Below are 57671 nucleotides of genomic sequence, written 5' to 3'. Positions count from 1 at the left end.
AAGCTGGCGATGATCGCCGTACGTAATTGGCTACACAAGGAGCAATTGCACAGTAAGTTGATCATGCAGGTTCACGATGAGCTGGTGCTGGAGGTACCTGATGATGAAATTACGTTAATTAAGAATGCATTACCTAACTATATGAGTCAGGTAATGCAGTTGGATGTGCCACTATTGATACAGGTCGGTGTCGGAGATAATTGGGAGCAGGCACATTGAGATGACATGCGCCTGATTATATCGTGTACTCCGCGGCAGTGTTGCGAGCAGATTATTCGCGTGTTTCGACTTGCATTAAAGGTTCAGCTTCAGTCGCAGCAGCTTCCTTGGCTTTTCTTCTGGGACGCTTAGGGGTGATGGTATCTTCTGTAGCCACTTCAACCTTTTCAGGTGGCGTTTCTATCATCACGAGCCCGCTTTTCTGCAGATCAGGAGGCTCTTGAATAAGACTGGGCTTAGGTATTGACGGTGTAGGGGCAATAGCGATCGGCTGGTCAGCGGTATCCGAATGATGATCAACAAGTGGCGCTTCAGTTCTGGTTTTCTTACTTTGATGTTTTTTAGTAGTAATTTCTGTTGAATCGCTATGTTCGATGGGTTGTTCAGAAATCGTATCATTTCTTGTGGCGCTATTCGATAGCAGTTTTTCTGTGCTTGGTAGAGAACTTAGCGAATCATTGTCACGGTCAGCAGTACTGCTTGATGCGTGCTTAAATTCTACATCCTGACTTTCAGTAGCGCTTTTATCGCGGGTGGATTGTTCTCTGTTTTTATTACCACCACGATGTCTACGTACACGCCTTTGCCCATCCGGTCTTGATAAACTGCTTTGAGAAGTCGGATCGTCTTTTTCTATTACTGGCAAATCTTCTGTCAATGCTGTGTCCTGTCGACTCGAGTCAAGTCGTTGTACAGATTTTCTTGCTGTGCTTATCTGCTCTGTAGCGCCCACTGGGTGAGAAGACTGTTCAGAAGCAGCATTATTGTGAACATTGGCGCTGATAATTGTATCGGCGGAATTGTTTTGTTTAGTTTGCTTACTAGCTGAAGTATCTTTAGGGCGCTCATTTCTATTGCGTCCGCGACGGCTGCGTGTACGCCCGCGATCCTGCGATGCCTTGGATTTGTCGCTGAGTTGTTTGGCTTCCGTGTCGGTTTTTGTTTCTTCTGTGCTGGCAGGTTTAAACCAACTAAAAAACTTATCCAATAAAGATGTGTCGCGTAATTTATCCTCTCGATTAGGTGCCGGTTGAGCGGGTGTTATACCTTGGACCGCAGCTTGAGGGCGCACAGGCTTGGCTTTTTGTTCGGTAAATACTAAATTATTTTCTTCAGTATTTCTCTCAACCATTTTATAGCTGGCTACTGATTCATTGGGTCTTATATCTTCATGACGTAGGCGCGTGATGCTGTAATTTGGCGTTTCTATGTGAATATTAGGTATAAGAATGATATTTATTCTTTGCCGTACTTCAATATCATAGATTTCCGCGCGTTTCTCATTGAGCAGGTAGGTCGCTACGTCGACTGGAAGCTGAACATGCAATGCACTGGTGTTTTCTTTCATTGCCTCTTCTTGGACGATTCTTAATACGTGCAGTGCCGAAGAATCGGTTCCTCGAATAAATCCTGTGCCGCTGCAGCGCGTACATGAGATATAGTTACTTTCACCCAGCGAAGGGCGCAATCGTTGACGCGATAATTCAAGCAGGCCAAAGCGCGAAATTTTTCCTACCTGAATGCGCGCGCGATCCTGACGTAATGCCTCGTGTAATCTGGCTTCGACTTCACGTTGATTACGCTGTACATCCATGTCGATAAAATCAATGACAATGAGTCCGCCTAAGTCACGTAACCTCAATTGACGCGCGATTTCATCCGCCGCTTCAAGATTGGTATTCAGTGCGGTGTGTTCAATATCCAATCCCCGGATGGCGCGTGCTGAGTTGACATCAACGGATACTAACGCTTCTGTATGATCAATAACAATTGCGCCACCTGATGGTAGCGAAACTTGCCTTGAATAAGCAGTTTCTATCTGATGTTCGATCTGAAAGCGTGAAAATAACGGCACATCATCATGATAGAACTTGAGGCGATCCACATTTGCAGGCATGACATGGGCCATAAACTGGCTGGCTTGCTCATAGATGTCACGGCTATCGATCAGGATTTCACCAATTTCTTGGTTAAAGTAATCGCGAATGGCGCGAATAACTAAGCTACTCTCTTGATAGATTAAGAAAACCCCATCCTGATTATTGGCAGCTTCTTCAATGGCATACCATAGCTGTGTCAAATAATTCAAATCCCACTGCAATTCTTCTGCACTGCGACCAATTCCCGCGGTTCTGGCGATAATGCTCATGCCTTCAGGAACTTCAAGTTTTGCAATGACTTCGCGCAGGTCGTTGCGCTCTTCGCCGGTTATGCGACGTGATACACCACCGCTATTGGGATTATTGTGTATTAAAACCAAATATCGACCTGCGAGTGAAATATAAGTTGTAAGTGCGGCGCCTTTATTGCCACGTTCATCCTTATCAACTTGAACGATGAGTTCTTGACCTTCTTGGATCAGGTCTTGAATACGGCTGTTTGTGGAGTTGGCATTTTCACCAAAGCATGATGCGGATATTTCTTTAAATGGTAAGAAGCCGTGGCGCTCACAACCATAATCTATAAATGCAGCTTCCAGACTAGGTTCTATACGTGTGATAACAGCTTTATAAATATTGCTTTTACGTTGTTCTTTGCTGATAGATTCTATGTCGAGATCAACCAATGTTTGACCGTTGACTATAGCGACTCGTAATTCTTCGGGTTGTGTCGCGTTAAATAACATTCGTTTCATTTACAAACCTTACGTGTTCTATTTATAAGTACACTATCCATGAAATTATCGGATAGATTTTTGTGGTATACGTAGTTGTAATGACGAGGTTTAGGTTTTGCAGTTTTATTATAATATTTGTTTGTCAATTATGTATTTCTTTTTGTTAGGATATTGTTTTGCTATTTATTTTTGTAGAGAATTTTTATTTTGTTAATGCCTGGGCTAGGGGAATCTTTTGTGCTTGCTTTATTTATTCGTTTAAGGTAACAGATTTTACATAAAATTCCAAATAGAACTTTGCGTTACGTCAATTTTATTGATACGTCATAGAACTTCAAAATAAACAAAGTCCAATTTTTGACTAACACATGAATTTTACAGTATGAGTTCTAAAAAGAAACAAGCAGAATCAAATTTTTACTAAAATTAATGCACAAATTATAAATAAAACAACAATTATGCACACAAGAAACTTCTCAATGCGCTCAGTAGAAAAAATATACATCGAAGAGGAGGTATGGGATCAGCGGGTTGATAATTTTTTATTTAAGCGTTATAAAGATGTGCCAAAAAGTCATATATACCAGTTGCTTAGAAGTGGACAGGTGCGTATTAATGGTAAGCGAATAGATGCCAGTTATCGTTTGAAATTAGGTGATATGGTAAGAATCCCACCGATTAAAATTGCTGAAAGAAGTATTTCTCATAAACCTTCCGTGGTTGCGGCAAATTTTTTTACATTCAAGAAAATATTTGAAGATGATGCGGTGCTGGTAATTGAAAAGCCTGGTGGTATGGCTGTTCATGGCGGAAGTGGCATCAGTTTTGGTGTCATCGAGCAATTACGCGCACAAAATCCATCCTGGAAATTCCTTGAATTGGTACATCGTCTTGACAGAGAAACATCTGGTGTCTTGTTGCTTGCAAAGAAACGTAGTGCACTCGTTGAACTGCATCGGCAAATTCGCGAAGGTTTAACAGAGAAGCATTATTGGGTGATGGTCCAAGGAGAGTGGCATAACGCCAAACAACATGTCACACTGGCTTTAAATAAATATGTAACTGCTACAGGTGAACGGCGTGTTGCGATATCAAACGGTGAGAATACAGGCACAAAAGCAATGCCGGCGCACACCATATTTAAGCTACAGAAATCGTGGAAGGATTTCAGTTTACTTGACGCCGAATTGAAAACCGGTCGCACACATCAAATTCGTGTTCATCTTGCCCATCTTGGATTTCCTATCATTGGTGATGATAAATATGGCAATTTTGAGATGAACAAGCAACTTGCGAAAGCAAATGGTCGAAATCATTTAACGCGAATGTTTCTACATGCGCATACGCTGCAAATAACACACCCGGTTTCAATGGAACGCATGATACTACAATCCCCTTTATCGAAAGATCTGCAGAAATTTGTGGATCAATTGGATCATTCATTGCAAGCTTGATTGGGTTAGCCTTAAGAAAATGAAGTGATATAATTATCGCGAGTCATATATCGGGTGTGGCGGCAACCTGTTCATTTTTAAACATGGTTTGCAAAACTTCCCAAACATTTTCTGCAATTTTCTTCTGTGCGATTTCATTAGGGTGAATACCGTCAGATTGAAAAAAATCGTTCTTGTCACCGAAACCAGCGAGTAGAAATGGTATTAGTTTGATGTGATAATTTTCAGCTAACTGCGGAAAAATTGCTTGGAACTTTTGTGTGTAGGTAATACCATAATTGGGAGGTAGCTGCATACCGGCAAGTAAAACCAATGCATTATTTTTTTGACATATTTTAATAATGGCTTCCAGATTCTCGTAGATAGATTTTATAGATGCACCGCGCAAACCATCATTAGCGCCAAGCTCAAGAATAACAATCTCAGGGCGGTGTTTCTCAAGCGCTTGTTCGATTCGCTTGCGCCCTCCAAGCGTTGTTTCACCGCTGATACTTGCATTGATGATTTGATAATCAGCGAATTCAGGCTGAAGTCGCTGTGTCAATAATGCAACCCAGCCAGCTTCGATTGGTATGCCATAGTTGGCAGATAGACTATCACCAAAAACCATAACGGTTTTTGTCGTCGTTGCTGCGACAGGGGTAGTGAAAGTAAAAAAGAAAATCAGAATAATAAGGAAATTTTTTTTCATGTTAGATCATCTTGTTAAACAACCGATTCTCTGGACTCAGGCACTTACCAAACAAGTCAATACGGGCGACAAACAGTTAACGATATTACAGGATATCGATTTGCAGGTGAATGCAGGTGAAGCGGTTGCGATTATAGGTGCATCGGGTTCAGGTAAGTCAACTTTGTTGGGACTACTTGCTGGGTTGGATTTGCCGACATCAGGGAAAGTTCAGTTGGATGATATCGATATTTTTACCTTGGATGAAGATAGCCGAGCCGCTTTACGAGGTAAGATTCTGGGGTTTGTATTCCAATCGTTCCAATTGCTTCCTGCGCTGACAGCCATTGAAAATGTGATGTTGCCGCTGGAACTCACTGCTGCCAGCAATGCTGAAGCGACAGCGCGGCGACTGCTGGACCGTGTTGGATTGGCGCTGCGTTTACATCATTACCCCAAACAGTTGTCCGGTGGTGAGCAACAGCGGGTTGCGATTGCACGGGCTTTTGCGACGGATCCCAAATTGTTGCTGGCGGATGAGCCGACCGGAAATCTTGATTCGGCAACCGGTATACAAATTATCGAACTGATGTTCGAACTCAATCGTGAACATGGCACGACATTGGTTCTGGTTACCCATGATGAAACATTGTCGCAGCGATGTTCGCGGCAAATTCGATTGGCGGATGGTAAGCTGGTGAAATAGGCAATCGTTGTGAACAATCGCGATCGAATTGGGTGCGGCACAGAATCGCAGCATCTATAATAAACATCATCATATATTCTCAACAAGGCGGCGTTTTTGTTCATGAGTTATTTTAAGCTTTCGTTTCGCATGCTCCGTCGTGATTGGCGCGCAGGTGAACTCAATGTTTTGGTCTTGGCGTTGATCATCGCAATTAGCGGATTGACGACGGTAGGATTTTTTGCGGATCGCGTAGAAATGGCACTTGCTCGCGAGAGCAATCAACTGTTGGGAGCAGATTTACTGGTTATCTCGAGCCAGCCCCTCCCTGAGCATTATGCTGATAAAGCCAGTCAACTTGGATTGACGGTTTCATCCATGACCAAATTTCCCAGCATGGTTTCCAATGGAGATAACAATCTGCTGACTGAGATTAAAGCAGTCACGGAAGGCTATCCATTGCGTGGGCGCGTTCACCTGGCCAGCAGATCATCAAGAAATCTGATGTCGCAACCGCAAATTCAAGCGGCGACCGGAATTCCACAACCAGGCACTATCTGGGTGGATGAGAAAGTCATGACACGGCTCGATCTTAAAGGCGGTGACGTAGTTGATGTCGGTGCCACACAATTGACCGTAACCGAATTAGTTGTGCGTGAACCGGACCATTCGGTGGGATTCATCAATATGGGGCCGCGCGTCATGATGAATGCAGTCGACTTGCCGGAAACTGAATTAATACAACAGGGCAGTCGCATTTCTTATAATTTACTGGTAGCCGGCGAAGTTAAGGGAGTCCAGCAATTTCGCGACTGGGCAAAAACCCAGCTGACCAAAACGCAGAGAATCGAAGGTATCCGGGATGCGCGTCCTGAGATTAAGGCCGCATTGGAACGTGCGGAAAAATTCTTGAGTCTGGCGGCGCTGGCCAGTGTTGTCTTGGCTGCGGCGGCGATTGCATTAGCAGTGCGTCGGTTTACCCAGCGCCATCTGGATGGGTGCGCAGTGATGCGCAGTCTGGGAGCCAGCCAGCAGCAATTGTTTCGTCTGTATTTATATTATTTTATTGCACTCGGTATTATCGCCAGCAGTATCGGTTGTTTGATCGGTTTTGCAGCGCAGGAAATTCTGACACATTGGTTGACGGGTCTTGTCGACACCGCACTGCCTTGGCCTACATGGTTGCCAGCACTGCACGGCCTGCTGGTTGGCTTGGTATTATTGGTAGGTTTTGCGTTGCCGCCGGTACTCAATTTACGCAGCGTTCCCGCGTTACGGGTATTGCGCAGAGATATCGGCTTATCGAACGCGCATAGTATGGCGGGCTACTTGTTGGGATTGGCAGCTTTGTCGCTGTTGTTCATCTGGAAAGCGCAAGACCTGAAATTGGGGCTATATATCGTTGCGGGATTTATATCGGCTATTGCCATTTTTAGCGGTCTGGGCTGGTTGTTGATCAAAGTCTTATCGAGCTTGCGCCATCAAGCCGGTGGTGCTTGGCGGTACGGCTTGGCCAGCATTCGCCGCCGTGCGGCTTCAAGTGTATTGCAAGCGGTGGCACTGGGACTGGGTTTGATGGCATTGCTGGTGTTGACGCTGATTCAGGATGATCTGATTAAGGATTGGCATGCCAGCTTACCGCCTGATGCACCCAATCATTTTCTGGTGAATATCCAAGCAGACCAATTGGAACCGCTGGAAGAATTTTTTCAGCAATATGCCATTGCGCATCCGCCCATGTTTCCAATGGTCAGGGGCCGTCTGATCAAGATCAATGGCAAGAATGTGTCGCCGGAAGATTATACTGATGATCCGCATGCTGAAAGGCATATCCGACGCGAGTTCAACCTGTCATGGGCGGACCGGTTGGCATTGGATAATCAGATTGTTCAGGGCTCCTGGTGGAAAGAAGATACGCGCGAGGCCGTGTTGTCGATTGAAGAGGGTATTGCCAAAACGATTGGTGTCAAGCTGGGCGATGAATTGACTTACGATGTTGCGGGCAGTCATTTTTCGGCCAGAATCACCAGCGTGAGAAAAGTAGACTGGGATACTTTCCGGGTTAATTTTTTTGTTGTAGTGCCACCCGGCTTGCTGGAGAATTTTCCGGCCAGTTATATCACCAGTTTTTATGTGCCGCCGACAGAAGTCGACATGATTCATGAGCTTGTCAGGACTTTCCCGAATATTCTGGTGGTTGATGTGGCCGTGGTCATCAATCAAGTGCAGCAAATGATTCGGCAAGTTTCCCAAGCCATTGAATTTGTTTTCCTGTTTACCATGCTGGCCGGTTTTGCCGTGCTGTATGCGGCGATTGCTTCCACGCAGGATGAGCGCATTTATGAAGCAGCTATTTTCAGAGCGCTGGGTGCCAGACGTGAGCAATTATCGCGCGCCTGGGCGGCTGAATTTGTGATATTGGGCGGGTTATCCGGATTATTTGCTTCGGCAGGCGCCAGCGCGCTTGGTTATGTGATCGGTAAACATATTTTGCATCTCGACTACACGTTTAATCCCTGGATCTGGCTAATCGGTACAGTTGTCGGCGTGATCGGCGTTTTGCTGGCCGGCTTGCTGGGTACGCGTTCGGCGCTGTCAAGCCCGCCGCTATTGACCTTGCGCAAGGTTGGGTAAGCCATTTCCGGGTACGATATCATTGGACTTGCAATCGCCTAAGCTCAAATCACTGCCGCCACTGAGTTTGTATATTCATATTCCGTGGTGCTTAAAAAAATGCCCCTATTGTGATTTTAATTCGCATGAAATTCGCGGGGAGGGCAGTCAAGCACCCGAGGATGAATATGTTGCGGCACTGATACGCGATCTCGAATTCGCGTTGGCAGATGTTTGGGGACGGCGCTTGAGCAGCGTATTTTTTGGTGGCGGCACACCCAGTTTATTCAGTGCCAAAGCGATTGATACGATCTTGACGGCAGTGCGCACATTGTTGCCGCTGGAACATTTTGCCGAAGTCACAATGGAAGCCAATCCCGGCACCTTTGAAGCGCAAAAATTTGCCGATTTTCGTGCGGCTGGCATCAATCGCTTGTCGATCGGCATACAAAGCTTTAATCCGCAACACTTGAGGGCATTAGGCCGTGTGCACGATGATCAGGAAGCGCATCGTGCGGTGGAAATCGCGCTCAAGAATTTTGACAATATCAATCTTGATCTGATGTATGCATTGCCCGGGCAAACACTGACGGCAGCACAGGCGGATATTGAAACCGCGTGCAGTCTGGGAGTTACGCATATTTCAGCCTATCATTTAACGCTGGAACCCAATACGCTGTTTCATCGCTTTCCACCCAATTTGCCCGATGACGAGCAGGCGGCGGCAATGCAGGACATGATCGAGCAAACCACCGCGCGCCATCAGTACCGTCACTATGAAACGTCAGCATTTGCGCAGGCAGGAAAGGAATCACGCCATAACCTGAATTATTGGTTATTTGGGGATTATCTGGGCATTGGTGCGGGTGCGCACAGCAAAATCAGCTTTGCCGATAAAATCGTGCGCCAGATGCGCTACAAGCAGCCCAAAGAATATCTGGCCAAAGCGAATGCACACGAATCACTGGCCCAAACGCAGCATGAATTGACGCCTAGTGATCGTGGTTTTGAATTTATGATGAACGCACTGCGGCTTAATGGCGGGTTTGATACGACGCTGTTTCAGGAACGCACGGGCTTGCCCATCACTGTCGTGCAGCAACAATTGGACGAAGCCGAACATCGCGGCCTGCTGGTGCACGATTATCACCGTATCAAACCTACTGTGCTGGGCAGACGTTTTCTCAATGATCTGCTGCAAATTTTCTTGCCTGAAATAGATTCGAGGTAACACGACTTTCCATGCATTCAGAAGCGAATTCAGCCTGATTATGCGCTCAAATCGCATGCCTCGGATTTGAGAACTTGTGACCCAGGGAGTGTATGACGTGGCATATATGAAACCGGAAGAAATCGTCGAAAATATGTTGCAGGCAGGCGCCAAGAAAGCGTGTTTGCCAGTTAAACAGCTACTGATCCGCGGCTTTCTGGCGGGTGCTTTTTTCGGTTATGCCACCACGTTGGCTATCCTGGCGGCAACACAGACGGGGTGGGTGTTGATACCGATTTAAAATTGAACATCTGTGCCGATTGAAAACTGACTAGGTGAATAAGCGTGTAGACTCCATTTTTGACAACGCATCTCAAAATTCTGTATATCTTATTTTAGAGTTTGTACGCTTTTATATAATCCTCAATATAATTGAATTCTTCGTATGTGATCTTCTTATGCCGCATAAGCCGCAGTGCGACACGTCGGAACTTCTGAAGATGTGTATCAAGTAGCGTCGATTTTGTTGAATCTCCAAGTATTTGCGCATGCTCCGTGATCAAATCAATGGTTGTTTGGAATCGATACATGCGATAGCCTTTGACGAATTCAATTAACATGACATAGAAAGCGTAGATCACTGAGAAATAAGCGCCAATGCCCGTTAGCATGGCTATATCCAGGAAAAATGGTGGGTTATGAGTAAAAAAGCGGCGAGCACCATCATGAATTGGATAAAATAAGTCCTTTGAGGGATCATTATCAATAATGCGTGCTGAATTGAGAGGCACATCCCAGAGGAGGTCCTGGATATGCACAGCTATTTTCTTTGTTATTTCGTAAGCTTCGTAATCTCTGAGTGCAGTTGATGCCACCAGAACGGTATGAGTGCCAATGGTTTCGACCTCACTCTGAACATTCGTATAAACTGCGGGCGGAATTTGCAGTGATTCAAGGTATGGGAAGAGTGTTCGCAAGCTCTCGGTTTTTGCGATAGGCAATAGCTGGAACTCACTACCTTGTTGTAGAAGGGATTTTAAAACTTCGTTATGGAGTCCGGCTAGAAAGAAAGCGACGTCGAACTCCCCATCGACAAGTGCTTGTGCAGCTTGATTGAAATTCAACGCATGGCCTTTCCGATCAATATTCAGGCCAAAATGTTCCACGATTAATTGGGTAACAGAATACGTCGAACTTCCGTCTCCGCCAAGATAGGCCTTAGTACCGGATGGAATTTCTTGAAGATCATTGAGTTTCAGCTTTGAACGTACGATTACATGGAGAGGGGATTTATATAAATTCAGCAATACACGGACTTTCTTGGTTTCTCCCGTATTCTCCGTATTTGCTTGAATCTGTTTTGAACCTGATGAGCAATACGAAAACGAGGTCGAGTTTCCGATAAAACCATCCTCAGCAAACCCAAGGTGAGCCACACCAGCATTTATCTGCGCATTGGTATCAAGACCTCCACAAGATGGGCGCAACTCAAAATTAGGCACGATATTGATGTGGAGCAGTTGTTCAATCGATTCCGGCGCTTCAAGGATTGATTGGATTCGGGGAGCTATATAAGCTGTTGTGCTCCCCACCGGTCCCGTGAGAAGAACATACTGTGTGTGAGTGCGGTTGATCAGCAAGATCCCAGCAGTAATGAGAGGTATAAGTAGTACAAAAATCAACACAAAACTTACAACTCTCAGAATTGGTCGGTGAAAAAGTGTCATGTGTCGTAATTTGATGATACGACGTTCCATTTGCCTGACGTATTTGTACAGTTTGGAAAAACTTCCTGGCAATTCATCACTCATATTGTTATCACTCTTTAACTAATCTATCAACTGCATGAATAAGTTAACAAAATAGCGAATTAGATCGTCAATTTTATTAGCTTTTGCGCGTTATTCCTGACAGTCGCATACCTTTCAAAATTTCTATTCCAATTGATAATTAATCCAATCAATTTCATGCTTTATTAAAAAGCCGAATAAACGTGTCGTGCGGTATGAACGCGACAATCTCTGGCCTTATGTTACACAAGATCTGTAAAGAATCCGGTTTAAATTAGCTCAAATCCGCCCAATAGCATTATTTTACAGTCTGAGAAATATCGATTCTATTTTATCCTATCGATAGTTCTATAGCGGATGGGAAAATATCAACAATAAAAAACCCGCTACAAGGGAGGGTTGGTCGATTAATTCCGGTTTGGTGATATTGTATTTCAAGCTGGCAATCATGATTATTTTCTCGCTCATGCATTTCCTGGACTTGTTTGTTTAATCACTCTACGATGGAAATGCGGTTATACCCGCATACCATCAGAGCGTAGTGCGTGTACCGTACTACCCGACAAGTTCGAGTTCCATCATTTGATTCAGTAATGCCACAGTAGACCCATATGTTCTTCCTATTAGTTTTTATTCACAGGCCGTCGAAAAACTATCTACGTTGCTGCTATGGTATTAAAACAGGCTCAGGATATTCATTTACTACACGAAATTACCGCCCGGTAAAACGGCAGGTCTAGTAAAATCGAGAGCGGGGCGAGTGACGAGTGACGAGTGACGAGTGTAGACATTGTTTCTCCTTCGGATTATGTAAAAGATTGGGGGAGTGTAACTATGTGACGCGGGAAATTTGATAAGATTTTTGCATAAAAGGTCAGAAAAAATAGTGCGAGCTTGGTTTCAATCAGAAAAGATTCATTGCTGACGACATTGCATCCAGTTTGACAATTTATTGAAGAAAGTAGCTGAAATCTGGCAATGACTCAGGGCTGCCTTATGTTATAAAGATCTGAATATCGTCAGCTCATGATAAAAACTGTTAATATTCGCGAGCTCCTGTCCACTAGGTAGATGCTTTGCGCAGACTTTGGTACAACGCAGCATAATTCATTGTTATTGGGATAGAAGATAAAGTATTATTGAAGTACGAGCAAACCATTATATACAAAGTAGATTTATCAGAACCGGCTACACTGCAAATGACTTCCCCCATGAATAACAGATTATTTATTACCTCAATAGTGATAGTAGCAATCTTACTGCTGCACGGATGTGGAGCGGTGCGAGAAAACCGAATCAGGCAAGAAGTGCTGGCGGATGCCAATATGTCGGCTGAAATACGCAAAGCCATCGATCAGAAAGAGTTGGTTGCTGGTATGACAAAAGAGCAAGTCATTGCCTCCTGGGGACTTCCTTGTAAATGGTGCTATGGAACGCGCAAGAGCCCAAGTGGAGATACCTGGGAATACGTTCTTTTTGGATCTAATTTACCGATTAATGGATCTGATATTATCGGTATCGGAAAGGGAATTTATTTGTTCTTTGATAGTAATGGAACACTTAAGCACTGGTCCAATCAATAAAAATTCACTAGTAGGTCGTTGAAAAACGTTTTCGAGGCAGCCGATACAAGGCAAAAACAGGCGAGAAAGCGCAGTTTATGCGTAATAAATGAGGATTTTGAGCTTGTTTTTAACACCGTAGCGGCAACGCAGATAGTTCTTCAACGGCCTGCTAGAGAGTGGTAACAACGTGTCTCAAGCCAGTCCAGTAAGAATATCTATAGATCCTGGGCAAGGAAGGCGAGAATCGTGGCGTTTACTGTCTGATTCCAGGATGTAAGTACAGATTACTATTTCATCGACAAATAAAATTCGAAGTGCTGCTATAAAGAATCATGTTACCCAATCGTTATCAAGTTGTTTTTGATAGCACATCTATAGAAAACTCCCTATGTATCAGGATCCTATTTAGGAGAGAGTGTTGATATATATTAAAAATTAAGTGCGCAGTAAAACAGCCAAAATTGCTTGAATGACTCAACCGGAACACCGGAGAGTTTGCTTAGGAGAATGACGTGAAGTTTCTGTGGTTCTTGTTACACATTGTGGTGTTGAGTGCATTTACTGCTCATTCCGCCAAGTCTCAAATGATGGAATCGGGTGTCACTCGAACAGTGCAAGCAGAGGCACTGGATGCAAAAAAAGCAGTGGGAGGCGCGTCATCAGATTCCGCCAAATCGTTACCTGCCATCGTGCCGGAAGCCAACAAGCAATCGACGAGCTATTATCGACGTTCTGATAGCTATGCTACCAATCCGGAATCAGATCCGCCACGGTATGTACGTCGGTTAAGCGATATCGGTGTGAAGGCATTTAAGGATATCACCTGGTTGGATGTCGGCTTTGAATGGCGCACACGTTACGAGCATCGCCATAACGATATACGGTATGTCGAAGGTGGGAATAATGATCCTTTTTTTCTGCGTTCGCGCGCTTGGCTGGGGATAAGAGATATTCTCGATCCTTTCCGTTTTGCTGTGGAATTTCAAGATTCGCGGGTATATAACAATAGACACGCAATCACTGATCAGGAAAGAAATGAATACGACCTGATCAATGCGTATGGCGAGTTATATTTCAAAAATGCACTGGGCGCGGATGATCGCGATCAGAATCGTCCGATTCGTTTTCGCGTAGGACGTATGGCTTATGAAACAACAGACCGGCGTTTTATTGCGCGTAACGAATGGCGCAACACCACTAATTCATTTGAAGGCTTTCGTCTGAATATAGGTCGAGAAGCCAATGATTGGGAAGTTGAAATGTTTGGTATGCAACCGGTTCGGCGCTTGCAAACCAGATTCGATGAAGCCAATGATCATTTGTGGGTTTTTGGTACAATCGGTTATTGGCGTAGGTGGTCTGATATCATCACGATACAGCCGTACTACATGGGTCAAAAGCAAACGGCCGACCCCAATGGTTTTACTGCAACCAACAAACTGGATCGGGAAATTCATATGCCAGGGTTTCGCGCCTATGGCAAAGTTGGAAATATTCTGGATTTTGATGCCAGTTTCAATTATCAACTCGGTTATAGCGGTACCCAACGTCAAGATGCCTATGGCTATACTGCCGAAGTAGGTCGAACTTTCAATCACCCGTGGAAACCTCGGGTTATGGGTTTTTACGGTTATGCCACCGGTGACCGCAACCCTAATGACAATGTCGATAATCGCTTTGATCGTTTTTTTGGTTTTGCACGGCCCTGGTCGGCAGACCATTATATGGTTTATGAGAATATCGAGACCCCAAAAGTCAGATTTGACCTTCAGCCAACGCAGAAGCTAGGTTTTGAAGCCACATACGCTTGGTTTTGGTTGGCCAGCAGTACCGATCGCATGTTCGATATCCTCAACGGCAATATTAGTAATACTCTGCCGGATCCCGGATTTAATCGGGATAAAACTGGACAAAGCGGCGATCATGCAGGTAGTGCATTTGAAGGACGCATTCGCTATCAAGTCACACCCAGAATTAGCACGATATTGGGCTACACCCATTTCTTTGCTGGGGAATTTGTAAAAAAACGAATAGCGGCACAGCCAACCCATATTGATCAACGTTCGGGCAATACCGATTTTTTATACTTTGAGGTGTTGATTAGCCTTTTGTGATTATAAATCAATATATTTTGTGTGTGGCGCGGTAATTGCTAGCGAATTGAATGAATGTTGTGCCTTACAGGAGACATGGAATTAATCTATAATGTGCTAAGAATCAAGTCCTAATTTATATATTTAACCTACTAAAATTACACAATTCTAACGGATTATAAGTTACGCCCTCCGATGTAATAAAAATTAAAGATTGCAGCAATAAAATAGCTTATTTCGCAATTTTAAGAATCCGAAATTGTATTAACATAACCCTGCTAAGTTCTAATAATTAAGGAAATTATTGACAATGTTGACACATTTACAACGCCTTGAAGCGGAAAGTATACAAATCATGCGGGAGGTTGTTGCGGAGTGCGAGCATCCGGTGATGCTCTATTCCATCGGCAAAGATAGTGCAGTGATGCTGCATCTTGCAGTCAAGGCATTTTATCCTTCAAAACCGCCTTTTCCACTACTGCATGTTGACACAACATGGAAATTCAGAGAAATGATTGAATTTCGTGACGTGATGGCAAAAAAACTTGGGCTGGATCTAATTGTGCACATTAATCCTGAAGGAGTTGCAAAGGGAATTAATCCATTTACGCATGGCTCCGCAGTTCATACGGATATCTGGAAAACAGAAGGCCTGAAACAGGCGCTGGATAAATATGGTTTTGATGTGGCATTCGGCGGCGCACGTCGGGATGAAGAGAAATCGCGCGCTAAGGAACGCATTTTTTCAATCCGCTCGGCGCAGCATCGATGGGACCCCAAATTGCAGCGTCCTGAACTGTGGCGTTTGTATAACACGCGTAAAAATAAAGGCGAAAGTATTCGGGTGTTTCCTTTATCGAATTGGACCGAGCTCGATATTTGGCAATATATCTACCTGAATAATATTCCCATCGTACCGCTGTATTTTGCCAAAGAACGTCCTGTTGTAGAACGCGATGGCACATTGATTATGGTGGATGACGATCGTTTGCCGATGCACAAAGGCGAAGTTCCGATGATGAAGAAAGTACGCTTTCGCACACTGGGTTGTTATCCATTAACCGGGGCGATTGAGAGTGAGGCGAGCTCTTTGACGGCCATCATTCAAGAAATGCTGCTGACAAAAACATCCGAGCGACAAGGTCGATTGATCGATCATGATTCCACAGGTTCGATGGAGAAAAAGAAACAGGAGGGGTACTTCTAATGGCACATGTATCTGATTTGATCGCCGAAGATATTGAGTTGTACTTAAAGACTCATGAGAATAAGAGCTTATTGCGTTTTATCACCTGCGGCAGTGTTGATGATGGAAAAAGTACACTGATCGGACGCATGCTGTATGAATCTAAGATGTTGTTTGAAGATCAACTGGCTCAGTTGGAAGTAGACTCCAAGAAAGTGGGTACGCAAGCAGGTGATCTCGATTTCGCACTTTTGGTGGATGGGCTTTCGGCAGAGCGCGAGCAAGGCATTACCATTGATGTGGCGTATCGTTTTTTTTCGACGGATAAACGTAAATTTATCGTAGCGGATACGCCGGGGCATGAACAATATACGCGTAATATGATCACCGGCGCTTCAACCGCCGATGTTGCGATTATTTTGATCGATGCGCGTAAAGGTGTATTGACGCAGACTCGGCGGCATAGCTATTTGGTCTCATTGATTGGAATTCGGCATGTGGTACTGGCGATCAATAAGCTGGATATGGTGGCGTACTCTGAAGAGATTTATAATCAGATTGATCGAGATTATCGTATCTTTGCTAAAGAAGTAGGTCTGCAGAATATCGTAACAATTCCGATGTCCGCTCTGAAAGGCGATAATATTACCGCACTGAGTGCGAACACGCCCTGGTATCATGGGGTAACGTTGATGGGGCATCTGGAGAATGTTCAAGTTGAGGATGTAGGGGAGGAACCTGGGGTTTTTCGTATGCCTGTGCAATGGGTCAATCGCCCCAATTTAGATTTTCGCGGTTATTCCGGTATCGTTGTTCGTGGCAACATCAGACCTGGTGATCCTGTTCGAGTTCTGCCCGCAGGTAAGGAAAGTCGTGTTGCACGCATCGTAACCAGCGATGGAGATCTTAAGCAAGCAATTTCAGGGCAATCCATCACACTGACGCTGACTGATGAAATCGATATCAGTCGGGGTGATATTCTTGCAGCGACTGATTCACCGCCGAGTGTGGCTGATCAATTCGAAGCGACCATCGTATGGATGTCCGATGAGCCGATGCTTCCCGGTAGACCTTATTTAATGAAGATTGGAACGAGAACGGTAACAGCCAATGTTTCAATGCTGAAATATAAGGTGAACGTCAATACACTCGAACATGTTGCTGTCACGAAACTGGAACTCAATGAAATCGGGATTTGTAATCTGAGTTCCGATCAGTTGCTTGCGTTTGATCCCTACAAAGAAGATCGTGATACCGGTGGTTTTATCATGATTGATCGTTTGACCAATAATACGGTTGGTGCCGGCATGCTGCATTTTGCTTTACGCCGGTCGCAAAATATTCATTGGCAGGCCATCAATATCAATAAACAGGCACATGCCGCCATTAAAGGACAGAAACCTTTCATACTTTGGTTTACCGGATTATCCGGTAGCGGTAAATCGACCATTGCCAATCTGGTTGAGAAGAAGCTCTATTCGCTGGGTAAACACACCTATCTGCTGGATGGCGATAATGTGCGCCACGGTCTTAATAAGGATCTCGGCTTTACCGATACTGACCGGGTTGAAAATATTCGCCGCATTGCCGAAGTTGCCAAATTGATGGTTGATGCGGGACAAATCGTTCTAGTATCGTTTATTTCACCATTTCGTTCTGAACGAAGGATGGCACGGGAGCTGGTAGAGCAGGGTGAATTCTTTGAAATATTCATCGATACACCGATTCACGTGGCGGAAGAACGCGATCCCAAAGGGTTATACAAAAAAATGCGCCGCGGGGAGTTAAAAAACTTTACCGGCATTGATTCACCTTATGAGACGCCAGAGAATGCGGAAGTTCACATTAATACCATGACGCAAACTCCGGAGCAGGCTGTTGAGCAGATTATCAACCATCTCACGAATGCCGGCGCACTGGGTCAGCCTTGATGTCGGTATGTGCCAATGACATGAAGGATCTCGATTAGCCAATATCCACGAATAAATCACTCATCCTATCAATATGAATCATTATTATGTATTTAATGGCGATGCAGATGGATTATGTGCATTGCATCAGCTGAGGTTGGCAGATCCAGCAACTGCCAGTCTGGTTACCGGAGTCAAGCGCGATATCAAGTTGCTAGATCGGGTAGAAGCGCATGCGGGAGACCGGGTGACGGTACTGGATATTTCTTTGGACAGCAATCGCAAAGGATTAATGCGCTTGCTGGAAGCCGGTGTCATCGTTGAATATTTTGATCATCATCATGCCGGAGAAATACCGCAACATCACAATCTGACCACGCATATCGATCTGTCGGCAGACGTATGCACCAGTCTTCTGGTTGATCAACATCTGAAGGGAAGGTTTCATTTATGGGCAATTACGGCTGCTTTTGGCGATAATCTCATACAAAAAGCCCGACAGCTTGCAAGCTCGGCAGGGCTCACGGAAGTGGAAATAGAACAGCTTGCGTGTCTGGGTGAATACCTGAATTACAACGGTTACGGTGATAGTGTGGCGGATCTGCATTTTCATCCGGAAGATTTGTACGAAGAAATAAAGCCTTATACCAGTCCCTTCGATTTCATCGCCCAGTCGACTGCTTTTACCAGGCTTGCTGCGGGGTTTAAAGATGATATGAATCATGCGAACTCATTACAACCATTGGTAAGTGACGATCACGGCGCCGCTTATTTATTGCCGGATGCACCCTGGGCAAGACGTGTCAGTGGTATTTTTGCCAACAAATTAGCCAATGAGAATCCAAAACGCGCACATGCGGTGATTACGCGCAATCAGAGTGGAAACTACACGGTGAGTGTGCGAGCTTCATTGGTAAACCCACAGGGAGCTGATGTGTTGTGCTTGCAATTTGATACCGGTGGAGGGCGTAAGGCCGCAGCGGGAATCAATCATTTACCCATCGATTCTCTTGATTATTTTGTGACGAATTTTAAGCAGCATTTTCACGATTAATTTGGCAGAACTCTCAAAGTTTGAGCGAATTTCAAAGCAATTGAATCGATCTACCTTTCCTTACCGAGGCTTATAACGATGATTCTTGTTACTGGTGGTGCCGGTTATATTGGATCGCATACGTGTGTTGAATTGCTGAATGCGGGCTTTAATGTGACAGTCTTTGATAATTTCTGTAACAGTAATCCTGAAGCACTGGCGCGCGTAGAGCAAATTACCGGTAAGAAACTGGAATTGATACAAGGTGATTGCCGTGATCGTGCTGCCCTGGTAGCTGCGCTTAAGCAAAGCCAAGCCATTGCTGTCATTCACTTTGCCGGTCTTAAAGCGGTAGGCGAATCGGTTGAGCAACCACTTTGGTATTACGACAATAATGTGGTGGGTACGTTGCGCCTACTGGAGGCCATGCAGGAATGCAGTGTTAAAACGCTGGTGTTCAGTTCTTCTGCGACTGTTTATGGTGATCCGGTGCAGTTGCCATTGACAGAAAATCATCCACTTTCACCTACCAGCCCGTACGGACGTAGCAAGTTGATGATCGAGGAGATACTGCGTGATCTGCAACATAGCGATCATTCATTCCGCATCAGCATATTGCGTTACTTCAACCCTGTAGGTGCGCATCCCAGCGGATTGATCGGCGAAGATCCGCAAGGAGTGCCAAATAATTTAATGCCTTTTGTAGCGCAAGTTGCGGTAGGACGACGAGAAGCGCTGAACGTATGGGGCAATGATTATCCTACCCCGGATGGCACTGGCGTACGAGATTATATTCATGTGGTTGACTTAGCACTCGGACATCTCAAAGCATTGGAAGCACTAAAAGCTTCACAGGATGCACAAGCTAACAAATATGCAGGTTGCCTGACTGTAAATCTGGGGACTGGCCGGGGCTATAGTGTTTTGGATGTCGTACATGCTTATGAGCAAGCGAGCAAGCGGTCTATTCCATGCCAGATTGCACCCAGGCGTTCCGGTGATATTGCGTGCTTTTATGCTGATCCAGGGCGTGCTTTCGAGTTGATGGGGTGGCAAGCAAAACTTGGATTGGAAGAGATGTGTGCGAGTAGCTGGCATTGGCAGAGTACCAATCCCAAGGGTTATCAAAGTTGATCGGGATTATTCTTCCTGATTTATCAGTAACTGCATGAAGTCTGATCATAATACATTCACAATTAAGGAGAGCTTCAAATGAAAGCGATACGAAAAGCTGTTTTTCCTGTTGCTGGATTGGGAACGCGTTTTTTGCCGGCGACCAAGGCCAATCCAAAGGAAATGCTTCCCATCGTTGATAAGCCGCTGATTCAGTTTGCCGCAGAAGAAGCCGTGGCCGCAGGAATTGATGTATTAATTTTCATTATAGGGCGTAACAAGAGTTCAATTCCCGATCACTTTGATAAAGCCTTTGAACTGGAGGCAAATCTGGAAGCAGGCGATAAACAGGAAATGCTCGACATTGTTCGTAATATTCTGCCATCGCATATTGATTGCGTGTATATCCGACAAGCAGAGGCGCTGGGACTTGGGCATGCCGTTTTATGTGCACAATCCGTTGTGGGCGATGAGCCTTTTGCAGTATTGCTAGCCGACGATTTGATCGATGCCGGTGAAAGAACCTGTTTGAACCAAATGGTCGATGTTTATAGTCACCATCATTGCTCGGTGCTGGGAATCGAGCAGGTGCCTCATGAGACAGTCAATCGATACGGCATTATCGATGGCTCACCGACGGCTGAGCGTTTGTCCAAGGTCAATGCGATTGTTGAGAAACCCGCCATTGATAAAGCGCCTTCCAATCTGGCTGTGGTCGGTCGCTATATCCTGACGCCGCGCATTTTCAGGCTTCTGGAGCAAACACAACGCGGCGCCGGCAATGAAATTCAACTTACCGATGCAATCGCAAAGCTGTTAAAAGAAGAAACAGTACTCGGCTATGAATTTGAAGGCAAACGTTTCGATTGTGGTAGTAAATCCGGTTATTTAAAGGCGACTGTGGAATTTGCTTTACAACATCCGGATCTAAAAAAAGAGTTTGAAGAATACTTGCACGATTTAATAAAGAGTTAAACATGCTGAGAAATGTAACGAAATAAATCCCAATAGAATTGGATGAATAAGACAACAGCTAATTAGCAAAATAGCTGTTGTTGTTTGTTACAGATGACTGATGCGTTTTGACCCACTTGAGCCTGTTTTTAACACGGTAGCGACAACGCAGATCGTTTTTCAAAGCCTGTTAATGATTCATGAGTTCTCTAAGTACATAAGGCAAAATGCCGCCACTCCGGTAATAATCGACCTCGATGGCGGTATCAATGCGGCAGAGCAGCTGAACCGATTTGCTGGTGCCGTCTTTCCTTCGAATGACCAAGGTGACATCTTTTTGTGGTTGGATGTTATCCAAATCCATAATGTCAAACCGCTCGTTACCTTGAATACCCAATGAATTAACGTTGTCGTTATCTTTAAATTGTAATGGCAGCACACCCATGCCGAGCAGATTGCTGCGGTGTATGCGTTCAAAACTAACTGCAATGACCGCCTTGACGCCCAGTAACTGTGTTCCCTTGGCAGCCCAGTCGCGACTGGAGCCGGTGCCATATTCCTTACCGCCAAAAACAACGGTGGGAATACCATGTGATTGGTATTGCATGGCGGCATCATAAATGCTCATTTGCACAGGCTCAGCATCGGTGGCACCTTGATATAACGTGACACCGCCTTCACTACCGGGAATCATGAGATTCTTGATGCGAACATTGGCAAATGTGCCGCGCATCATCACTTCATGGTTGCCTCGACGGGCACCGTAGCTATTAAAATCGGTTTTGGCGACATCATGATCCAGCAGATAACGTCCAGCCGGCGAAGTATCCTTGATGGAGCCAGCCGGACTGATATGGTCGGTTGTAACAGAATCACCAAAAATGCCCAGTGCGTAGGCATTTTGGATGCTAATCGTACCATTGGAAGCCGCCGGCTGCAGTGAAAAATCCTGGAAAAAAGGCGGTTCCGCGATATACGTGGATTGCGGCCAATTGTAAGTTTGTCCGGTGACGGAAGTGACATCATTCCACAGTTGATAATCCTTGGTCAGGTTGCTGTAGAGTTGCCGGTAAGTGTCTGCGTTGGTGGCAAATTTCAGCAGTGCATGGATTTCTGCGCTGCTGGGCCAGACATCTTTAAGCCACACAGGCTGATTATTTTTGCCGATACCTAAAGGCTCGCTGGTAAGATCTTTTAAAATACTGCCCGCGATGGCATAGGCGACAACCAGCGGCGGTGAGGCTAAGAAATTGGCGCGAATATTCGGGTGAATGCGGGCTTCGAAATTGCGATTTCCTGACAGTACAGCCGCACAAACCAAGTCATTCTTAACAATAGCCTCTTCAATTGGGTCCGCCAGTGGCCCTGCATTGCCGATGCATGTCGTGCATCCATAACCGGCCACATCAAAACCAAGTTGATCAAGATAGGGCAGCAGTCCCGTGACGGTCAGATAATCGGTGACCACACGCGAACCGGGCGCCAGCGATGTTTTGATATAGTGTTTCACCGACAATCCTTTTTCAACCGCTTTTTTGGCCAATAATCCTGCCGCGAGGAGAACGCTTGGATTGGATGTGTTGGTGCAGGACGTAATGGCAGCAATCAATACATCACCATGACCCAAATTAATGTGGGAGCTGCTTTCATCAACGGGTAAATCAATGGCGTGAGGTGTCGGGCGATTACTGGTCATTTCCGTGATGTTGCGCGAGACCATGCGTCGTTCTGCCGGCGCAGTTTTTTTCGCTGGCCGATTATTGTTCGTCGCAGGTGCAGCATTGTGCGGGCCGGACGGTGATCGTCGATTTTCATCGATATTGTCAGGACCGATGTGCGTGCAAACATCAGGATCCTGAGTATGGATATCACGCGTCAAATAGCGTTGATTGATATCATCATCATGTTTCCCATAGCCGCTTTCCGTGACAGGCTTATTAAAGAGTTCAGTGAACTTGGATTGGATTGCAGCGAGTTCAATGCGGTCCTGTGGGCGCTTGGGGCCTGCCAATGACGTTGTGACTGAGCCTAAATCAAGCGCTAGCTCGCGGGTGTAATTAATATCTCCCTGGCGTGGAATGCCATACATCCCCTGCGCTTTGAAATAAGCCTGGAATGCGGTAATTTCTTCCTGGCTACGCCCCGTACCTCTGAAATATTCAATGGTGACGTCATCAACCGGAAAGAAACCCATGGTTGCGCCATATTCAGGCGCCATATTGGCAATCGTGGCGCGATCAGGTAATGTCAGCGAAGCCGTTCCTTCCCCGAAAAACTCAACGAATTTGCCGACCACATTGGCTTTGCGCAGCATTTCGGTGATCGTTAAAACCAGGTCCGTTGCGGTGACGCCCTCACGTAGGTGACCGGTCAAGTTGACACCCACGACATCGGGTGTCAGGAAATAAACCGGCTGCCCCAGCATGCCGGCCTCAGCCTCAATGCCGCCAACACCCCAACCGACGACACCGATACCGTTAATCATCGTGGTATGCGAGTCGGTGCCTACCAAAGTATCAGGAAAGACTATTCCATCCTTATGATGTACGCCCCGGGCAAGATATTCGAGGTTGACCTGATGTATGATACCAATTCCAGGCGGTATCACTTTGAACGTGTCAAAGGCTTGCATTCCCCATTTAATAAATTGATAGCGTTCGTTATTACGGGAAAATTCGATTTCCATGTTGCGCTCCAGCGCATCTTCCGTTCCGTAATAATCAATCTGAATAGAATGATCAACGACCAGATCAACCGGTACCAATGGTTCTATCCGCTTAGGATCTTTTCCCAGTTTTACCGCTGCACTGCGCATGGCAGCCAGATCCACCAGCAGCGGTACACCGGTGAAATCCTGCAAAACGATGCGCGAAACGACAAACGGTATTTCGTCGACTCTATCGGCGTTGGGCTGCCAATTTGCCAATTGCCGGATATGCGCTTCGGTAATCTTTTTGTCGTCATAATTGCGTAGAACTGATTCTAATATGATTCGAATCGAAACCGGCAGACAGGAAATCTTGCCAACCCCACTTTTTTCCAACGCCGGAAGCGAATAGTATTTCGCGCTGTTGCCCGGTGCAATGGATAATTCATGCAGGCTATTGAATAGATTGTGGTTCATGGTAATGTTCCTGAAGAAAAGTGCAGATTAGCGGATAAATACATTGTCTTGCCGCTAATATATATTTTTGAGCGAACAAAGTCACGCTTGGGTTTGGCAATTGAGCGCTATCAATTTATTGTGTGTTAAGTGAATGGGTATGCTTGCATCATGAGCTATTTGTGACACACTCTTGGCATAATACATGACGTCTCTCGATGCCTTGGCAATGAAGGCAGCATCTCCATTAGCCTCCTCAAGACACGTTTCAAGATACGCTGCCATCATTAGATCGTCTAGATGGCGTGTCATATGACGTCAAATGTGATCAATCAATAAACGATCTCAATATTTTCAGTTTTAAAATGCGCAGTTAACGATTGCAGCAAATCATCATGCAGATTCACCCGCCAGTCGTTCCCCAATTCCAGCTCGCCGCTGGCAGAGTCATTGTGATAGATAAGTGTCACCGGGCAGGCTGGGAGATTATTACCGGATTTTTGCGTTTGGCTGGTGAAGGGTGCCAGTAATGTTTTGAGGCTGGAAACCTGGTCGAGGGTAGAGGGATTGCAATGAATTCTGATTTGCTTGGCAAAGCGCGAGCGTATTCCGGCGAAATCGTAGAGCTGCTCGGCGGTAATTCGTAATTCGTCGCTTTCTTCGCCACCGTATCCACGGTTGCTGACTTTCGCTTCTGCGATCAGAAGCTGATCTTCTTTTAACCATGCACGATTGGCATCGAACAATTCGCTGAAAATAACCAGCTCGACGCGCGCTTTGCCATCGTCCAGATTGATGACACCCATTCTACCGCGGCGCGTCATTTGGACCCGAATGGAATGAATGATTCCGGCGAGCAGTTGCGGTTCGCGGTTTGGGTACAACTGATCCAAGCGGGTGCGGATGAAGCGCTTCAGTTCTACGGCGTAGGTATCAAAAGGGTGTCCGCTGAAATAGTAGCCCAGGCTGATTTTCTCATGGCGCAGTTTTTCCCGGTCAGACCATACATTCGCAGGAATCAGTTGTGGTTGCATGTGCGACTGATCCTCAGCTTCGCCGAATAAATTGGCCTGACTGACGGATTGACTGATTTGTTCGGCGGATTCTATCGCCAAACCGACAGAAGCCAGCAGGCTGGCGCGGTTAGGATTAATGGCGTCAAATGCGCCGACGCGGATCAATGATTCCATCACGCGGCGATTGGCGATGCGCCGGTCGACTCGGTTACAGAAATCGAATAAATCAGTAAAAGGTCCCATTTGTTCGCGCACGGCGATGATCGAGCTGATTGCGGATTCCCCGGTGCCTTTCACCGCACCGAGACCGAAACGGATGGTTTGGTTATCGACCGGGATGAAACGGTAGCCGGAGTGATTGATATCGGGAGGCAGAATCGTCAAGCCGTTGGCGTTGCTATCTTCAACAAAAATATGCACTTTGTCGGTGTCGTCCATGTCGGCGGACAAACACGCGGCCATAAATTCAGACGGGTAGTGCGCTTTCAGATAGGCCGTTTGAAACGCGATCAGCGCATATGCGGCGGCATGAGATTTGTTGAAGCCGTAGCCCGCAAATTTTTCCATTAGACCGAACAGTTCGGTGGCCTGATTCTTACCCAAGCCATTGTTAATCGCACCGGCAACGAAGATATCGCGTTGTTGCGCCATTTCTTCGACTTTCTTCTTGCCCATGGCACGGCGCAATAAATCGGCACTGCCGAGGCTGTAGCCGCCGATCACCTGCGCAATCTGCATGACTTGTTCCTGATAAATCATGATGCCATACGTTGGACCCAATATCGGTTCCAGGCGCGGATCCAGATATTCAATCATTTTCTTGCCATGCTTGCGGTCGATGAATTCCGGAATCAGATCCATCGGGCCGGGACGATATAGCGCTACTAAGGCGATGATATCCTCAAAACAATCGGGTTTTGCTTTCTGTAATAAATCGATCATGCCGCGCGATTCAAACTGAAAAATGCCGACTGCATTGCCTTTGCGCATCAATGCGTAGGTGAGTGCATCGTCAAGCGGCAGCGTCTCCAGCGAGAAAAGTTGCGCAGCTGGATCGGTTTTAGTAGCAGGCTTGGCGTTTTGACGCGATTGGCGGATATAGCCGACAGCGCGATCCAAGGTGGTCAGCGTGCGCAGCCCCAGAAAGTCGAATTTTACCAGACCGATTTTCTCGACATCGTCCTTGTCTAGTTGGCTGACAACCGAATCAGCCGATTCCGTGCAGTAGATCGGACAAAAATCGGTGATTTCACTGGAGGCGATGAGCACGCCGCCGGCATGCATGCCGATATTGCGCGTGATGCCTTCGAGGCTTTCCGCCAGTTCCAGCAAATTGCGCACATCTTCTTCAGCTTCCGCACGCTGATTGAGTTGTGGTTCGAGCTGGCGCGCTTTTTTTAACGTCATGCCGAGTTCAAACGGTACCAGTTTGGCCAACTGGTCGACAAAGTTGTACGGCAAATCCAGCACCCGGCCGATATCGCGGATCACCGCCTTGGCCGCCATTGTGCCGAAGGTGGCGATTTGCGAGACTTTTCCCGTGCCATAACGTTGCTTGACGTATTCGATCACCAATTCGCGCCGATCCTGGCAGAAATCGATGTCAAAATCGGGCATGGATATGCGTTCGGGATTTAGAAAGCGTTCAAACAATAAATCGTAACGCAGCGGGTCGAGATCGGTGATTCCCAATGAATACGCCACCAGTGAGCCAGCACCGGAGCCGCGCCCAGGTCCCACCGGCACATTGTTGTGCTTGGCCCAGTTGATAAAATCAGCGACGATCAAAAAATACCCGGCAAATCCCATCTGGATGATGGTGTTCACTTCAAACTCGAGGCGAGATTGGTATTGGTGCAGTTTGCCAGTGCGTATCTCGACATCCGGAAACAGTTGCAACATGCGCTGCTCCAGTCCTGCTGCAGCCTGATCGCGCAAATATTGCTCTAAACTCTCGTTATTGGGTGTGGGAAACAGCGGAAGCCGGTTCACGCCCAATTCCAGCGTCAGGTTGCAGCGTTTGGCAATTTCTATGGTATTCGTTAATGCACTGGGAATATCGGCAAACAATTGCGCCATTTCCGCTTGGGTTTTGAAATACTGCTGTTCGGTAAAACTTTTGGGACGACGCTTGTCTCCCAGAATATACCCTTCGGCGATACAGACACGCGCTTCATGTGCGCGGTATTCGTCAGCATTCAGATATTGCACCGCTTGCGTGGCGACAACGGGTAGATCAAATTTCTGGGCGAGCACCAGCGATTGTTGTACCAGCATGGCTTCATGCGCATGGCCATCGCGCTGGATTTCAATATAAAAGCGATCGGGAAACAGGTCAGCCCACTTTTGCGCTTGAGTTTCAGCTTGCTGCAGATTGTTTTGCAAAATGGCTGATCCGATATCGCCCAAGCGGGCACCTGATAACGCGATGAGTCCTTGCGATCCCCATTCAGCAGGCTGTAGCCAGGATGGTTTGATTTCTGCTCTGCCATGATGTTGATTTTCACGATAGGCGCGTGATAGCAGGCGGGATAACAACAAATAACCGGCGTGGGATTGGCATAGCAGCAGCAGCCGGATCGGCTTGTTGCGGTCAGATTCATTGGCGATCCAGACATCGCACCCGAGAATCGGTTTGATGCCGTTTTTATTGGCAGTTTGATAGAATTTTACCAGACCAAACAAATTGGCAAGATCGGTTAACGCGAGTGCGGGCATTTGATCTGCCACCGCTTTTGCAACCACTTCGGGAATACGGATCGTGCCGTCCAGAATGGAATATTCGCTGTGCAAGCGTAAATGAATAAAAGCAGGATGGGTTGGCATGATGTGACAATTCGAGTCTGCGGTAACTCTGTAATTTATACAATCGAGCGCTATTCTACATGATGTTGAAACCACTTCCTGCCGGTTCTTTGGAGAAAACGCGCAGGTATATGCGTTCGGCGCCGATGCCGTGTATGGTTGTCTCGAAAACGTTTTTCAACGAATGAAATGGATTCTCCTTCCAGTGGTCTCAAATGCGCCATATTGAAAGTTGGAAAATCGATCAATCAAAAAGAGAATCCATGCAGCTCTTGCTGGAGCCATGTGAAATTAAACAGAAGGTGCTTCATATGAAACTGAAACAAATACGCAAAGTATCAAAAAGCGAAGCGCATCGTACCTAAGTTGTTCGATGCAATTGATATGCAGTAATTCAGATTAGGCTGGCTTCACTGATTCCGTGTATTCATTGAGTGTGGTTTGTTCGGTGCGTGCGCGCTTACGAGCGGCTTCAATCGCGCTTAAGGTAATTTTTCATCGGTTGACCTCGTTTGATATAGTGTACACAGAGGCGATGTACACTATTCGTGATGAATGGATCAGTAATGGTGCATTTGAGGGGTGTTTGACTGAGACTCTGCTGTGCTATTTAAAGCTTCGAGTGCCAATTCCAAGACTGGAATCTGCTTATTGACAAGGCAAACTTCCAATGAATCCGACAGTGCGCTAAGCGGTGCGCCGCCTTGGTAACTAAAACGTATGGAAATATGGTCGCCTTTGGAAACGGCGATTGGTGCGGCTAACGGAACAATGATATATTGCGTATGCCAATCGACGATGTTGCAGGTATGCATATTAATGGCCAGTATATTTTTGGTGATGAGCCGTAACGCATTGAGTTGACCATGCTCGGTAATGAGAATTTCTCCGTCCCATTGGCAGGTTTGGTCAAATGGTTCAGCATAAGACAGCAATTGAAATATCTCAGGATCGCCGAGGTTTTTACTTCTTTCCTGAATGGCGCAGGGATCTTGAAATAAAATTGTCGGTGCATAAAACCCTTCAAAATGGAAATCTTGCTGTATCGGCTGAATGGCTTGAATACTGGCTTCCGGCACAAAGACAGGCAATGGGTCGCCAAATCTTTCCAAGTAGCGTTTTTTAAACGAATCGATAACAGGCATCTGTTTTTCACGTAACAAGCCGGTGTGCAACATTTCGCAGATCACGACATCGACTGGCTCTGGTGGTAGGTAATGCAGCGCATCAGCCTGAATCACTTCAACTTTGTCTCCGTTGGTGTTCTGCGCGAGGAGACTGCGTGCAGCATTGACTAGTTCCGGGTTGCGCTCGACACAATAAACCTTTTGCGCTTTTTGCGCGGCAAAAAACGATTGCACGCCGGTACCGCCACCAAGCTCCAGAACCTTGGCGCCGGGCTTGACCACCCAGTCAATCGCTTCTTTAAAGCCTTGCATACGGATAGTGTCGTTCAACATATTGTGATGGTAATGCAGCGGAATGAATTGACCGAGCTCCAAACTCTCAAATTTATTTTGCATAGGGACTCCTGAATGTTGAGTACTGCCGGTTTATAATGAATGACTAACAATGGCAACAGCAATGATCATGCCAATTGATGGCAAGGCTTGTGCTGGCTGTGTTGGCGCTTTCTTTACTTGATTTTTTATCACGGAGAAGCGGTCATACCGGCAAATATTGCCGCATTAATTGAATGGAAAAATTGTGATAACAGAACCAACGATTACTTGTTCGAACTGTAAAACGGAAATCAAACTGACTGAATCATTGGCGGCACCGCTGATTGAATCCACACGCAGGCAGTTTGAGCAGCGGCTGGCGCAGAAAGACAGCGAGATCATTCAGCGCGAACAAGCCATGCGCGACAAGGAAAAGCAATTAACAGAAGATAAGCGCAAGCTCGACGATCAGGTTGCCAGTCAGGTAGCGGAGCAGTTGAAAGCGGAGCGTGCGCGAGTGATTGCGGAAGAGTCTCGCAAAGCCAAGTTGGCCAGTGCTGCCGAGCTGGAAAATAAGGCACGTGAACTGACCGAATTACAGGAAGTGCTTAAATCCCGCGATGAAAAATTAGCTGAAGCGCAAAAGGCGCAAGCCGAGCTGATCAAGAAACAACGCGAACTCGACGATGCCAGGCGTGAACTGGAACTCACGGTAGAAAAGCGGGTGCAGGACGGATTGACCGAAGTTCGTGTGCTTGCCAGGAAAGAAGCCGAGGATGAACAGAAACTCAAAGTGATGGAGAAAGAGCAAACCATTGCTGCGATGCAGAAGCAGATAGAGGATCTTAAACGCAGAGCCGAGCAGGGCTCGCAGCAACTACAAGGAGAAGTGCAGGAACTGGAACTGGAAAACCTGTTGCGCATGAAATTTCCTTTTGATGCGATCGAACCGGTACCCAAAGGTGAGTACGGCGGGGATGTACTGCACCGAGTGGTCGGTGCAGGTGGTCAGGCCGGTGGCACTATTTTGTGGGAATTCAAGCGTACCAAGAACTGGAGCGATCCCTGGCTGGTAAAACTGCGCGATGATCAGCGCACTGCAAAAGCGGAAATCGCCGTGATCGTGAGTCAAGTATTGCCAAAAGGCGTTGAGACCTTTGAATTGATCGAGGGCGTCTGGGTCACACACCCCCGTGTCGCCTTGCCGGTGGCCATGATTCTGCGTCAATCCTTGCTGGAAGTCGCTGTGGCGCGCCAATCCTCGGAAGGCCAGCAAACCAAGACAGAAATGGTCTACCAATACCTCACCGGCCCACGTTTCCGTCAACGCGTGGAAGCGATTGTCGAGGCGTTTTCTACCATGCAGGAAGATCTCGATAAAGAGCGCAAAGTCATCATGAAACAATGGGCCAAGCGCGAAGAACAAATTGAGCGGGTGATGACGGCGACCGTCGGCATGTACGGCGATTTACAGGGAATTGCGGGGAAATCGTTGCAGCAGATCGATGGACTGGAATTTCCCGCGTTGGAAAATGCGAACAGCAAGCACATAAAGGAATGAGCGATGCCAGTCACAAATTATTGCTACAAACGCTCAAGCAAGATCTGCCTGATTTCTTCATCGTCCAGTACGATGGGATTGGTTTTTATGCTGCTGCCGCGGCAATTGGCGATGACTTTATCCAATGCGATTTCTTGCAAACCGTAATGCGATAGGCGCGGTAGTGCAAGTTCTGTGGTCCAGTCCACTAACAGATCGACTAATGCATTGAAAGCCGCTTGCGGATCAATAAAGCGTTTTTGGCAGAGAATCTCGGCGACATGCAAGTATTTTGCCAGCGCTTGGTTGTTAGGTTCCCGCGCCAACATGCTGCGAATGTTGATGCGGGTGGCCGATGCGACCAGGGTGCCGCATACCGCGCCGTGTGGAATCGGGTAAAAAGCGCCCAATGGAGATGCCAGGCCGTGCACCGAGCCCAAACCCACTTGCGCCAGTGTGATACCGGACAGCAGTGCGGCGTAGGCCATTTTTTCGCGGTGTTCTTGCAATTGTCCGTCCTGGCGGTAGAGCGGAATCAATGCATCCCGGACGGCTTGCAAGCCGCTGATCGCCAGTGCGTCGGTGAATGCATTGGATTTGGTGGAAACATAGGATTCCAGCAATTGCGTCAATGCATCCATGCCATTGGCGGCAATTACGCTGGGCGGACAGCTGTGCAATAAATCCGGATCGACAATAGCGTACTCGGCCACCAGTTTATCGTGGCGGAAAGATTTCTTAAAGCCGTGTTCTCCTTGGATGCTCAGTACCGCATTCTTGGTTGCCTCGCTGCCGGTGCCGGCGGTCGTCGGCACCGCGATAAACGGGGTAGCAGGGCCTGCGTAGGGCAATTCCGGTCCGACGCCTTCCAGGTAATCCATCACGGAATGTTGTACTTTCAATAACCCCGCAATTGCTTTGGCGGCATCCAGTGCGCTGCCCCCACCGATGCCGACTACGGCGTCAAATGATTGATCTGCGTAGGTCTTGACGAGATTATCCACCACAACGGGGGAGGGTTCTTCGGTAATCGTACAAAGTTGCCAGCTGATTCCGCGTTGTTTGAGTTGATCAACGAATGACTGCCAATGCTCGGTACCGGTGAATGAGCGGGCGCCTGTTACCAATAAAATGCAGGAGCCATATCCCGCAATAATATCCGGCAGTTTTTTTAAGGCACCCGTGCCAAATTCGATGCGCGGTAATCGCGCGATGGAGAAATTAAACATCAGTCGGCAACTTTCGGGAACAATCCGTGATAGGGGACACCATACCGGGATTCGGCCATCCAATCCGCCACGGTATCCCGCCATGCCAGGTAATGTGCGGTTTGTTTATGGGCGGCAGCGTCCTGTTGGGTTTTGTAGGCTTCGTAAAATACAAATTTTGCCGGATCATCTGCGGATTGCAGAATATCAAAACGAACATTACCGGGTTCGCGGATGGAGCTTTCGTGATTCAACCGGCAGGCTTCCTTGAATGCTTCGATTTTCTCCGGTTTGACAAAAGCATAGACGATGGTTACATGCATGATTCTATCTCCTCATGTAATTTGTCAGAGCATATAAAGCGGTATTTTACTACCAAATGCAACGCTTATTACTCAGCTCAGATTTTTTGTTGCGGGGAGAATGTCTACATGATTCTCGGTTTCTTTTTATTAAAATTCGTAGCGAATTTGATTATTACTTTATACCGTAGCCATATAGTCGGTAGTGCAGGGCTTAAGTGCTTTATGGACGATGGATTCCACACCCAAATATACGATTTATAAATGTTGCTCTGTATCCATGTGTCCATGCAGAATACGTACAATTTCAATCTGATCTTCGCTTGTGCGACGATAAAAGATCAAATGCTTGCCAACACCATATTTATAATAACCTTCACGAATATCATTGCATGCGCGTCCTATATCCGGTTTATCAGCGAGATCATGAAAGGCTGTATCGAGTTGACTCAGGCAGCGCTTTTGCTGTGTCTTTCCCCATTGTTTCCGGGTATGACGGCCTATCAAGAGCATATCGGATCTTGCCTTCTGGGTGAGGGTGAATGACCCCATCTAACCGTCACTTTCCAATTCATCTAGAATGCTTTGCAAAGAATAGTCTGATGCGCCACTTTGTTCACCTTCAATCAAAGCATGGCGTAATGCTTCCAACTTGATTTCACACTCCTGAAGCAAACGCAACCCCGCCCGTATGGCCTCGCTGGCCGAACCATAACGCCCGGTTTCAATCTGATGCGCCAGAAATTTCTCAAAATGTTCGCCCAGCGTCACACTGGTATTTTTTTGTACAGGCATAAAAATCTCCAAGTAAAACTTGCCAATATTTGCTGGTAATATTTATTGGTATTTTGCAGCAAACTATACTGGAGATAATCAACTATGCGTATTAAACCGATCAAGCACGTAGGCCAGTTCCAGCAGTTTATGCCTCACCGAATCGGATAAACACCGGGTGCTGGTTTATTAATATTTCAGTTTGATACCTGGTGCAATTAACGGCAAAAAATTATGTGTTGTGTGAATCATGAAGCTTTGGTTCCTTGAGAATCAGCATATCTAAGTTTCTGCTTGTTGTGTTTTTTTTATGTGTTTGACGTTCCATCTGCTTTCCAGTACATCCAGGCACACGATATGTTATTCTGATCTGTGAAGGGAGAGGAAAAGGAAATCTACGGATTCATTGGTGGGTAGCTATCGCTTGTGAAGGGGGGCGATACAGAATATTGCCCGACTAAGGCATTCAGTTCAAACGAAAGGAGAAAGATTATGAGCAAAAGGATCAAGGTATTGGCGATGCTCGCAATGGTAACAGCTACCGTCGGTTTATTTTTATTGCCACAATTAGCATTGGCGGATGGCAATTGTAAGAACTTGAAAGGCAATCTAAGTGTTGTCAATAACTTCGACGGCACGACGAGTGGAACAATTACGGGAGGGGAAAAGCTAAACGGAACAACAAGAGCCACTTTCAGTAGTACCCCGATTCCTACGCCAGACGCGAGCACCATTTCTTATATAGATAACTTCTCAGTCACGACCCAAAAAGGAATCTTGGCGACCAGTAATGTTGCAATCTACGATACTGGGAGGGGATTATTCAGTGAAATTGCACGAATTGTTCCAGATGCCAGTACAGGAGATTTTGCAGGAGCGACAGGTGTTCTCTTCATCAGTGGTCAGACAACTGATGGCGGAGCAACCTTCCAGGCTGGAATCGAGGGTGAAATCTGCTTTATCTCGGGGCAGTGATCCGGGGCTTTGCGACAATAATCGCGGAAAAGGATGATGAGAAATCCTGATTAGACACTGCCAGAGGAAAAATAAAAAGCCATTGCCCATTGCGTGTAATAATGTAACGGGCAACTCAGAAAAGCTCCAGAATATGGGGCCGAGTGATGATGTGGCGACACTAAACTGGACACATTTCTTAAAATAACTGAAAAAAGGAGTGTATCCAAATGAACCAAGAGAAACCCAAAGTTTATACAGCTGAATTTAGGGAATCATCAGTAAAGTTAGCCATTGAATCGGATAAATTGGTGGCTCAAACCGCCCGGGATATTGGTGTCAATGAAAACACCTTGCATACATGGATTAATAAATACAGTCGACCGGTAGATAACATAAAGGCCGTGCGCACTGACGCACATCTCTATGAAGAGTTAAAGCAGTTAAAGAAAGAGGTTGCCCAACTGACCGAGGAGCGTGACCTATTAAAAAAGGCGGCGTACTTTGCCCAGGGACAAAGGTGAAGTACGCCTGGATCAGACAGCATCGGGATGAATTCGCTGTGTTATCGATGTGCCGGTTTTACAGGTCTCACAGAGCGCCTACTATGGTTGGCTGCATCGAATTCCTTCATTCAGGGAACGAGAAGATGGGCAACTCAGTGGTATTGTAAAAATGCATTTGAAAAAAGCCGCTGACTTGGTCTGACCCGTGCTGGGATTGGCGTTATTGCCTTTGCATTGACCTGTCGATCTAATCCAGTATTCCCCGAGTGTTAATGCCGTGTCGGAAAGCTTCTTCCAATCCTTAAAAACTGAATTGATCCATCAGCAAACGTTTCATTCTCGGGAAGAAACTAAACTGGCTGTGTTTGAATATATCGAAGTGTTTTACAACCGGGAGCGATTACATTCAGCTAATGGGTATATATCGCCCGTTAATTTCGAGTTGCTGCAAAATGCTGCTTAACTTTGTGTCCACTAAAGTGTTGACACATCATTTTCCTAGCGGTACAGGGAGCATCTCGAAACTGGGCTATGCCAATAAAAAACTGGAAAGCGGCTTTGAATCGTTTTATGATCGAATTCGAAGAACGACTGATTGCGTATGTCTAATTCAGACAGTTACACAGTTAAATTTACAGTCTCGGAGGATTTCTATGTTGATTTTAAGACTATTCATTATTTTTTTTCTCACCTTAATTCATATCAGTCCGGCACTTGCTGATGTTTCCACAGGAACATGGGCAGTAGCTGCGTCGGCGCCCGCGCCGCGCACAGAGGTGGCCGCAGCCGCCATTGACGGTAAAATTTATGTGGTGGGAGGTTTTAATAAACCAAATTTTAACAATGCCTTGAAATTTGCCATCAGTAGCGAAGTGCAGGTATACGATACTGCTGCAGATTCCTGGTCGCTCACTACGCCACTGCCAGAAGGTCGGCACCATGCTGGAATCGCTGCTATTAATGGCTTGTTGTATATCGTGGGCGGGTTTACAAAAGCTTATTTGTCAGTCTGGCACGCGGTTGCCACAGTGTATCAATATAATCCTGCGACTCAAGAATGGCGCGAACTTGCACCAATGCCAACCGCACGCGGAGCGCTCGGTGTTGCGGTGTATCAGAATCGCTTATATGCAATCGGCGGGTATGATGGCGAACATAATTCCGGTGCCGTGGAAATTTTTGATCCGCAAACGAATACTTGGTCATCCGGCGCCTCTATGCCGACTCCACGGGACCATCTGGCAGCCGCAATCGCTGGAAACCGAATCTATGCCATCGGCGGCCGGCCTAAGCTGAATTATCACCGCAATATGGGAACTGTTGAAGAATATGATCCGGATACTGATCAATGGCGCCCACGCTCGAATCTACCAACGCCTCGTAGCGGCATTTCCGCAGGCACCATCAACGATTGGATTTATGTCGTCGGTGGCGAAGCGAAAGAGGGCACGTTTGCCACCAATGAAGCCTACCACCCTGCCACTGATCAGTGGCGCACCATGGCTCCGATGCCTACCGCGCGCCATGGATTGGGATCAGCTGTCGTTGCCGAACGCCTGTACGTAATCAGCGGCGGTCCGGCACCGGGCGGTTCTTTCAGTCAAGTCAATGAAGTCTTTACACCACCCGCAGTTAAATAAGCTTAGAAACTTCGGCTGACCGGGTCAATCTGCGGCAACAATCATTGAGTTTCAGCGCTTGATCAAAAGGGGCTGATAATGAAGGAAGAAAAGCAAAAGATCACTGTCTATTATGATGGCGCATGCCCCAGTTGCATCCAGGATCGGGAAAACTATGAGAAGCTGGCGGGGAAAAGTGGAGAAGACGTCTGCTGGTTCGATATCAGCGGACAGGATACCCATCTACGCGACATCGGTATTGATCCTCACAAGGCCTTATCTGAATTACATGTTCGCGATGAACACCAACAGATAGTTTCCGAACTCGATGCTTACATCTTATTGATGTCGCGGGTATTCCTACTAAAACCGCTGGCCTGGCTGATCGGTCTACCGGTGATTCGACCATTGCTGGCATCGCTCTACCACAAGATGGTCAATCGCCGCTTGAAAAGAAGCGGGCGCTTGTGAATGGATGAAAAATATCATGTTCGGGGTGAAGATGGCATTAAACTGAATAAGATGTATGCATTTGCAGTATTGCCCGACTATTTGTTATCTCTTAGTATGATTAATAAACTGTAAGAATTAATCGGGCTATCCATAGCTGACACAAAGCGAAATACTATGACGCAAATTCGCATTTTTCTATCCACTGTTAGCGCGGAATTCCGCAGCTACCGTGACGCTTTGCGGCACGATCTTGAGCGCCCCAACGTTACGGTCAAAGTGCAGGAGGACTTCATCGCAACCGGCACGGAGACTCTGGATAAGCTTGATGATTACATTAATCAATGTGATGCGATAGTTCATTTGATCGGTGACATGACCGGTGCAATGGCGCAAAGCCCCTCGCTAAGTATCATAAATCAACGTTACCCTGATATTGGTAAACGATTGCCACCGCTAAGTCCTTTTCTTGGGTCTGGCGTCGAGTCACTTTCTTATACGCAATGGGAAGCTTGGTTGGCATTGTATCACCGCAAAATGTTGATCATCGCAGTACCCGAACCGGGCACCATGCGTGATGAGAAGTATGTGTTGATTGAAGAGCAACGCAACCATCAACAGCAACACCTCGAGCGCCTGGCAGCTATTGAGCGCTATCCTGAAATCAAGTTTGTCAGCGCTGATCGACTGGCAGTAGAAATACTTCGCTCAAAACTGCATGAAATTCTTGCAAAAGTAGGCTCATTCAAGAAACCTAGTAATCTTCCTTTGGCCAGCATTGGCGGATTATTCAAAGGCAGAGAAGCTTTGCTTGACGACTTGAATCGCAGTTTCGGTCCCGTTCCGGATTCTGCTAATAAAATGGCTGTTGCGCGAGTGCTGAGTGGTCTTGGCGGTATTGGTAAGACCCGCATCGCTATAGAATATGCCTGGTGTCATGCTGAGGACTATTCTTGTCGATTTGTTTGTAGTGGCTGATAGTGCGGAAGCCTTGCATCGCAATCTCGCAGGGTTATGCCGACTCCTCGAACTGGATGAGCGGATTGAGACCGATGAAAACAGGCAGCGCGATGCCGCCCTCAAATGGCTGCGGCAAAATCCTGGCTGGCTGTTGATTTTTGATAACGTCGATACGGAAGAAGCCGCAATTGCGGTTGAAAACCTGCTGTCGCAATTATCTGGCGGGCACTTGCTGGTAACCAGCCGACAGATTAACTGGAGCGGTAGTTTGGTGGTTTTGCCTGTGGATACTCTATCCGTCAATGCTGCCACTGAGTTTCTGTTGGATCGCACCGCTGCCAGGCGACGCCAACAATCGGATGACAATGTTCAAGCTAGCGTTCTAGCAGAAACGCTCGATGGGCTAGCTTTGGCGCTGGAGCAGGCAAGCGCATATATCTTGCGAAATCGTCTCTCCATTGCCGACTATCTGAAGAAATGGCATAGCCAGCGTGAAATCGTTCTGACTTGGAGTGATTCACGCCTGATGCAATATCCGAAAAGTGTTGCTGTGACGTGGCAAACTAGCTTTGACCAACTCATTGAATCTGCTCAGCAATTGCTGCAACATGTGGCATGGATAAGCCCTGCACCGATCCCGGAATCACTGCTTGAGATGCCGATACCGGATGGCAGGATTGAAACCGATCCATTTACTGCGCTGGCCGAACTGGAGTCCTATTCATTAGTTACACGTACCAATGATAGCTTCAGCGTACACCGCTTAGTGCAGGATGTCACGCGGCGCCAATACAAGGATCCGGAACATATCCGATTAACCGAAACGCTGCGATGGCTTGATGCCGCATTCATTGGTGATCCTCAGGATGTGCGGGATTGGCCGGTCCTAAATCCACTGCTACCGCATGCACAAGCAGTGGTCGAATACGCCGATGCCGCTGGGATGACAACACCCACCGCCCGACTAATGAATCAGATGGGTTTGATGTATCTTACCAAGTCTCTTTATAGAGAAGCCGAACCGCTGATGCGCCGCGCGCTGGCCATTGATGAGGCGAGCTTCGGGGAGGATCATCCGAACGTTGCAAGTGTCCTCAACAACCTGGCGCAACTGCTTAAGGCAACTAACAGGCTGGCTGATGCCGAACCGTTGATGCGACGTGCGTTGGTAATACTCATCGAAAGCGTAGGTGCGGAGCATCCATACTCACGCACCGTCATGAATAATTACATCGTCTCTCTGCAGGAGTTAGGTATGACTAAAATGAGATTAAAACGAATCTTGCGGACCTGTTCGGTTAGGGATGAAGCCGTAATTGCTGGCGCAGGAACCGCTTTCGTTGATTGAGATCCTGCGTACTTTTTCTTATAGCTACAGTCATAAACAGTCCTTTTAAGAAAGCTGCGAATAGCCACTCATCAAAGTGTATCAATGGCAATCCATACAAATACCACTAGAAAGCATGTTTACTTTGTCCGACTTGACCGAAAATGCAAAGGAATTTCTTGAAGCTAAGCTTTGCCCTGATTGATCCTCTGAAGTTAATCGCGGCCTAGCTGGCAATGACTTGTATATCAGGTTCGATGGTTTTTAACATATTTTCAATGCCTCTGAGCGTCCCCGATATGGAACTGGGACAAGTGCCGCAGGCGCCTTGGTAATGGATACGTAAGATATTGCCTTCGAGTCCTAAGACATGTAAATCGCCGCCATCATGTTGCAGGTAGGGGCGCACTTCATCATCCAACAGCACATTGATTCTTTCCAGGCGTAATTGATCTTCCGGACTTAAGTCGGAAAGTGCATTGCTGGCGGCAGCAACTGTTTCAGCAGATTGCGCTGAAGCGGCGGGTGCTGCGCGAATGGGATCGGCAATTTCACGCGCCAGGTCTTGCCAATTGGCATCGCCATCCTGGGTGACGGTGATCCATTGGTCAATGTAAAACACGTTGGTGACATGGTCGATATCAAAGAGTGCAGACGCCAACGGGTCATCTTTGGCGGCTTCGGCATTGTCGTACGATCGTGCAACTCCCCAGGTTAATGGTTCTTTGAGGATAAACTTTAAAGCGTTTTTGTTCGGTGTTCCTTCAATATCAGCAATTTTTGGCATTTTAGTTTTAATACTGAATTATGAAAAAGTTATCAGGAAAATTATTATTTACATATAAGACTGAATGGATAAATAGATATGCGCAAATCCAATATCGGGTGTTATTTTTCGTAAACTAGGAATTACCTGGTACTACCGTCTGTACCGGATCGTTATTGGCTTCAGTCGATGCATCGGCGATAGAATTGAGCGCGGCATGCAGGGTATGCCACGGCAAAATCGCACATTTGACGCGTGTTGGCAGATCACGTATACCGGAAAAAACTGTTAAGCGTCCAAGGTGGTGCGGATGATTGATATCCAATTTGCCGATGGCCAATTCACGAAACTCATGAATCAGTGTTTCTGCATCCGAGCGTGATTTACCCTTCACTGCAGCCGTCATCATCGATGCGGATGCCTTGCAGATCGCGCAGGACTCGCCCTGAAATGCGATGTTATTGATCTGATCAGCTTCAAGCTGTAGTGTAATATCCAAACGATCGCCACATAACGGGTTATGACCTACTGCATGGTGACTGGCGCAATCCAGTTTGCCATAATTACGCGGCTTGCGGTTATGGTCGAGTATGACTTCCTGATAGAGTGAATTGGTGTGCATTATAAAAAAACCTTTTGGACAGTTTTAATGCCGGCGACTAAGGCGTCTACTTCTGTTTTTTTATTGTAGAAGGCGAATGAGGCACGGGAAGTGGCTGGAACATTAAAACGCTGCATGACAGGTTGTGCGCAATGGTGTCCGGTGCGCACTGCAATGCCATCCTGGTTCAGGATGGTGCCGATATCATGCGGATGAATGCCGTCGATGGTGAAGGAAATGACCGCTGTTTTTTCTGCCGCCGTGCCAATGATTTTGACACCTGGAATCGCATTCAGACATTCCGTTGCATAATCAAGCAGGGTGGATTCATAGGCAGCAATATTCTCGATACCAATCGCTGTCAAATAATCAACAGCAGCGCCAAAACCAATGGCGGCGGCGATAGGCGGTGTACCGGCCTCAAATTTGTGCGGAATGGTATTGTAGATGGTTTTTTCAAAAGTGACGGAAGCGATCATATCGCCACCGCCTTTAAAGGGTTGCATGGCTTCCAGTAAAGTAGCTTTGCCATAGAGTATGCCTACTCCCGTTGGGCCACAGAGTTTATGCGCAGAAAAGGTGTAGAAATCGCAGTCCAGTGCTTGTACATCAATCGCCATATGCGGCGCTGCCTGTGCGCCATCGATCAGAACAGGAACACCATGCTGATGGGCAAAGTCAATCATGCGTTTGATGGGGTTGATCGTGCCGAGCGCATTCGATACATGAATTAAGCCAACAAACTTGGTGCGTTCATTGAACAATTTCTCATATTCATCCACTTCCAGTTCGCCCTTGTCATTGATCGGGACAACGCGAATTTTTGCACCTTTCTCATTTGCCAACATCTGCCACGGTACGATATTGGAATGATGTTCCAAAGTGGTCAGGATAATTTCATCGCCAGCTTTGATAAATTTACGTCCATAACCGTGCATGACCAGATTGATGGAATCGGTCGTGCCGCTGGTAAAAATGACTTCCCTGTCTTCGCGCGCATTGATGAATTGTTGAAGCTTGCAACGCGCATTGTGATATTCCAGCGTGGCAACTTCGGATAAATAATGGACAGCGCGATTGATATTGGCATGTTGCGTGGTCTGATACCGCACCAGACGGTCAATGACTTGTTGCGGCATTTGACTGGATGCGGCATTGTCGAGAAAAACAAGCGGCTTGCCATCTATTTTGAGTTTAAGAATCGGAAAATCAGCGCGAATTTTTTCCCAATCAAAATCGGAAGATATTTCTGATTTCAGAGAAGCATTAACTGGATTCATGATTAGTTACTCTGGGTTTGGCTAAGAACAGTCCGTTCCAATTGTTGCCTGAGCGAAGTAACGGGAATACGACTGATGATTTCTGCACCAAATGCGTATGTTAATAAATTGCGCGCAGCTATTTCTGATAAGCCACGACTTTCTAGATAGAAAATCTCTTCTTGATCCAATTGTCCGACTGTTGCGCCGTGTGCGCATTTAACGTCATCGGCAAAAATTTCCAATTGTGGTTTAGTGTCCACTTGCGCTGTCTTACTGAGTAACAGGTTGCGACTGGATTGCGATGAGTTGGTGTGTTGCGCATGCGGGCGCACCATGATTTTTCCATTAAATACAGCATGCGCTGCGTCATCGACGATGCATTTGTGCTGTTGCCGGCTGGTGCCATTAGGCTTAAGATGGTCGATGCAGGTGTGCGTATCGGCCAGTTGACGATCCGCAATCAGAGTTAATCCGTCAATAGTACATTCTGCCGCCTCATCCGTTAATCGAACATCCAGGTTGTAGCGGGAAATCTGCGATCCCAGTGTAATGCTGGTAGATTGATAATTGCTGGCATGAGCCAGCGATACTGCACAATTTGCCAAATGAAAAGCTTGCGTGCTTTCTCGTTGAATGCGAATGTGCTTGGCGTGTGCATTAGCAGCCAGACTGATTTCTGTCACTGAGTTGGTGATGTAGGCTCCTTGCTGAAGCGCTACATAATCTTCAATCAGCGTTACATTGCTGCCGGGCTCGCCAACCAATAAACAGCGCGGATAGCTGGTGACTTCATTTTGGGTGGCAATGAATAACAGGTGGATGGGTTCAACAATGACAGCATTCTTTGGAATCCATATCAATGCGCCATCCCGCAGGAATGCTGTGTTCAATGCGGTAAATACATTGTTGTCAAATTTGGCATATTGTCCCAAGTGGGATTCCAGAGTCGACGCATGTGTGGATAAGAATGTCGGCAAGTTGCCAATCACAAGTGCTGTGGAGTCGATAACGGTTGATAATTGCGGTGAATAATGGCCATCAACAAACACCAGACGGTTTTTTACTTCTTTCACACATAGATGTTCAATATCCTGCACTTGCAGGTTACTGTCAGGTTGTGACGGTTGAAAAGGCAAATCAACTAATGATGAAATATCCGTAAAGCGCCATTCTTCATCGCGTTTAGTGGGTAGTCTCTGCGTACTGACACGATCAATGGCCCGAGCGCGTAATTGACCCAACCAGGATAGCGATTCGGTGGGTTTTGTCGACCATGATTTAAGCAAGCACTCAAGGTAATTGGTGTGGGCTATTCCATTCATGCGACGACTCCGGCAACGGATTGTTTATTTGCACTGATCCAGTCATAACCTCGTGTTTCCAGCTCCAGTGCTAATTCCTTGCCACCCGTCATAACGATACGACCTGCCTGCATGACATGCACAAAATCGGGTACGATATAATCCAGCAAGCGCTGATAATGCGTCACCAGAATCGTTGCGTTGCTTGGATTGGCGATTTGGTTGACGCCATTGGCTACAATTTTAAGTGCGTCAATGTCCAATCCTGAATCGGTTTCATCCAGAATGCTGAGCTTGGGTTCCAGTAATGCCATTTGCAAAATTTCATTACGTTTTTTCTCACCGCCGGAAAAACCTTCATTGACGCTGCGATCCAGGAAATCAGGTTTCATGTCCAGTAATTTCATTTTTTCACGCACAAAATCATCAAATTCAAGTGGATCCAATTCTTCTTTGCCACGCTGCCCTTGTACGGTATTGTAGGCAAGGCGAAGAAATTGCGTGTTAGCGACCCCAGGAATTTCAATAGGATATTGGAAAGCCAAAAATAGCCCGGCGCGAGCGCGTTCTTCAGGAGGCAGTTCCAATAGGTTTTTACCTTCAAATTGAACCGATCCTCCGGTGATTTCGTACGCTGAATGGCCAGCGAGTACTTTTGCAAAAGTGCTTTTTCCAGATCCATTAAGACCCATAATGGCGTGTATTTCTCCACTTTTAACCGTAAGATCAATACCTTTCAGAATTTCTGTACCGTTGATACTGGCGCGCAGTCCTTGAACAGAAAGAATGGTTGTACTATTTTTATCAATCATCCGACACTGCCCTCCAGCTTGAAACTCAGTAACTTTGTGGCTTCAACTGCAAATTCCATCGGCAATTGTTGAAACACATCTTTACAAAATCCATTAATAATCATTGAAACCGCTTCCTCTGCATCAATACCGCGTTGAGAGAAATAAAAAAGCTGATCTTCACCAATTTTGGAAGTCGATGCTTCATGCTCAACTTTGGCACTGTTGTTATGCACTTGAATATATGGAAAGGTATGCGCGCCGCATTGATCGCCGATCAGCATGGAATCACATTGTGAATAGTTGCGCGCATTCTCTGCGGTCGGAGCAATGCGTACAAGACCGCGATAGCTGCTGTTCGAATGTCCCGATGAAATGCCTTTACTGACGATAGTGCTGCGCGTGTTTTTTCCAAGATGAATCATCTTGGTGCCGGTATCCGCCTGTTGATGGTTGTTTGTGACGGCTACCGAATAAAATTCACCGACCGAGTTATCACCTCGTAAAATACACGATGGATATTTCCAAGTAATGGCCGAACCGGTTTCCACTTGTGTCCAAGAAATTCTGGAATTAACACCTTTGGCCAATCCTCGTTTGGTGACGAAATTGAATATGCCGCCAACACCATTTTCATCGCCGGCATACCAATTCTGAACGGTTGAATATTTAATGTCAGCGTTATCCAATGCGATTAATTCAACCACGGCGGCATGCAGCTGATTCGTGTCAAATCTAGGCGCGGTACAGCCTTCGAGATAGGAGACCGATGCACCTTCTTCCGCAATAATCAATGTTCGCTCAAATTGCCCGGATCCTTCCGTATTGATACGAAAATAGGTGGATAAATCCATTGGGCATTTAACACCTTTGGGAATGAAACAAAAAGAACCATCGGTAAACACTGCAGAATTCAATGCTGCAAAGTAGTTATCACCGACTGGAACAACAGATCCTAAATATTTTTGGATAAGCTCAGGGTGCGTTTGTACTGCTTCCGAAATAGAGCAGAAAATAATACCTACTTCAGCGAGTTTTTCCTTATAGGTGGTTGCCACTGAAACGCTATCAAAGATGACGTCAACAGCCACACCGGCAAGTGCTGCACGCTCGTGCATGGGTACGCCGAGCTTCTCGAATGTGCGCAGCAATTCAGGATCAACTTCATCCATGCTGGCCAATTTTTTCTTTGGTTTCGGTGCTGAATAATAACTGATGGCCTGAAAATCAATTTTGGGATAATGAACATTCTGCCATTCGGGTTCAGTCATTGCCAGCCACTTCTGGTAGGCTTTCAGGCGAAATGACAAGAGCCACTCGGGTTCATTCTTTTTGGTCGAGATTAATCGAATAATATCTTCATTGAGTCCTTTAGGTGCAATGTCAGACTCAATTTCAGTCACGAAGCCATGTTTATACGGTTGATTAACCAGACTTTGCAATACTGCGCTCATTTGGTTTATTCCTTTATTTTAGTATCTTTAGTTTGGAGCAGATATCTTATAATCTTAATTGTCCGACAATCGGATTATTCCATTTGTAAACAGAGAGTATGTCGCAAAAGAACCTGTTATTGATCAAATCTTAGTAGATTCTTTTACGCTGAAACTATCACCACAGCCACATGTATTATCAATATTGGGATTGATAAACTTGAAAACGCTGTTGAGGCCTTCCTTGGCGAAATCAATTTGCGATCCATCCACGTAAGGAAGGCTGTTTATATCTACAACAATTTTAGTTTTATGGGACTCAAATAATTGATCATCAGGTAAAATCTCATCGGCATAATCAAACACATAAGAAAATCCTGAACAACCAGATTTCTTGATTCCGATCCGAAACGCACTTCCTTTACCTCGTTTTACGAGTTGCTGTTGGATGTGCTTTGCGGCATTTTCAGTTAACGTAATTGGCATGACATTAATCCACCGCGATATTTTTCATTTGTGTAAAATTATCAAGATCCCTGAATGTAATTCTATATGAGTTTTTAATTGATATATGCAGCGGCCGACTCCCGCATATCAAGAAGCGGCACAACGGACTCATTTTGATGATTGATTTGATTATCAACCAATTCCTTCAATGTTACCGCACCGAGATATTCAAAAATCAGGTCATTTAATTTTGCCCACAAGTCATGTGTCATACACTTTCCATCGTTATGGCAATTCTCTTTGCCGCCACATTGTGTTGCATCAATTGGTTCGTCAACAGCAAGAATAATGTCTGCGATCGATACTTTATCTAGTTCTTTCGCAAGGCAATAACCACCTCCAGGGCCACGCACGCTATCAACAAGTTCGGATTGGCGCAGTTTTGCAAATAACTGTTCTAAATAAGACAAGGAAATTTTTTGCCGCTGGCTGATATCCGCTAACGTTACTGGATGACTACTTTGTTGCAAAGCAAGATCAAGTAATGCTGTTACTGCAAATCTACCTTTTGTTGTTAATCGCATTTTTAGCTCCTATTAAAAATCGAGTAGGGTTGGTTGTAAAGAATGGATTGTAATACCCGATTAATTCAGTCAACTATACAATACCCGATTGATTTGGTCAACTAATATAATGCGCCGTGTGTCGTAATCGTAATAGGTGCTTGTAGTGCTTTAATCGCGTAGAAGTGCACGAAGTAGTGTGTAGTAAAGGCTGCTGACCAAACGACTATCGGCTTTAGTCGATAATCATTTGGCTTTCATATGAAGGTGTAGTTCTATAAAGGGAACAGGTGTTGGAAGAATGCGTCAACAGAGGCAATGTTGACGCAGCAATACGCATACACACGTAGCATATTCATGTCACCATGACAAAGGAGTCTATAGCGATTGCAGAAGGCCCCAGCAAAATATCCGGTTTGATTTGATGACAACAAACTTTACTTGGTCAACGGCCAACCGATTAGCAGTACCGTAATGGTAACGATGGCTGTTACTGTATTCATCGGTATCCCTACTTTCAGGAAATCCGTAAAACGATATTCACCGGGGCCATAAACCATCATGTTAGTCTGGTAGCCCAAGGGGGTTGCGAAGCTGGCGGAAGCAGCCATCATGATGGCAAATACAAAAGGCACATTATTTAAATCGGCTTTTTCAGTGATCTCCAACACAATGGGCAGCATTAAAAGCGCCGCTGCATTATTGGTAATGAGTTCTGTGAGTATTGAAATGGTGATATAGGTCAGAATCAGCAGAAGCCAAGGTGTACCGCCACTCAAATCGACGATATTCTCCGCTAAATATTTAGCAACCCCAGTTTTTTCCAATGCCATACCTAAAGCAAATGATGCTGCAATGGTAATAATGACTGTCAAATCAAGGCTTTTTTCTGCCTGATTGGCCGAACAGCAGCCCGTAATGATCATTAGGCCAGCACCAACAAGTGCAGCATTCAACATGGTGATCACTTCAAAGCTGGCTGCTGTAATGATGCCCAGAAGAATAGCCCAGGCGAGATATGCGCGTTCATGACGTGGCGTTTCAGTGTTCAGATCATTAATTAGCAAAAAATCCTTGTTGTAGCGTTGGCGAGTAACAAAAGCTGGCCGTGCCTCCAGCAATAACGTATCACCCGCTTGCAGTATGATGCTACCGAGATTGCCTTTGATACGCTCGCCATTTCTCGCTACAGCGAGTACCGCAGCACCGTAGCGGGCACGAAAGCGTGCATCGCGAATAGCAAATCCCACTGCGGTACAGTGCGGTGATACGACAGCCTCAACCAAGCGTCTCTCAGGATGCCGCTCGGTGAATGTCTGTGCTTGTCCTTCCTCAGCTGACGGCACAATGCCGTTGATGCGCAGCAAATCCGAAATGGCATCGGTATCGCCGGCAAACACCAGCCTATCATCTCCTTGCAATATTTCTTCAGGAGAAACGGCCGTAAGTACGGTACCATTCCTCTCAATTTCAATCAGATAAACGCGTTGCAAATGCCTTAATCCAGCTTTTTCGATCGTTTTTCCGACCAAAGGACCAGTGGGTGCAATGGAAACTTCCAGCGTAAATTCGCGCAGATTGGAGAAAACCTGGCCTTGTGTTCGGTCTGGCAGTAATTTAGGGAATAATAACCACATTAATATAAAACCGGCAATGGCAACGGGCAAACCGACAGCCGTTATCGAAAACAGAGAGAAACCGGGCTCGCCGGTAAGCACCTGATATTGACCATTGACGATCAAATTGGTGCTGGTTCCAATCAATGTTACTGTGCCGCCCAGGATAGCCGTATAACTCAGCGGAATCATCAGCTTGGACGGTGGAACGCCAATTTTGCGCGACCAACTATAAATAGCCGGAATCATCGTAGCGACAACTGGGGTGTTATTAAGAAAGCTGCTTAAAAATGCAACCGGCCAGAACATTCGAGAAAGTGCAGCACGCGGCGTTTTAGGTCTGCCTAATAACGTGTTTACTAGCAAATCAATCGCGCCTGAGGCATGCATACCTGCGGCCACAACAAACATGCCTGCAACTGTAATCAAACCCGAGTTACTGAAGCCGCTTAACGCGTCGGCGCTACTCAGAATTCCAGTAACACTGAGTATTGTCAGCGCTCCGATCATGACCAAATGAGGGCCAATCCGTGTAAAAACGAGTGTTGCCAGTACTCCAACACATAAACTCAGCGTAAACCAGCCTTGCCATCCCATAGTTTTATATTCCGGACAAAAATTTAAATATACAGCAGTTATTCACGTAACAGAAAATAATAAAAGTCATTTTATAGCGCCATATCGGCGGATTATAGCTCAGTAGGTATCTTCAAAGAATCCAATGCAGTTCCGATTGATCAATTCATCGGTGTGATTCGTATCACGCGTGGGTCATCGGAAAATTCGAGCAATAATCGCCGCACGCGATCTTGCCAGGCATCGGCGAAAGCAGCTTGTTGAGAGGCATCAGCGCAATCTTGCAAGATGGCCATCAAGCGTTCTCCTTGAGCAGGGTCGGCAGGTATCAAAGAAACATCGAGTGTTACAGCCACGCGTGCGTTGTTGTCAAGGCGCTTGAAAATAATCGCGTCGCCTTCGCGGTGTTGTGCAAAGCTGAGTAAGCCTTGGCGTTTGAAACGCCCACGCATGCCTTGGAAGCCATTGTCGGCAGCAGCGCCGGTGATCAGCGTCAACACTTGCGCCATGACTCCAGTGACACCTTCATCTTGTGGAGCCGGCATATGTATAGCAATATTGCCGCGCTCCGCGGGGCCGTCCGGATAAAGTGCAGCCAGTGCCGCGCGTCCGATCAGAAATGCACCGGCAACAGTAGGACAAGAATGCCCAGCCAGACGCACGGCATCTACGTAATGATAATCGAGCAGACCATTGTGGGCAGCGCCCAGCGTAGCGGCAAATGCGTCGTAGGTATGCACGACCGGGGCTTGTTCGTAAAAATCAGGAAAATTCACACGTATTACCTCTCTGAATTAATCGAGTTAAATATGTCCGCAGATTCAATGCCAGGATGCAATTGCAGCTGTGGGAAAAGCACGCGCTCCTCATAACGCACATGAGCAACGACGAGATCGGCAAACCGGTATAAGCGCTCTATGGGCTCTAGCATACAGGGCCCACAGGCAAGCGTGCGCAGTTCTGCATGGTCGGCAAGAATGCGTGCTACGGACTCAGGATCAAGTATCTCTGCCGCAAGCCGAATGAGCTGCTCTTCCTGCTCAAAATGCGCTGCCATCAGTGCATGCCAATGCGCTTCGATGCGCGCTATTACCGCCGTACAAGCAACACCGTCATTGCTGTCCGCCGCTTTCCGGGCGGCACGCGCCATCACTAATGATGTATGGTGTTCACGCGATAGCGGGAGTAAAGCGCCAGTTCGAGGCATAATAAATAGTCTTCCCTGAAAAATCATTCACAGCCTGTTAAATGGCTGTTGAAAAACCACTCACTTCGGTCAAATTGTATAAAAGCCACGCATCTTATAGATTATGCGCGAAGTTGAACACTCTCAACAACAGCTTTTTTGTTATGCCAACTTTGAAGAATGGATAGCTGTTAATCATGCATTGTGGTCTCTGAAGGTATGGGTGGACAGTCTATTTATGGTCCGATCCGAGTCACAACTGACCGAATATACTGAACTTGTGATTCTCCGCGATCTTGGCGCGGAGTCGTTTATTCACCCAGCCATCGACGGACGTGCAGCGATTGCAGTGGCATTTTTATTCATTCCGGTCAACGGCTACGCTGGAGTTCGCTACCTTACTTCAACCTTAATTATGATAACGGTCTCCAACATTGTAGTGTAGCTGGCTTATTGGCGCTTGACGGGATTTAATCCAATCGCGGCGATAATTATTCCAAGTATTGACAGCCCTGCGACGATTGGAAAGGTGTTCAAATAGCTGCCGGTGATATCTTTGATATTGCCGGATAGCAGTGTTCCCAGGATGGCACCGGCACCATAGGCGGTAAACACCAGCCCGTAATTCTGCGCATAATGCTTTTTTCCAAAGAATATACCGGTGGATGTCGGCGCAATCGCTAACCATCCGCCCAGGCACATCCACAGCACACAGAATGCAAATAAGTATAGCAGGGCGTTATCTTGCCCGAAAAATGACATCAATAGCGAGACGCCAAGAATCATGGCAAATGAAACCATTGCGGTATGCTTAGGCCCCAGCTTATCGGTTACAGCACCAAATATCGGTCGCCCGAGACCATTAAATACTGCAAACAATGAAACGGCAAATGCAGTCATTGTTGCGTCCAGCTTCGCTATTTCGGTTCCGACCGGGGATGCAATGCCGATTGCCATCAATCCAGCCAAACAACCGATCGTGTATGTTGCCCATAGCGCATAGAAGCTACCGCTTTTGAGCATATCCTGCCGGCTGAGATTTAAGGAGGGTATTGCAGTCGTTACAGTGGATGTTGTCGTTATTTCCGCTGATGCCCACTCGGCGGATGGAAAACGCAATAGCTGTGCCAACAGCGTGACGATCACTACAAACGCGATCCCTAGGTACAAAAACGTATGCAGTATGCCAATTTCCGGATGATGGATCATTGCCTTCATAAGCGGCGCGATCAACAATGCCGATACGCCAAAGCCCATTACAGTTGAGCCGATTGCCAATCCGCTTTGTTGCGGGAACCATTTGGCGACCACGGCAATCGGGCAACCGTACACGATGCCGACTCCGGCACCACCGATAACGCCGTACAAGATAGTCAAAGTTGCAATATCCGCAGAAAAGCTTGCCGCAATCCACCCGGTTCCCGACAATAAACCGCCCAGCATCGCTGTGTTTTTCGGGCCCCATCGGGCGATCAGATTGCCTGCCAACGGCATTGTAATCGCAAATACCGCCAGAAAAACCATGAACGGGTAACCGCTCTGGCTCGACGTGATTTCCCATAAAGTTTCCAGAGGTTTTCTGAAAACACTGAAGGCATAAATGGATCCCAGGCAAACATTGATTAACAGCCCAACCAGCACAAATATCCATCGGCCTTTTGCCGCTTCCATGCCGAATAATTTCAGATTTTGTTGAGTCATTACAGTTTTCTCTATCTTTTTGTTTTTCAGTTGGTGTTAGGCAAAAACAGGCGAAAAAGTGCAGTTTCTGTGTGATCAATGAGCATTTTGAGCCTGTTTGATAGTGGCGACGTAGATAGTTTTTTTAACGAGAATAATCCATACGGCCTACTAGTAGCCTGCTGCGATTGCCTGCGGCAGGAAATCGGTTGTCGTGCCGACCAGAATGATATCCCTCGTGCCGCCATCATAAAAATAAATATGATCGTTTTGTTCGCCGAGCGCATTACCATTGGAATAGATGCGGGCATGATAACCAAATACGTCCTGCGATTCCGGGTGATCTGAGAATAAATCTGGATATTGACGTTCTCCCCAGTCAAAAATTCTGTCGGCGTTTGTGCCAGGCGTTTGTGCTGTGGTGGTGAAACTATAGGATGCCATTTGAGCGTTGCCGTGACCGGTCAAGTCTTTAATAGAACTGGACTCCAGCGTGACAAAGTATTGCGTATTGTTGGATAGATTATTGGTTGGATTGATGGTCAGTGTTTTGTCCGAGATCGATAGATTACTGCTGGATGCGGCGTCAAAAGATTCTACTAATACATTGTCAGCGGTTACTAACGCAATCGATCCCGAACCTCTTTGGATCGCTTCACTAAATGTCAGGACAATGTTGCTGTCGACGGATACATCTGTCGCAGAATTTGTGGGGCTAAATACAGAAACTGATGGGGATGAGCTTGGAAAAGTTGACGGTATGGTATCAAGATCTTCATAGGCAGTAATGACAGCATACTTATCAATATCTGCAAAACCTTGGCGCCATGATGCATCAACGTAATAGATACCGTCATGGGACGCCATAAAGCGAATGTGGTCAGTGCCAGCAGCGCCGCTGGAATCGTCTGTCGCAATCATTCTGCCCTGCTCATCGAAAAGCTGCAAAACAAACGGATCAAAGAAGCTCTGGCTGAATATATCGTAGGTCGCGCCTGCGGTGCCTTCAAAGGCAAACATATTGCGCGCACCGGTATTGCTGACTGATGTAGAAAAGAAAGCTCTAAAATCCCAATTCAACATATCGCCAAAACCGTTAATGGGCGGTATGTACTGTGCAAAAGTAAGTGGTATTGCAGAATTTATTTGATCAATCGTAAGATCATTCAAATAGTTAATGGGGGGATAAGCGATCATTTCATCACTCCGTTTTAATGCTTCGTTTTTGCATTTTCTGATGCATTTTACCGGAAAACACGATGACCGAGTTCCATCATACGTATCGATCAGCGTCCATTTAGCTGGCAGTTGTGATAAAAGAAGCTGAGTATCTTTTTAGGCAGCCAACTTAATTTTCCAGGGAATGGGCCTTGCATGAATCCGGCGTGACCGCCTTCTGGTGGAAATTCCAGCGTGACAGCGGAGGATACTTCGTGCCGAGACGGTAATGCCGATGCCGACATGAAAGGATCGTTGCGTGCATTAATCACCAGCGTGGGGACTTTGATATGTCCCAGCCATTGCTTACTGCTCGATAGCCGCCAATACTCATCGGTATTCTTGAAACCGTGCAGCGGTGCTGTGACCAAATTATCAAAATCATAAATCGATGAACATTTTTTGAGTGCTTTGGCATCAAACAATCCAGGGAATTGCGCCAGTTTATCGAATGCTTTGTCCTTGAGAGTATCCAGAAAATGGCGTGTATACACTTGGTTGAAGCCAGTGTCTAATGCTGAACCGGCAGCAGCCAGATCAAGTGGTACGGACACAGTAGCCACACCGTCCACTATTTCTTTGGCGTGTTCCCCTTTCTCACCCAGCCATTTCAGCAGTGCATTGCCGCCGAGCGATACACCAATGACATAGATTGGCTGAGTGGCGCTTACTGCTTGTGTCTGGTTTATGAGTCGCTGCAACATCCAGTCAATTTCAACGGAATCACCCGCATGATAAGCTCGCGACAGCCGATTAGGTATGCCGGAACAACCGCGGAAATGAATCACGGCACTGCGCCAGTTATAATTTCTTAGGTCATTGATGATGCTCAGAATATAGTGACTGGATGATCCGCCTTCGAGACCATGGAAGAATATCACCAGCGGCGCGTCAGTCGATCCATCCACCCAATCCACGTCGATAAAATCGCCGTCATCGAGTTCCCAGCGCTCACGTCGATACGTGAAAAGCTGCGCAGGTTTATTGAAATAAGGGTAAAGCGTTTGGGCATTTCCTCCAGGTAACCAGGATGGTGCTGTATATGGCTTTGTACAAAGCGGGATTGTAGTTGCTGGCATATTTTTCTGTTTAAAATCACTTGAGCGATGGGTCAGTATTTTGGGATCTATTGTCACCGGATTATGCCCGGAAAGACGTCAATTTTATAATGGTTGTGTTCGTTTGAAATAGGCTTTTTGTATCGGAATTTCAACAATTGCTAACGATAAGCGCAAGGTGAGGTACTTAATAGTTTAAAATTGCTTATTTGGTTTTATTAGCAGGCCGTTGAAAAACGTTTTTGAGGCAGCCGATACAAGGCAGAAACAGGAGAAAAGTGCAGTTTATGCATAATAGATGAGCATTTTGAGCTTGTTCTTAACATCGTAGCGGCAACGCAGATAGTTTTTCATCGGCCTGTTAGATGGTGGTTTTTATTGTGAGCATATTCCCGGATTGACATACCCATGAAAGTTAAGAGGCCAACCAGGCCGGTAAAGAAGAAAGTACCTGTTTCACAACCCAAACCGATAGTTCAAACACCCATATCCCCAAATGTATTAACAACTGCCACGGTTAAGCTGCAAAAGCTCCTGGCGCAGAAAGGATTGGGGTCGCGGCGGGAAATGGAAGCATTGATTGCCACCGGAGAAGTCAGCGTGAACGGCAAAGTTGCCATAGTGGGCGATCGAGTTGGTGCGAGTGATGTCGTGCGTATCGGTAAACGCGTAATCCGGCTGAATCCGCAAGAAAGCTTGCCCAAGGTTCTGCTGTATCATAAGCCGGAAGGCGAAATCGTCAGTCGCCATGATCCGGAAGGCCGGCCTTCGGTGTTCGATAAGCTACCGCATTTGCGGTCTTCCAAATGGATTGCCATTGGGCGATTGGATTTTAATACCAGCGGTCTACTCATTTTTACCACCGACGGTGCACTGGCAAACCGGCTAATGCACCCACGTTTTGAAATGGAACGTGAATACGCGGTGAGGATATTGGGAAAACTGACTGACGAGCAGATGGCGCAGCTGACTACGGGCGTTGATTTGGCGGATGGTCGCGCGGCTTTTTCTTATCTGGCCGAGCAAGGCGGCGAGGGGATCAATCACTGGTATCGCGTCATCCTGAAAGAAGGTAAGAATCGTGAAGTACGACGCATGTTTGAAGCAGTTGGACTGTCAGTCAGCCGCTTAATGCGCGTGCGTTTTGGTCCGATCAATTTGCCGCCACGCATTAAACGCGGACAGTGGTTGGAATTGGATGAGAAAGAGACTCGGCGATTGTTGGGTTTGATTGCGTAATTTGTTTCTTTGTTGCTTTGAGTGGGCATAAAAACCACTATGTGAGAGCGATATTATGAACGCCTGATTAAATCAGGCGTTCTGTTTCTTAACAATTACTTAACAAGCGCAAGAAAACTATCTGCATTGCCGTTACGGTGTTAAGAACAAGCTCAAATGCTCATTTATTACGCATACGCTTTCTCGACTGTTTTTCTCGGGCATTGGCTGCTTCGAAAACATTTTCCAACAGCCTGTTAATTTAGATCACCACAAAATCCGCATTGGTCATGCCTAATCCAACACTTATTGCGGCAAACTGAACAGCAGCACCTGCTCCATTGCCATCTGCATCGTATAGCAATGTGCCGGTTACATTGTTGTAAATAATGTAATCATCAGCATCCAGTGCTTGGGTACCGATCTTGAATCGACTGGCCCCTAGAGTGCCCGTCGTCGTTAGTTTCTTAAATACAGCGTTTTCTAGTCTGATCGTGTCATCGATCACAACAAAGTCAGTAATCGTGTCAGTATTACCCGCCGTAGTGAATTTAAAGATATCTTTACCTGTACCACCGGTTAATGCATCATCACCTAATCCGCCGTCTAGTGTATCTGTGCCTATGCCACCATCCAACGTATCATTACCAGCATTACCACTAAGCTGGTTAGTGGCGGTGTTCCCAATAATAGTGTTTGCCAGATCATTACCGGTGCCATTGATAGTCGATGTGCCAGATAGAATAAGATTGTCTACATTATTTGGTAATATATAGGTTAGATTGATATTGACCGTGTCCATACCTTCATTAAGGTTCTCAGTAACGATGTCAAGGGCGCTATCCACGTAATATGTGTCGTTACCAGTACCACCATATAGATAGTCCTGTCCTGTACCGCCGTCTAAGATATCATTGCCTTCTAAACCATACAGATAGTCATTACCACCGAAGCCATTCATGGTGTCATCGCTAGCAAATCCGGTGATGCTGTCGGCAGCTGCGGTACCTTGCAATACTTTTTGAGCAAGTGTGGCGCTATTCCAACTGGTGCCATCTGCAAACTCAACGGCGTTGAGCATATATTGGTTGCTACTTACGAAGTGATTTTGTACGGTAATGATTTCGCCGGTGCTTTGTACCGCTAACCGCAAATCATTACCTGAGCGCGTCGCCAAAACTCCACTTGGATTAATACCCGATGCAAAGCGTAAAACGTCATTGTGACCAACACTCGTGTCATAGTTACTGATGGTGGTATTGCCGTCTCCGGTCGCGAATAAATAGACGTCATTGCCTGCATCGCCTGATAAATAATCACCTGCGCCTAATCCGCCATCCAATATGTCATTGCCTGCGTTGCCGTATAGATAATCCTGACCATCTCCGCCCAGCAAAGTGTCATTGCCGTCGCCACCAGAGAGCGCATCGTTACCAGCCAGACCGTTGAGTGTGTCATCGGTGGTAAATCCAGTGATATTGTCAGCGCCCGCGGTTCCAGTCAGCACCATCAAAGCCAATGCAGTGCTGTTCCAGCTGGTACCGTCCGTAAACTCAACGACATTGAGCATATATTGGTTGCTACTTACGAAGTGATTCTGTACGGTAATGATTTCGCCGGTGCTTTGTACGGTTAGCCTCAGATCACTACCTGAGCGCGTCGCCAAAACTCCACTTGGATTAATACCCGATGCAAAGCGTAAAACGTCATTGTGACCAACACTCGTGTCATAGTTACTGATGGTGGTATTGCCGTCTCCGGTCGCGAATAAATAGACGTCATTGCCTGCATCGCCTGATAAATAATCACCTGCGCCTAATCCGCCATCCAATATGTCATTGCCAGCGCTTCCATACAGGGCATCCTGGCCATCTCCACCCAGCAAGGTGTCATTGCCATCGCCGCCAAAGAGTGTGTCACTATCATTTCCACCATCCAGAACATCATTCCCACCTGTACCCTGTAAATAGTCGTTCCCCAAGCCACCTATCAAAGTGTCATTACCTTCTCCACCATTGAGTGTGTCATCGCCGCCCAATCCGCTCATCGTGTCGTCTGATGTGAAACCATACAGCGTGTCATTGCCGGCGGTTCCAGTGAGTATCATGGTTTTAAGCATCGTTGCATTCCAGCTGGTGCCATCACTGAATTCGATCGCATCGAGCACATACGAAGTTGTGGCATCTTGATAAAAATAGTTGGTTACTGTGATCTTTTCACTGGTGTTTTTTAATGCGAGAAATAGGTTGTTGGTATCACGAGTAACCGCGATGTCCGTAGGATTGATTCCTGGCATAAACCGCAATACATCAGGAGATGCACTGCTGGCTTCATAGTTGTTGATACTGGTGTTTCCATCTCCGATTGCAAACAAATAAATATCGCTGCCATCATCGCCTGTTAAGTAGTTGGCTCCAACGCCTCCCCGCAACGTATCATTGCCGGCACCACCAATGAGTGTATCGTTACCGTCTCCGCCATCCAATGTATCGTTTCCACCTGTTCCATACAAGGAATCATTGCCGGCGCCACCCAGTAAGGTATCGTTACCTTCACCACTATTTAGCGCATCATCGCCGCCCAATCCATTCATCGTATCGTCTGATGCGAAACCGTACAGCGTGTCATTGCCTGCAGTTCCAGTGAGTATCATGGCTTTAAGCGTCGTTGCATTCCAACTGGTGCCATCACTGAATTCGATCGCATCGAGCACATACGAAGTTGTGGCATCTTGATAAAAATAGTTGGTTACTGTGATCTTTTCACTGGTGTTTTTTAATGCGAGAAATAGGTTGTTGGTATCACGAGTAACCGCGATGTCCGTAGGATTGATTCCT

49 protein-coding genes (1 of these 49 running past the window's edge) are annotated in these 57671 nt (G+C 46.5%); 23 read left to right on the top strand and 26 right to left on the bottom strand.

The genetic code is table 11. The features are described 5' to 3' along the window. A protein-coding gene (gene polA / locus C8R34_RS03050; protein WP_110337718.1) for a DNA polymerase I crosses the window boundary here: on the top strand, positions 1-219 show its end. It extends 2508 nt beyond the left edge of the window; the window shows 219 of its 2727 coding nt (coding positions 2509-2727); the start codon falls outside the window, past its left edge; its stop codon occupies positions 217-219. Positions 220-271: 52 nt separating this feature from the next. On the opposite strand, the gene C8R34_RS03045 is transcribed toward polA, so the two are convergent. Then, entirely contained in the window at positions 272-2854 is a 2583-nt protein-coding gene (locus tag C8R34_RS03045) for an Rne/Rng family ribonuclease (RefSeq protein ID WP_110337716.1), read from the bottom strand. A 461-nt stretch (positions 2855-3315) separates the two neighbouring features. Here C8R34_RS03045 and C8R34_RS03040 point away from each other — a divergent pair, with 461 nt between their 5' ends. Further along, positions 3316-4290 (top strand): RluA family pseudouridine synthase, encoded by a 975-nt coding sequence (locus C8R34_RS03040; RefSeq protein WP_110337714.1) that lies wholly within the window; start codon positions 3316-3318, stop codon positions 4288-4290. Positions 4291-4333: 43 nt separating this feature from the next. On the opposite strand, the gene C8R34_RS03035 is transcribed toward C8R34_RS03040, so the two are convergent. Next, entirely contained in the window at positions 4334-4981 is a 648-nt protein-coding gene (locus tag C8R34_RS03035; protein ID WP_258364329.1) for an arylesterase, read from the bottom strand. On the opposite strand from C8R34_RS03035, the gene C8R34_RS03030 reads away from it, so the two are divergent. The 4 genes from C8R34_RS03030 (at position 4980) to C8R34_RS03015 (ending at position 9769) form a co-directional block, all read left to right on the top strand. Further along, positions 4980-5666 carry an ABC transporter ATP-binding protein gene (locus C8R34_RS03030; protein WP_110337712.1) on the top strand — a complete coding sequence of 229 codons (687 nt, stop codon included), beginning with the start codon at positions 4980-4982 and terminating at the stop codon, positions 5664-5666. The genes C8R34_RS03035 and C8R34_RS03030 overlap by 2 nt on opposite strands. A gap of 102 nt (positions 5667-5768) precedes the next feature. Further along, positions 5769-8279: an ABC transporter permease gene (locus C8R34_RS03025; RefSeq protein WP_110337710.1), complete on the top strand. Its 2511-nt coding sequence runs from the start codon at positions 5769-5771 to the stop codon at positions 8277-8279. Further along, positions 8272-9489, top strand: a complete 1218-nt coding sequence (gene hemW / locus C8R34_RS03020; protein ID WP_258364328.1) for a radical SAM family heme chaperone HemW — start codon at positions 8272-8274, stop codon at positions 9487-9489. Before C8R34_RS03025 ends, hemW begins: the two co-directional genes overlap by 8 nt. A gap of 97 nt (positions 9490-9586) precedes the next feature. Beyond that, positions 9587-9769, top strand: a complete 183-nt coding sequence (locus C8R34_RS03015; RefSeq protein ID WP_375342110.1) for a hypothetical protein — start codon at positions 9587-9589, stop codon at positions 9767-9769. A gap of 94 nt (positions 9770-9863) precedes the next feature. Here the strand turns inward: C8R34_RS03015 and C8R34_RS03010 are convergent, their stop codons facing one another. Next, positions 9864-11279 (bottom strand): TAXI family TRAP transporter solute-binding subunit, encoded by a 1416-nt coding sequence (locus tag C8R34_RS03010; RefSeq protein ID WP_110337708.1) that lies wholly within the window; start codon positions 11277-11279, stop codon positions 9864-9866. Positions 11280-12469: 1190 nt separating this feature from the next. Between C8R34_RS03010 and C8R34_RS03000 the strand changes: the two genes are divergently transcribed. From C8R34_RS03000 to galU, 7 genes are all read left to right on the top strand, one after another. Further along, a complete protein-coding gene (locus C8R34_RS03000; RefSeq protein ID WP_110337706.1) occupies positions 12470-12841 on the top strand; it encodes a hypothetical protein in 372 nt (123 codons plus the stop codon). A gap of 494 nt (positions 12842-13335) precedes the next feature. Then, positions 13336-14937, top strand: a complete 1602-nt coding sequence (locus tag C8R34_RS02995; RefSeq protein WP_110337704.1) for an alginate export family protein — start codon at positions 13336-13338, stop codon at positions 14935-14937. A gap of 289 nt (positions 14938-15226) precedes the next feature. Further along, positions 15227-16123, top strand: coding sequence for a sulfate adenylyltransferase subunit CysD (gene cysD, locus C8R34_RS02990; RefSeq protein ID WP_110337702.1), 897 nt, complete (start codon positions 15227-15229; stop codon positions 16121-16123). Then, complete coding sequence (gene cysN / locus C8R34_RS02985; RefSeq protein ID WP_110337700.1) at positions 16123-18033, top strand: sulfate adenylyltransferase subunit CysN; 1911 nt, start codon at positions 16123-16125, stop codon at positions 18031-18033. Before cysD ends, cysN begins: the two co-directional genes overlap by 1 nt. 73 nt (positions 18034-18106) lie before the next feature. After that, positions 18107-19066, top strand: coding sequence for an acetyltransferase (locus C8R34_RS02980; protein ID WP_110337698.1), 960 nt, complete (start codon positions 18107-18109; stop codon positions 19064-19066). Between the two features lie 78 nt (positions 19067-19144). Beyond that, positions 19145-20179: a UDP-glucose 4-epimerase GalE gene (gene galE, locus C8R34_RS02975; RefSeq protein WP_110337696.1), complete on the top strand. Its 1035-nt coding sequence runs from the start codon at positions 19145-19147 to the stop codon at positions 20177-20179. Between the two features lie 78 nt (positions 20180-20257). Next, a complete protein-coding gene (gene galU / locus C8R34_RS02970) occupies positions 20258-21133 on the top strand; it encodes a UTP--glucose-1-phosphate uridylyltransferase GalU (protein ID WP_110337693.1) in 876 nt (291 codons plus the stop codon). 169 nt (positions 21134-21302) lie between these two features. Here galU and C8R34_RS02965 read toward each other — a convergent pair whose 3' ends face one another. The 4 genes from C8R34_RS02965 to C8R34_RS02950 form a co-directional block, all read right to left on the bottom strand. Next, positions 21303-24236, bottom strand: coding sequence for an aconitate hydratase (locus C8R34_RS02965; RefSeq protein ID WP_110337691.1), 2934 nt, complete (start codon positions 24234-24236; stop codon positions 21303-21305). A gap of 81 nt (positions 24237-24317) precedes the next feature. Further along, positions 24318-24527 (bottom strand): hypothetical protein, encoded by a 210-nt coding sequence (locus tag C8R34_RS02960; protein WP_110337689.1) that lies wholly within the window; start codon positions 24525-24527, stop codon positions 24318-24320. A 20-nt stretch (positions 24528-24547) separates the two neighbouring features. Further along, positions 24548-28057, bottom strand: coding sequence for a DNA polymerase III subunit alpha (gene dnaE / locus C8R34_RS02955; protein ID WP_110337687.1), 3510 nt, complete (start codon positions 28055-28057; stop codon positions 24548-24550). Between the two features lie 539 nt (positions 28058-28596). Continuing rightward, positions 28597-29559: a methyltransferase domain-containing protein gene (locus tag C8R34_RS02950; protein ID WP_110337685.1), complete on the bottom strand. Its 963-nt coding sequence runs from the start codon at positions 29557-29559 to the stop codon at positions 28597-28599. Between the two features lie 184 nt (positions 29560-29743). On the opposite strand from C8R34_RS02950, the gene C8R34_RS02945 reads away from it, so the two are divergent. Further along, complete coding sequence (locus C8R34_RS02945; protein ID WP_258364327.1) at positions 29744-31039, top strand: DUF2130 domain-containing protein; 1296 nt, start codon at positions 29744-29746, stop codon at positions 31037-31039. A 23-nt stretch (positions 31040-31062) separates the two neighbouring features. Here the strand turns inward: C8R34_RS02945 and C8R34_RS02940 are convergent, their stop codons facing one another. From C8R34_RS02940 to C8R34_RS02925, 4 genes are all read right to left on the bottom strand, one after another. Continuing rightward, positions 31063-32247, bottom strand: a complete 1185-nt coding sequence (locus C8R34_RS02940; RefSeq protein WP_110337683.1) for an iron-containing alcohol dehydrogenase — start codon at positions 32245-32247, stop codon at positions 31063-31065. Continuing rightward, complete coding sequence (locus tag C8R34_RS02935) at positions 32247-32549, bottom strand: antibiotic biosynthesis monooxygenase (protein WP_110337681.1); 303 nt, start codon at positions 32547-32549, stop codon at positions 32247-32249. The genes C8R34_RS02940 and C8R34_RS02935 overlap by 1 nt, the downstream gene beginning before the upstream one ends. A 237-nt stretch (positions 32550-32786) precedes the next feature. After that, positions 32787-33080, bottom strand: a complete 294-nt coding sequence (locus tag C8R34_RS02930; RefSeq protein WP_110337679.1) for a type II toxin-antitoxin system RelE/ParE family toxin — start codon at positions 33078-33080, stop codon at positions 32787-32789. After that, positions 33081-33323: a type II toxin-antitoxin system ParD family antitoxin gene (locus tag C8R34_RS02925; RefSeq protein ID WP_110337677.1), complete on the bottom strand. Its 243-nt coding sequence runs from the start codon at positions 33321-33323 to the stop codon at positions 33081-33083. A gap of 471 nt (positions 33324-33794) precedes the next feature. On the opposite strand from C8R34_RS02925, the gene C8R34_RS02920 reads away from it, so the two are divergent. From C8R34_RS02920 to C8R34_RS16620, 7 genes are all read left to right on the top strand, one after another. Next, positions 33795-34277 carry a hypothetical protein gene (locus tag C8R34_RS02920; protein ID WP_110337675.1) on the top strand — a complete coding sequence of 161 codons (483 nt, stop codon included), beginning with the start codon at positions 33795-33797 and terminating at the stop codon, positions 34275-34277. Positions 34278-34486: 209 nt separating this feature from the next. Then, on the top strand, positions 34487-34780 hold the full coding sequence (locus C8R34_RS02915; protein ID WP_110337673.1) for a transposase: 294 nt from the start codon (positions 34487-34489) through the stop codon (positions 34778-34780). Between the two features lie 232 nt (positions 34781-35012). Beyond that, a complete protein-coding gene (locus tag C8R34_RS02910; RefSeq protein ID WP_110337671.1) occupies positions 35013-35225 on the top strand; it encodes an IS3 family transposase in 213 nt (70 codons plus the stop codon). 190 nt (positions 35226-35415) lie between these two features. Further along, a complete protein-coding gene (locus C8R34_RS02905) occupies positions 35416-36402 on the top strand; it encodes a kelch repeat-containing protein (protein WP_110337669.1) in 987 nt (328 codons plus the stop codon). A gap of 78 nt (positions 36403-36480) precedes the next feature. Continuing rightward, entirely contained in the window at positions 36481-36852 is a 372-nt protein-coding gene (locus C8R34_RS02900; protein WP_110337667.1) for a thiol-disulfide oxidoreductase DCC family protein, read from the top strand. Between the two features lie 156 nt (positions 36853-37008). Next, positions 37009-37809 carry a DUF4062 domain-containing protein gene (locus C8R34_RS16625; protein WP_207896428.1) on the top strand — a complete coding sequence of 267 codons (801 nt, stop codon included), beginning with the start codon at positions 37009-37011 and terminating at the stop codon, positions 37807-37809. After that, positions 37769-39139 (top strand): tetratricopeptide repeat protein, encoded by a 1371-nt coding sequence (locus C8R34_RS16620; RefSeq protein ID WP_207896429.1) that lies wholly within the window; start codon positions 37769-37771, stop codon positions 39137-39139. The genes C8R34_RS16625 and C8R34_RS16620 overlap by 41 nt, the downstream gene beginning before the upstream one ends. A 205-nt stretch (positions 39140-39344) precedes the next feature. Here the strand turns inward: C8R34_RS16620 and C8R34_RS02890 are convergent, their stop codons facing one another. The 11 genes from C8R34_RS02890 to C8R34_RS02840 form a co-directional block, all read right to left on the bottom strand. After that, positions 39345-39905 carry a NifU family protein gene (locus tag C8R34_RS02890; protein ID WP_110337665.1) on the bottom strand — a complete coding sequence of 187 codons (561 nt, stop codon included), beginning with the start codon at positions 39903-39905 and terminating at the stop codon, positions 39345-39347. A gap of 115 nt (positions 39906-40020) precedes the next feature. Further along, positions 40021-40506: a Fe-S cluster assembly sulfur transfer protein SufU gene (gene sufU, locus C8R34_RS02885; RefSeq protein ID WP_110337663.1), complete on the bottom strand. Its 486-nt coding sequence runs from the start codon at positions 40504-40506 to the stop codon at positions 40021-40023. After that, the gene (locus tag C8R34_RS02880) at positions 40506-41765 is read right to left on the bottom strand and encodes a cysteine desulfurase (protein WP_110337661.1); all 1260 of its coding nucleotides are present in this window, start codon (positions 41763-41765) and stop codon (positions 40506-40508) included. The genes sufU and C8R34_RS02880 overlap by 1 nt, the downstream gene beginning before the upstream one ends. 2 nt (positions 41766-41767) lie before the next feature. Next, entirely contained in the window at positions 41768-43069 is a 1302-nt protein-coding gene (gene sufD, locus C8R34_RS02875; protein WP_110337659.1) for a Fe-S cluster assembly protein SufD, read from the bottom strand. Then, positions 43066-43860, bottom strand: coding sequence for a Fe-S cluster assembly ATPase SufC (sufC, locus tag C8R34_RS02870; protein ID WP_110337657.1), 795 nt, complete (start codon positions 43858-43860; stop codon positions 43066-43068). The genes sufD and sufC overlap by 4 nt, the downstream gene beginning before the upstream one ends. Then, positions 43857-45293 (bottom strand): Fe-S cluster assembly protein SufB, encoded by a 1437-nt coding sequence (gene sufB / locus C8R34_RS02865; protein ID WP_110337655.1) that lies wholly within the window; start codon positions 45291-45293, stop codon positions 43857-43859. The genes sufC and sufB overlap by 4 nt, the downstream gene beginning before the upstream one ends. Before the next feature lie 123 nt (positions 45294-45416). Further along, positions 45417-45758 carry an iron-sulfur cluster assembly accessory protein gene (locus C8R34_RS02860; protein WP_110337653.1) on the bottom strand — a complete coding sequence of 114 codons (342 nt, stop codon included), beginning with the start codon at positions 45756-45758 and terminating at the stop codon, positions 45417-45419. Positions 45759-45832: 74 nt separating this feature from the next. Beyond that, positions 45833-46303 (bottom strand): Fe-S cluster assembly transcriptional regulator IscR, encoded by a 471-nt coding sequence (gene iscR, locus C8R34_RS02855; RefSeq protein WP_110337651.1) that lies wholly within the window; start codon positions 46301-46303, stop codon positions 45833-45835. 416 nt (positions 46304-46719) lie between these two features. After that, positions 46720-48495, bottom strand: a complete 1776-nt coding sequence (locus C8R34_RS02850; protein ID WP_110337649.1) for an SLC13 family permease — start codon at positions 48493-48495, stop codon at positions 46720-46722. A gap of 140 nt (positions 48496-48635) precedes the next feature. Next, positions 48636-49250, bottom strand: a complete 615-nt coding sequence (locus C8R34_RS02845) for a hypothetical protein (RefSeq protein WP_110337647.1) — start codon at positions 49248-49250, stop codon at positions 48636-48638. Between the two features lie 5 nt (positions 49251-49255). Then, on the bottom strand, positions 49256-49681 hold the full coding sequence (locus C8R34_RS02840; RefSeq protein WP_110337645.1) for a hemerythrin domain-containing protein: 426 nt from the start codon (positions 49679-49681) through the stop codon (positions 49256-49258). Between the two features lie 103 nt (positions 49682-49784). Here C8R34_RS02840 and C8R34_RS02835 point away from each other — a divergent pair, with 103 nt between their 5' ends. Beyond that, entirely contained in the window at positions 49785-50105 is a 321-nt protein-coding gene (locus C8R34_RS02835) for a hypothetical protein (protein WP_110337643.1), read from the top strand. 5 nt (positions 50106-50110) lie between these two features. Here the strand turns inward: C8R34_RS02835 and C8R34_RS02830 are convergent, their stop codons facing one another. The 3 genes from C8R34_RS02830 to C8R34_RS02820 all read right to left on the bottom strand — a co-directional run bounded on the left by C8R34_RS02830 (position 50111) and on the right by C8R34_RS02820 (position 53637). Beyond that, the gene (locus C8R34_RS02830; RefSeq protein ID WP_110337641.1) at positions 50111-51361 is read right to left on the bottom strand and encodes an OFA family MFS transporter; all 1251 of its coding nucleotides are present in this window, start codon (positions 51359-51361) and stop codon (positions 50111-50113) included. Positions 51362-51511: 150 nt separating this feature from the next. Then, complete coding sequence (locus tag C8R34_RS02825; protein WP_110337639.1) at positions 51512-52537, bottom strand: Ig-like domain-containing protein; 1026 nt, start codon at positions 52535-52537, stop codon at positions 51512-51514. An 89-nt stretch (positions 52538-52626) separates the two neighbouring features. Continuing rightward, positions 52627-53637 (bottom strand): YheT family hydrolase, encoded by a 1011-nt coding sequence (locus tag C8R34_RS02820; protein ID WP_110337754.1) that lies wholly within the window; start codon positions 53635-53637, stop codon positions 52627-52629. A 387-nt stretch (positions 53638-54024) separates the two neighbouring features. Between C8R34_RS02820 and rluB the strand changes: the two genes are divergently transcribed. Further along, entirely contained in the window at positions 54025-54855 is an 831-nt protein-coding gene (gene rluB, locus C8R34_RS02815) for a 23S rRNA pseudouridine(2605) synthase RluB (protein ID WP_110337637.1), read from the top strand. Between the two features lie 241 nt (positions 54856-55096). On the opposite strand, the gene C8R34_RS16390 is transcribed toward rluB, so the two are convergent. Beyond that, positions 55097-57671 (bottom strand): calcium-binding protein (locus C8R34_RS16390; protein ID WP_309146173.1); only part of this gene is annotated, 2575 nt, incomplete at its 5' end.

Origin of the sequence: Nitrosomonas sp. Nm84 (assembly GCF_003201565.1) — a bacterium.
Classification (GTDB): domain Bacteria; phylum Pseudomonadota; class Gammaproteobacteria; order Burkholderiales; family Nitrosomonadaceae; genus Nitrosomonas.
Note: the sequence above shows the minus strand (reverse complement) of the source record. Positions and strands in the feature narration are given on the sequence as shown.

Excerpts from the sequence above, each read along its gene's own strand:
- C8R34_RS03045 (WP_110337716.1), bottom strand. The coding sequence starts at position 2,854 with ATGAAACGAATGTTATTTAACGCGACACAACCCGAAGAATTACGAGTC.
- C8R34_RS03040 (WP_110337714.1), top strand. The coding sequence starts at position 3,316 with ATGCGCTCAGTAGAAAAAATATACATCGAAGAGGAGGTATGGGATCAG.
- C8R34_RS03030 (WP_110337712.1), top strand. The coding sequence starts at position 4,980 with ATGTTAGATCATCTTGTTAAACAACCGATTCTCTGGACTCAGGCACTT.
- C8R34_RS03035 (WP_258364329.1), bottom strand. The coding sequence starts at position 4,981 with ATGAAAAAAAATTTCCTTATTATTCTGATTTTCTTTTTTACTTTCACT.
- C8R34_RS03025 (WP_110337710.1), top strand. The coding sequence starts at position 5,769 with ATGAGTTATTTTAAGCTTTCGTTTCGCATGCTCCGTCGTGATTGGCGC.
- C8R34_RS03010 (WP_110337708.1), bottom strand. The coding sequence starts at position 11,279 with ATGAGTGATGAATTGCCAGGAAGTTTTTCCAAACTGTACAAATACGTC.
- C8R34_RS03000 (WP_110337706.1), top strand. The coding sequence starts at position 12,470 with ATGAATAACAGATTATTTATTACCTCAATAGTGATAGTAGCAATCTTA.
- cysD (WP_110337702.1), top strand. The coding sequence starts at position 15,227 with ATGTTGACACATTTACAACGCCTTGAAGCGGAAAGTATACAAATCATG.
- cysN (WP_110337700.1), top strand. The coding sequence starts at position 16,123 with ATGGCACATGTATCTGATTTGATCGCCGAAGATATTGAGTTGTACTTA.
- C8R34_RS02980 (WP_110337698.1), top strand. The coding sequence starts at position 18,107 with ATGAATCATTATTATGTATTTAATGGCGATGCAGATGGATTATGTGCA.
- galE (WP_110337696.1), top strand. The coding sequence starts at position 19,145 with ATGATTCTTGTTACTGGTGGTGCCGGTTATATTGGATCGCATACGTGT.
- galU (WP_110337693.1), top strand. The coding sequence starts at position 20,258 with ATGAAAGCGATACGAAAAGCTGTTTTTCCTGTTGCTGGATTGGGAACG.
- C8R34_RS02965 (WP_110337691.1), bottom strand. The coding sequence starts at position 24,236 with ATGAACCACAATCTATTCAATAGCCTGCATGAATTATCCATTGCACCG.
- C8R34_RS02960 (WP_110337689.1), bottom strand. The coding sequence starts at position 24,527 with ATGACACGCCATCTAGACGATCTAATGATGGCAGCGTATCTTGAAACG.
- dnaE (WP_110337687.1), bottom strand. The coding sequence starts at position 28,057 with ATGCCAACCCATCCTGCTTTTATTCATTTACGCTTGCACAGCGAATAT.
- C8R34_RS02950 (WP_110337685.1), bottom strand. The coding sequence starts at position 29,559 with ATGCAAAATAAATTTGAGAGTTTGGAGCTCGGTCAATTCATTCCGCTG.
- C8R34_RS02940 (WP_110337683.1), bottom strand. The coding sequence starts at position 32,247 with ATGTTTAATTTCTCCATCGCGCGATTACCGCGCATCGAATTTGGCACG.
- C8R34_RS02935 (WP_110337681.1), bottom strand. The coding sequence starts at position 32,549 with ATGCATGTAACCATCGTCTATGCTTTTGTCAAACCGGAGAAAATCGAA.
- C8R34_RS02930 (WP_110337679.1), bottom strand. The coding sequence starts at position 33,080 with ATGGGGTCATTCACCCTCACCCAGAAGGCAAGATCCGATATGCTCTTG.
- C8R34_RS02925 (WP_110337677.1), bottom strand. The coding sequence starts at position 33,323 with ATGCCTGTACAAAAAAATACCAGTGTGACGCTGGGCGAACATTTTGAG.
- C8R34_RS02920 (WP_110337675.1), top strand. The coding sequence starts at position 33,795 with ATGAGCAAAAGGATCAAGGTATTGGCGATGCTCGCAATGGTAACAGCT.
- C8R34_RS02915 (WP_110337673.1), top strand. The coding sequence starts at position 34,487 with ATGAACCAAGAGAAACCCAAAGTTTATACAGCTGAATTTAGGGAATCA.
- C8R34_RS02905 (WP_110337669.1), top strand. The coding sequence starts at position 35,416 with ATGTTGATTTTAAGACTATTCATTATTTTTTTTCTCACCTTAATTCAT.
- C8R34_RS02900 (WP_110337667.1), top strand. The coding sequence starts at position 36,481 with ATGAAGGAAGAAAAGCAAAAGATCACTGTCTATTATGATGGCGCATGC.
- C8R34_RS16625 (WP_207896428.1), top strand. The coding sequence starts at position 37,009 with ATGACGCAAATTCGCATTTTTCTATCCACTGTTAGCGCGGAATTCCGC.
- C8R34_RS16620 (WP_207896429.1), top strand. The coding sequence starts at position 37,769 with ATGCTGAGGACTATTCTTGTCGATTTGTTTGTAGTGGCTGATAGTGCG.
- C8R34_RS02890 (WP_110337665.1), bottom strand. The coding sequence starts at position 39,905 with ATGCCAAAAATTGCTGATATTGAAGGAACACCGAACAAAAACGCTTTA.
- sufU (WP_110337663.1), bottom strand. The coding sequence starts at position 40,506 with ATGCACACCAATTCACTCTATCAGGAAGTCATACTCGACCATAACCGC.
- C8R34_RS02880 (WP_110337661.1), bottom strand. The coding sequence starts at position 41,765 with ATGAATCCAGTTAATGCTTCTCTGAAATCAGAAATATCTTCCGATTTT.
- sufD (WP_110337659.1), bottom strand. The coding sequence starts at position 43,069 with ATGAATGGAATAGCCCACACCAATTACCTTGAGTGCTTGCTTAAATCA.
- sufC (WP_110337657.1), bottom strand. The coding sequence starts at position 43,860 with ATGATTGATAAAAATAGTACAACCATTCTTTCTGTTCAAGGACTGCGC.
- sufB (WP_110337655.1), bottom strand. The coding sequence starts at position 45,293 with ATGAGCGCAGTATTGCAAAGTCTGGTTAATCAACCGTATAAACATGGC.
- C8R34_RS02860 (WP_110337653.1), bottom strand. The coding sequence starts at position 45,758 with ATGCCAATTACGTTAACTGAAAATGCCGCAAAGCACATCCAACAGCAA.
- iscR (WP_110337651.1), bottom strand. The coding sequence starts at position 46,303 with ATGCGATTAACAACAAAAGGTAGATTTGCAGTAACAGCATTACTTGAT.
- C8R34_RS02850 (WP_110337649.1), bottom strand. The coding sequence starts at position 48,495 with ATGGGATGGCAAGGCTGGTTTACGCTGAGTTTATGTGTTGGAGTACTG.
- C8R34_RS02840 (WP_110337645.1), bottom strand. The coding sequence starts at position 49,681 with ATGCCTCGAACTGGCGCTTTACTCCCGCTATCGCGTGAACACCATACA.
- C8R34_RS02835 (WP_110337643.1), top strand. The coding sequence starts at position 49,785 with ATGCGCGAAGTTGAACACTCTCAACAACAGCTTTTTTGTTATGCCAAC.
- C8R34_RS02830 (WP_110337641.1), bottom strand. The coding sequence starts at position 51,361 with ATGACTCAACAAAATCTGAAATTATTCGGCATGGAAGCGGCAAAAGGC.
- C8R34_RS02825 (WP_110337639.1), bottom strand. The coding sequence starts at position 52,537 with ATGATCGCTTATCCCCCCATTAACTATTTGAATGATCTTACGATTGAT.
- C8R34_RS02820 (WP_110337754.1), bottom strand. The coding sequence starts at position 53,637 with ATGCCAGCAACTACAATCCCGCTTTGTACAAAGCCATATACAGCACCA.
- rluB (WP_110337637.1), top strand. The coding sequence starts at position 54,025 with ATGAAAGTTAAGAGGCCAACCAGGCCGGTAAAGAAGAAAGTACCTGTT.